The sequence below is a fragment of the Variovorax boronicumulans NBRC 103145 genome (assembly GCF_001591345.1).
Classification (GTDB): Bacteria; Pseudomonadota; Gammaproteobacteria; order Burkholderiales; family Burkholderiaceae_C; genus Variovorax; species Variovorax boronicumulans.
In genome coordinates this window covers 1-49,277 of sequence record NZ_BCUS01000041.1, presented here as the reverse complement: position 1 = coordinate 49,277, position 49,277 = coordinate 1, and the positions used below count along the sequence as shown (strand labels likewise).

51 protein-coding genes, 1 tRNA gene and 1 pseudogene are annotated in these 49,277 nt (G+C 68.5%); 36 read left to right on the top strand and 17 right to left on the bottom strand.

Annotated features, from left to right (window positions below):
• The 7 genes from VBO01S_RS14195 to VBO01S_RS14165 all read left to right on the top strand — a co-directional run.
• On the top strand, positions 1 to 592 hold a 592-nt coding region (locus tag VBO01S_RS14195), incomplete at its 5' end, for a phosphotransferase family protein (RefSeq protein ID WP_157627366.1).
• Positions 592 to 966 carry a DUF6285 domain-containing protein gene (locus tag VBO01S_RS14190; protein WP_062475232.1) on the top strand — a complete coding sequence of 125 codons (375 nt, stop codon included), beginning with the start codon at positions 592 to 594 and terminating at the stop codon, positions 964 to 966. The genes VBO01S_RS14195 and VBO01S_RS14190, both read left to right, overlap by 1 nt.
• Positions 967 to 969: 3 nt before the next feature.
• Positions 970 to 2,253 (top strand): acyl-CoA dehydrogenase family protein, encoded by a 1,284-nt coding sequence (locus tag VBO01S_RS14185; protein ID WP_062475230.1) that lies wholly within the window; start codon positions 970 to 972, stop codon positions 2,251 to 2,253.
• Between the two features lie 70 nt (positions 2,254 to 2,323).
• On the top strand, positions 2,324 to 3,541 hold the full coding sequence (locus VBO01S_RS14180; protein WP_062475228.1) for an ABC transporter substrate-binding protein: 1,218 nt from the start codon (positions 2,324 to 2,326) through the stop codon (positions 3,539 to 3,541).
• Positions 3,542 to 3,578: 37 nt separating this feature from the next.
• Entirely contained in the window at positions 3,579 to 4,388 is an 810-nt protein-coding gene (locus tag VBO01S_RS14175) for an enoyl-CoA hydratase-related protein (RefSeq protein ID WP_062475225.1), read from the top strand.
• Positions 4,385 to 5,416 carry a phosphotransferase gene (locus VBO01S_RS14170; protein WP_062475221.1) on the top strand — a complete coding sequence of 344 codons (1,032 nt, stop codon included), beginning with the start codon at positions 4,385 to 4,387 and terminating at the stop codon, positions 5,414 to 5,416. The genes VBO01S_RS14175 and VBO01S_RS14170 overlap by 4 nt, the downstream gene beginning before the upstream one ends.
• A gap of 62 nt (positions 5,417 to 5,478) precedes the next feature.
• Positions 5,479 to 6,435 carry a WG repeat-containing protein gene (locus VBO01S_RS14165; protein ID WP_082818131.1) on the top strand — a complete coding sequence of 319 codons (957 nt, stop codon included), beginning with the start codon at positions 5,479 to 5,481 and terminating at the stop codon, positions 6,433 to 6,435.
• A gap of 35 nt (positions 6,436 to 6,470) precedes the next feature.
• Here VBO01S_RS14165 and VBO01S_RS14160 read toward each other — a convergent pair whose 3' ends face one another.
• Both VBO01S_RS14160 and VBO01S_RS14155 read right to left on the bottom strand, forming a co-directional pair.
• Entirely contained in the window at positions 6,471 to 6,863 is a 393-nt protein-coding gene (locus tag VBO01S_RS14160) for a VOC family protein (protein ID WP_062475215.1), read from the bottom strand.
• Between the two features lie 21 nt (positions 6,864 to 6,884).
• The gene (locus tag VBO01S_RS14155; RefSeq protein WP_062475212.1) at positions 6,885 to 7,334 is read right to left on the bottom strand and encodes a helix-turn-helix domain-containing protein; all 450 of its coding nucleotides are present in this window, start codon (positions 7,332 to 7,334) and stop codon (positions 6,885 to 6,887) included.
• A 353-nt stretch (positions 7,335 to 7,687) separates the two neighbouring features.
• On the opposite strand from VBO01S_RS14155, the gene VBO01S_RS14150 reads away from it, so the two are divergent.
• The 4 genes from VBO01S_RS14150 to VBO01S_RS14135 all read left to right on the top strand — a co-directional run bounded on the left by VBO01S_RS14150 (position 7,688) and on the right by VBO01S_RS14135 (position 10,607).
• Complete coding sequence (locus VBO01S_RS14150; protein WP_255221120.1) at positions 7,688 to 8,650, top strand: hypothetical protein; 963 nt, start codon at positions 7,688 to 7,690, stop codon at positions 8,648 to 8,650.
• Positions 8,647 to 9,699, top strand: a complete 1,053-nt coding sequence (locus VBO01S_RS14145) for a hypothetical protein (protein ID WP_062475210.1) — start codon at positions 8,647 to 8,649, stop codon at positions 9,697 to 9,699. Before VBO01S_RS14150 ends, VBO01S_RS14145 begins: the two co-directional genes overlap by 4 nt.
• Positions 9,700 to 9,940: 241 nt before the next feature.
• Positions 9,941 to 10,213 carry a hypothetical protein gene (locus VBO01S_RS14140; protein WP_062475207.1) on the top strand — a complete coding sequence of 91 codons (273 nt, stop codon included), beginning with the start codon at positions 9,941 to 9,943 and terminating at the stop codon, positions 10,211 to 10,213.
• Positions 10,214 to 10,379: 166 nt separating this feature from the next.
• Positions 10,380 to 10,607, top strand: a complete 228-nt coding sequence (locus VBO01S_RS14135) for a hypothetical protein (RefSeq protein ID WP_062475204.1) — start codon at positions 10,380 to 10,382, stop codon at positions 10,605 to 10,607.
• A gap of 22 nt (positions 10,608 to 10,629) precedes the next feature.
• Here the strand turns inward: VBO01S_RS14135 and VBO01S_RS14130 are convergent, their stop codons facing one another.
• The 5 genes from VBO01S_RS14130 to VBO01S_RS14110 all read right to left on the bottom strand — a co-directional run bounded on the left by VBO01S_RS14130 (position 10,630) and on the right by VBO01S_RS14110 (position 15,428).
• Positions 10,630 to 11,547, bottom strand: coding sequence for an alpha/beta hydrolase family protein (locus VBO01S_RS14130; RefSeq protein WP_082818132.1), 918 nt, complete (start codon positions 11,545 to 11,547; stop codon positions 10,630 to 10,632).
• Positions 11,548 to 11,555: 8 nt separating this feature from the next.
• On the bottom strand, positions 11,556 to 12,536 hold the full coding sequence (locus VBO01S_RS14125) for a DMT family transporter (protein WP_082818130.1): 981 nt from the start codon (positions 12,534 to 12,536) through the stop codon (positions 11,556 to 11,558).
• A 35-nt stretch (positions 12,537 to 12,571) separates the two neighbouring features.
• Complete coding sequence (locus VBO01S_RS14120; protein ID WP_062475201.1) at positions 12,572 to 13,393, bottom strand: helix-turn-helix transcriptional regulator; 822 nt, start codon at positions 13,391 to 13,393, stop codon at positions 12,572 to 12,574.
• Between the two features lie 28 nt (positions 13,394 to 13,421).
• On the bottom strand, positions 13,422 to 13,787 hold the full coding sequence (locus tag VBO01S_RS14115) for a hypothetical protein (RefSeq protein WP_062475198.1): 366 nt from the start codon (positions 13,785 to 13,787) through the stop codon (positions 13,422 to 13,424).
• 87 nt (positions 13,788 to 13,874) lie between these two features.
• Complete coding sequence (locus VBO01S_RS14110; protein ID WP_062475195.1) at positions 13,875 to 15,428, bottom strand: long-chain-fatty-acid--CoA ligase; 1,554 nt, start codon at positions 15,426 to 15,428, stop codon at positions 13,875 to 13,877.
• Between the two features lie 201 nt (positions 15,429 to 15,629).
• On the opposite strand from VBO01S_RS14110, the gene VBO01S_RS14105 reads away from it, so the two are divergent.
• The 3 genes from VBO01S_RS14105 to VBO01S_RS14095 are packed head-to-tail and all read left to right on the top strand — an operon-like array spanning position 15,630 to position 19,797.
• Complete coding sequence (locus VBO01S_RS14105; RefSeq protein WP_062475192.1) at positions 15,630 to 16,622, top strand: tripartite tricarboxylate transporter substrate binding protein; 993 nt, start codon at positions 15,630 to 15,632, stop codon at positions 16,620 to 16,622.
• Positions 16,623 to 16,642: 20 nt separating this feature from the next.
• A complete protein-coding gene (locus VBO01S_RS14100) occupies positions 16,643 to 18,769 on the top strand; it encodes an acetate--CoA ligase family protein (protein WP_062475189.1) in 2,127 nt (708 codons plus the stop codon).
• A gap of 41 nt (positions 18,770 to 18,810) precedes the next feature.
• Positions 18,811 to 19,797 carry a Bug family tripartite tricarboxylate transporter substrate binding protein gene (locus VBO01S_RS14095; RefSeq protein ID WP_082818129.1) on the top strand — a complete coding sequence of 329 codons (987 nt, stop codon included), beginning with the start codon at positions 18,811 to 18,813 and terminating at the stop codon, positions 19,795 to 19,797.
• 3 nt (positions 19,798 to 19,800) lie between these two features.
• Here VBO01S_RS14095 and VBO01S_RS14090 read toward each other — a convergent pair whose 3' ends face one another.
• The 9 genes from VBO01S_RS14090 to VBO01S_RS14050 form a co-directional block, all read right to left on the bottom strand.
• A complete protein-coding gene (locus tag VBO01S_RS14090) occupies positions 19,801 to 21,012 on the bottom strand; it encodes a CaiB/BaiF CoA transferase family protein (protein ID WP_062475183.1) in 1,212 nt (403 codons plus the stop codon).
• 3 nt (positions 21,013 to 21,015) lie between these two features.
• A complete protein-coding gene (locus VBO01S_RS14085) occupies positions 21,016 to 21,996 on the bottom strand; it encodes a Bug family tripartite tricarboxylate transporter substrate binding protein (RefSeq protein ID WP_062475180.1) in 981 nt (326 codons plus the stop codon).
• Positions 21,997 to 22,007: 11 nt separating this feature from the next.
• Complete coding sequence (locus tag VBO01S_RS14080) at positions 22,008 to 22,985, bottom strand: Bug family tripartite tricarboxylate transporter substrate binding protein (protein WP_062475178.1); 978 nt, start codon at positions 22,983 to 22,985, stop codon at positions 22,008 to 22,010.
• 41 nt (positions 22,986 to 23,026) lie between these two features.
• Positions 23,027 to 23,476: a hotdog family protein gene (locus VBO01S_RS14075; RefSeq protein WP_062475176.1), complete on the bottom strand. Its 450-nt coding sequence runs from the start codon at positions 23,474 to 23,476 to the stop codon at positions 23,027 to 23,029.
• A gap of 173 nt (positions 23,477 to 23,649) precedes the next feature.
• A complete protein-coding gene (locus VBO01S_RS14070; protein WP_062475174.1) occupies positions 23,650 to 24,180 on the bottom strand; it encodes a hotdog family protein in 531 nt (176 codons plus the stop codon).
• A 14-nt stretch (positions 24,181 to 24,194) separates the two neighbouring features.
• Positions 24,195 to 24,866, bottom strand: coding sequence for a nitroreductase (locus VBO01S_RS14065; RefSeq protein WP_062475246.1), 672 nt, complete (start codon positions 24,864 to 24,866; stop codon positions 24,195 to 24,197).
• A gap of 2 nt (positions 24,867 to 24,868) precedes the next feature.
• Positions 24,869 to 26,068 carry a CaiB/BaiF CoA transferase family protein gene (locus tag VBO01S_RS14060; RefSeq protein ID WP_062475172.1) on the bottom strand — a complete coding sequence of 400 codons (1,200 nt, stop codon included), beginning with the start codon at positions 26,066 to 26,068 and terminating at the stop codon, positions 24,869 to 24,871.
• A gap of 11 nt (positions 26,069 to 26,079) precedes the next feature.
• Positions 26,080 to 27,174: an acyl-CoA dehydrogenase family protein gene (locus tag VBO01S_RS14055; protein WP_062475171.1), complete on the bottom strand. Its 1,095-nt coding sequence runs from the start codon at positions 27,172 to 27,174 to the stop codon at positions 26,080 to 26,082.
• Between the two features lie 23 nt (positions 27,175 to 27,197).
• Positions 27,198 to 28,451, bottom strand: coding sequence for an acyl-CoA dehydrogenase family protein (locus VBO01S_RS14050; RefSeq protein WP_218005399.1), 1,254 nt, complete (start codon positions 28,449 to 28,451; stop codon positions 27,198 to 27,200).
• Positions 28,452 to 28,625: 174 nt separating this feature from the next.
• Here VBO01S_RS14050 and VBO01S_RS14045 point away from each other — a divergent pair, with 174 nt between their 5' ends.
• From VBO01S_RS14045 to VBO01S_RS33230, 20 genes are all read left to right on the top strand, one after another.
• Positions 28,626 to 29,864, top strand: a complete 1,239-nt coding sequence (locus tag VBO01S_RS14045; protein WP_062475169.1) for an ABC transporter substrate-binding protein — start codon at positions 28,626 to 28,628, stop codon at positions 29,862 to 29,864.
• A 69-nt stretch (positions 29,865 to 29,933) separates the two neighbouring features.
• On the top strand, positions 29,934 to 31,148 hold the full coding sequence (locus VBO01S_RS14040; RefSeq protein ID WP_062475166.1) for an ABC transporter substrate-binding protein: 1,215 nt from the start codon (positions 29,934 to 29,936) through the stop codon (positions 31,146 to 31,148).
• A 44-nt stretch (positions 31,149 to 31,192) separates the two neighbouring features.
• On the top strand, positions 31,193 to 32,833 hold the full coding sequence (locus VBO01S_RS14035; protein WP_062475163.1) for a 3-(methylthio)propionyl-CoA ligase: 1,641 nt from the start codon (positions 31,193 to 31,195) through the stop codon (positions 32,831 to 32,833).
• A gap of 172 nt (positions 32,834 to 33,005) precedes the next feature.
• A complete protein-coding gene (locus tag VBO01S_RS14030) occupies positions 33,006 to 34,679 on the top strand; it encodes a sigma-54-dependent Fis family transcriptional regulator (RefSeq protein ID WP_062475161.1) in 1,674 nt (557 codons plus the stop codon).
• 222 nt (positions 34,680 to 34,901) lie between these two features.
• Positions 34,902 to 35,171 carry a phenol hydroxylase subunit gene (locus VBO01S_RS14025; protein ID WP_174250303.1) on the top strand — a complete coding sequence of 90 codons (270 nt, stop codon included), beginning with the start codon at positions 34,902 to 34,904 and terminating at the stop codon, positions 35,169 to 35,171.
• 43 nt (positions 35,172 to 35,214) lie between these two features.
• The gene (locus VBO01S_RS14020; protein WP_062475156.1) at positions 35,215 to 36,219 is read left to right on the top strand and encodes an aromatic/alkene monooxygenase hydroxylase subunit beta; all 1,005 of its coding nucleotides are present in this window, start codon (positions 35,215 to 35,217) and stop codon (positions 36,217 to 36,219) included.
• Positions 36,220 to 36,252: 33 nt separating this feature from the next.
• Positions 36,253 to 36,549 (top strand): MmoB/DmpM family protein, encoded by a 297-nt coding sequence (locus VBO01S_RS14015; protein WP_174250302.1) that lies wholly within the window; start codon positions 36,253 to 36,255, stop codon positions 36,547 to 36,549.
• 37 nt (positions 36,550 to 36,586) lie between these two features.
• Positions 36,587 to 38,170 carry an aromatic/alkene/methane monooxygenase hydroxylase/oxygenase subunit alpha gene (locus tag VBO01S_RS14010; protein ID WP_062475153.1) on the top strand — a complete coding sequence of 528 codons (1,584 nt, stop codon included), beginning with the start codon at positions 36,587 to 36,589 and terminating at the stop codon, positions 38,168 to 38,170.
• A gap of 93 nt (positions 38,171 to 38,263) precedes the next feature.
• Positions 38,264 to 38,626 (top strand): phenol hydroxylase subunit P4, encoded by a 363-nt coding sequence (locus VBO01S_RS14005; protein ID WP_062475150.1) that lies wholly within the window; start codon positions 38,264 to 38,266, stop codon positions 38,624 to 38,626.
• A gap of 22 nt (positions 38,627 to 38,648) precedes the next feature.
• Positions 38,649 to 39,707 (top strand): NADH:ubiquinone reductase (Na(+)-transporting) subunit F, encoded by a 1,059-nt coding sequence (locus VBO01S_RS14000; RefSeq protein ID WP_062475148.1) that lies wholly within the window; start codon positions 38,649 to 38,651, stop codon positions 39,705 to 39,707.
• A 13-nt stretch (positions 39,708 to 39,720) separates the two neighbouring features.
• On the top strand, positions 39,721 to 40,065 hold the full coding sequence (locus VBO01S_RS13995; protein ID WP_062475237.1) for a 2Fe-2S iron-sulfur cluster binding domain-containing protein: 345 nt from the start codon (positions 39,721 to 39,723) through the stop codon (positions 40,063 to 40,065).
• A gap of 31 nt (positions 40,066 to 40,096) precedes the next feature.
• Positions 40,097 to 41,029 carry a catechol 2,3-dioxygenase gene (locus VBO01S_RS13990; RefSeq protein ID WP_062475145.1) on the top strand — a complete coding sequence of 311 codons (933 nt, stop codon included), beginning with the start codon at positions 40,097 to 40,099 and terminating at the stop codon, positions 41,027 to 41,029.
• 13 nt (positions 41,030 to 41,042) lie between these two features.
• On the top strand, positions 41,043 to 42,497 hold the full coding sequence (locus VBO01S_RS13985; RefSeq protein ID WP_062475141.1) for a 2-hydroxymuconic semialdehyde dehydrogenase: 1,455 nt from the start codon (positions 41,043 to 41,045) through the stop codon (positions 42,495 to 42,497).
• Between the two features lie 10 nt (positions 42,498 to 42,507).
• Positions 42,508 to 43,332, top strand: coding sequence for an alpha/beta fold hydrolase (locus VBO01S_RS13980; RefSeq protein ID WP_062475138.1), 825 nt, complete (start codon positions 42,508 to 42,510; stop codon positions 43,330 to 43,332).
• Between the two features lie 50 nt (positions 43,333 to 43,382).
• Positions 43,383 to 44,165, top strand: coding sequence for a 2-oxopent-4-enoate hydratase (gene dmpE, locus VBO01S_RS13975; RefSeq protein ID WP_062475136.1), 783 nt, complete (start codon positions 43,383 to 43,385; stop codon positions 44,163 to 44,165).
• A 13-nt stretch (positions 44,166 to 44,178) separates the two neighbouring features.
• Positions 44,179 to 45,108 (top strand): acetaldehyde dehydrogenase (acetylating), encoded by a 930-nt coding sequence (locus VBO01S_RS13970; protein WP_062475133.1) that lies wholly within the window; start codon positions 44,179 to 44,181, stop codon positions 45,106 to 45,108.
• Between the two features lie 10 nt (positions 45,109 to 45,118).
• Positions 45,119 to 46,192 carry a 4-hydroxy-2-oxovalerate aldolase gene (gene dmpG, locus VBO01S_RS13965; protein WP_062475132.1) on the top strand — a complete coding sequence of 358 codons (1,074 nt, stop codon included), beginning with the start codon at positions 45,119 to 45,121 and terminating at the stop codon, positions 46,190 to 46,192.
• A complete protein-coding gene (gene dmpH / locus VBO01S_RS13960) occupies positions 46,189 to 46,977 on the top strand; it encodes a 2-oxo-3-hexenedioate decarboxylase (RefSeq protein WP_062475129.1) in 789 nt (262 codons plus the stop codon). Before dmpG ends, dmpH begins: the two co-directional genes overlap by 4 nt.
• Before the next feature lie 38 nt (positions 46,978 to 47,015).
• Complete coding sequence (gene thmT, locus VBO01S_RS13955; protein WP_062475127.1) at positions 47,016 to 47,207, top strand: 2-hydroxymuconate tautomerase; 192 nt, start codon at positions 47,016 to 47,018, stop codon at positions 47,205 to 47,207.
• Positions 47,208 to 47,506: 299 nt separating this feature from the next.
• Positions 47,507 to 47,629, top strand: coding sequence for a hypothetical protein (locus VBO01S_RS33230; RefSeq protein ID WP_255221119.1), 123 nt, complete (start codon positions 47,507 to 47,509; stop codon positions 47,627 to 47,629).
• Positions 47,630 to 47,700: 71 nt separating this feature from the next.
• On the opposite strand, the gene VBO01S_RS13950 is transcribed toward VBO01S_RS33230, so the two are convergent.
• Positions 47,701 to 47,777, bottom strand: a tRNA-Met gene (locus VBO01S_RS13950).
• Positions 47,778 to 47,944: 167 nt separating this feature from the next.
• On the opposite strand from VBO01S_RS13950, the gene VBO01S_RS13945 reads away from it, so the two are divergent.
• Positions 47,945 to 48,619 carry a sigma-70 family RNA polymerase sigma factor gene (locus VBO01S_RS13945; protein ID WP_062475124.1) on the top strand — a complete coding sequence of 225 codons (675 nt, stop codon included), beginning with the start codon at positions 47,945 to 47,947 and terminating at the stop codon, positions 48,617 to 48,619.
• Positions 48,616 to 49,277: pseudogene (locus tag VBO01S_RS13940) on the top strand (hypothetical protein); the annotation flags it as partial. The gene VBO01S_RS13945 and the pseudogene VBO01S_RS13940, both read left to right, overlap by 4 nt.

Sequence of the window (49,277 nt, the reverse complement as noted above, 5' to 3'; positions counted from 1 at the left end):
GGCCATGGCGCGCATCCATCGCCTGCCTGCGCACGGCTTGCCGCCGCTGCGCACGGCCGCCGCGCGCGCGGAACTCGACTTCCAGATCGGCCTGCACCGCAGCCACGGCACCGCGCGCCCGGTGTTCGAACTCGCGTTCCGCTGGCTGCGTGCGAACGCGCCGGCCGACGTGCCTGCGCCGGTGCTCGTGCACGGCGACTTCCGCAACGGCAACCTGATGGTCGGCGAGGAGGGCCTGCGCGCCGTGCTCGACTGGGAGCTGGCGCATTTCGGCGATCCGATGGAAGACCTCGGCTGGATGTGCGTGCGCTCCTGGCGCTTCGGCCACGGCGCGCTGCCCGTGGGCGGCTTCGGCACGCGCGAGCAACTGTTCGAGGGCTACATGGCCGAGGGCGGGCAGGTCGATGCCGATCGCGTGCGTTGGTGGGAGGTGCTGGGCACGCTCAAGTGGGGCATCGTCTGCGAGGCCATGGTGCATGCCTGGCTCAGCGGCCGCGAGCGCGATGTGGAGAAGGCCGCCATCGGCCGCCGCGCGTCGGAGGCCGAGTCGGACCTGCTGGCGCTGCTCGCCCCCGAGGAAGAGGCCGCCTGATGCAGGACCGCCCCGACATCGCCGAGCTGCTCGAAGCCGTCGCCGCCTTCCTGCGCGAGCAGGTGGTGCCGGCCACCGAAGGGCAGGTCGCGTTCCACGCGCGCGTGGCCGCGAACACGCTCGACATCGCGCGGCGCGAAGTGCAACTCGGCCCCGTCGCGCAGGCCAGCGAACTGACGCGGCTGCACACGCTGCTGGGCCCCGGCGCACCCACCGACCTGGCCGAAGCCAACCGCCTGCTCTGCACCCGCATCGCCTCAGGCGAACTCGACGCCGCCACCCCCGGCCTGATCGACCACCTGCGCCAGACCACGCGCGACAAGCTCGCCATCGACCAGCCCGGCTACGCCGGCGGCACAAAGAAGAAAGACTGAGCCATGGACTTCGATCTGCCCCGCGACCTCGTCGATTACCTCGCGGAACTCGACGCCTTCATCGACCGCGAGATCGCGCCACTGCAGGCGCAGGACGACAACGAGCGCTTCTTCGACCACCGGCGCGAATGGGCCCGCACCGACTTCGAGAACGGCGGCCTGCCGCGCCCCGAGTGGGAAGCGCTGTTGGCCGAGGCGCGCCACCGCGCCGACCGGGCGGGCCACCTGCGCTTTGCATTGCCCGCCGAATTCGGCGGGCGCGACGGCAGCAACCTCTGGATGGCCGTGATCCGCGAGCACTTTGCCGCGCGCGGACTGGGTCTTCACAACGACCTGCAGAACGAGCATTCGATCGTCGCCAACAACCCCTTCGTGCTCGCCATCCGCGACTTCGGCACGCCCGCGCAGTGCGACGAACTCATCCAGGGCATGCTCGACGAGCGCGTGCGCCTGACCTTCGGCCTCACCGAGCCGCAGCACGGCTCCGATGCCACCCACATGGAAACGCGCGCCGTGCCCGAAGCACGCCTCGGCCGCGCCGGCTTTCGCATCGACGGCGAAAAGATGTGGACCACCGGCATGCACACCGCCACGCACTGCGTGCTGTTCGCGCGCACCAGCGGGCGCGACGGCGACGCGCGCGGCATCAGCGCCTTGCTCGTGCCCGCGAAGGCCGAGGGCGTGAAGATCGAGGAGTACCTCTGGACCTTCAACATGCCCACCGACCACCCGCGCGTGAGCTTCACGAACGTGTGGGTGCCCGAAGACGCCGTGCTCGGCCCGCTCGACGGCGGCCTGGCCATTGCCCAGCACTTCGTGCACGAGAACCGCATCCGCCAGGCCGCATCGAGCCTGGGCGCCGCCGACTACTGCGTGCGCGAGAGCGTCAAGTACGCGCGCGAGCGCAAGCCCTTCGGCGAGGAGTTGGCGCGCAACCAGGGCATCCAGTTTCCGCTGGTCGAGCTGGCCACGCAGGTCGAGATGCTGCGCCTGTTGATCCTCAAGACCGCGTGGCAGATGGACCAGATGCCCAAGCCGCAGGTCGAGAAGCAGCTGTCCGACAAGGTCTCGATGTGCAACTACTGGGCCAACCGCCTGGTGTGCGAGGCCGCCGACCGCGCAATGCAGGTGCACGGCGGCATCGGCTACTCGCGCCACAAGCCCTTCGAACACATCTACCGCCACCACCGCCGCTACCGCATCACCGAGGGCTCGGAAGAGATCCAGATGCGCAAGGTGGCGGGCCACCTCTTCGGCTACATGGGGCCGAACCGGGCCACGGCCTGAACCGCTTTCCGACGACGACTGACGACGCAGGCCACCCGGCCACTCAGCAACACAGAAGGAGACACGCGACATGGTTCATCCGCTTTCCCGCCGCACGGCCCTGGCTTCCGGCCTTGCCACGCTCTGCACCAGCCTGCCGGCCCTGGCCCAGAAGAAGTCCGAAGCCGGCGTGAGCGACGCCGAGATCGTGCTGGGCATGCCCATGCCGCTGTCGGGGCCCGTGTCGGGCTACTCGGTGGTCGGCAAGGTGGCCGAGGCCTACTTCAAGAAACTCAACGAGCAGGGCGGCATCCACGGGCGCAAGGTGCGCCTGTTGATCTACGACGACCAGTACTCGCCGCCCAAGACCGTCGAGGTGGCGCGCCGCCTCGTCGAGGAAGACCAGGTGCTCGCCATCTTCGGCAACCTGGGCACTGCGCCCAACATGGCGATCCAGCGCTACATGAACGCCAAGAAAGTGCCGCAGCTGTTCGTGCAGTCGGGCGCCTCGCAGTTCGACGATGCCGCCAAGTACCCGTGGACCGTGCCCTTCCTCGGCAGCTACCAGGGCGAGGGCCGCGTGTTCGCGCGCCACATCATCGAGAACCGCCCCGACGCCAAGATTGCCGTGCTCATGCAGAACGACGACCTCGGGCGCGAAGTGCTCAAGGGCCTGCAGGAAGGCCTGTCCAAGCAGGGCAAGGCCAGGATCGTGGCGCAGGCCACCTTCGAGGTGACCGACCCCACCGTCGATTCGCAGGTGGTGCAGCTCAAGTCGTCGGGTGCCGACGTGCTCGTGATGGCCGCCACCGCGCGCACCGCCGCGCAGGCCATCCGCAAGGTCGCCGACGTGGGCTGGACGCCCGACCGCTACCTCAACTTTGCCGCCGCCTCCGTGAAGATGGCCTTCGAGCCCGCGGGCGCCGACAAGGCCAAGGGCGTGGTCGCGCTCGCCGTCTACAAGGAGCCCATGAGCCCGCGCTGGAGCCGCGACCCCGAGGTGCTCGAGTACCTCGAGCTGCTCAAGACCCACGCCAGCGGTGTCGACCCGAGCAACGGCAGTGGCGTGTCGGGCTACATCGTGGCGCAGCTCATGGCGCACGTGCTGCGCGAGGCCGGCGCCAACCCCACGCGCGAGAGCGTGCGCGTGGCCGCCAGCACCCTCAAGAGCCCGCGCATCTCGATGCTGCTGCCCGGCGTGGCCATGGCCAATTCGGCCGCCGACCTGCACGCCTATGCATCGATGCAGCCCGTGCGCTTCAACGGCGTGGACCTCGACCCGGTCGGGCCCGCGCTGAACATGAAGTGAACCCCACTTGTCTACTCATACCTTTCGGAGCCCACCCATGAGCCAGCCTGACGACCAGGACCCCCTTCTGTACGAGCGAGACGGCGACGTCGCCATCCTCAGCTTCAACATTCCCAAGCGGCTCAACCCGCTCACCCAGCCGCTGCAGGAGGCCCTGCGCCAGCGGCTCGCACAGCTGCGCGACGAAGGCGAGGTGCGCGCCGTGGTGCTCACCGGCGTCGGCAAATCGTTCTGCGTGGGCGCCGACCTCGGCAGCATGGACGCCAGCGCGCCCGGCAGCCTGGGCCAGCGCACGGCCGACGCGATGGAGGCGATGTCGAACCGCCTCATCGAAGACCTGCGCAGCATGCCCTTCCCCGTGGTGAGCGCCATCAACGGCCCCGCTGCAGGTGCCGGCGTGGGCGTGGCGCTGGCCGCTGACGTCGTGCTGGTGGCGCGCTCCGCGTACTTCTACCTGCCCTTCATGCCGCGCCTGGGCATCGTGCCCGACCTGGGCACCACCTGGTTCCTCGAACGGCTCGTGGGCCGCGCAAGAGCCATTGGCATGTCGCTGCTCGGCGAGCGCCTGTCGGGCGAACAGGCCGCGCAATGGGGCCTCGTGTGGGCCTGCGTGGACGACGCCGAACTGCGCGCCCAGGCCGTGGCCGTTGCACAGCGGCTCGCGCGCCTGCCTGCACACGCCGCGCACGAGATCCGCGCCGTGTACGAATCGGCCGCGAGCCAGTCGCTCGTCGGCCAGATGCGCCACGAGGCCGAGCGCCAGCGAGAGCTGATCGACCGGCCCGACTTCGCCGAAGGCGTGAAAGCCTTCCTGGAGAAACGCGAGCCCGTGTTCCGCCGGCCATGAGCGCAGCTGCAGACGCCACCCCAGCAGGCATCGAGTTCGACGCCGACCGCCTGCAGCGCCACCTGCGGCAGGCGCTGCCCGAGCTCGAAGGCCCGATGCGCCTGGCGCGCATCGGCGGCGGTCAGTCGAACCCCACCTTCTTCGTCGACTTCGACAACCGCGCGCTCGTGCTGCGCAAGCAGCCGCCCGGAGAACTGCTGCCCTCGGCCCATGCGGTCGACCGCGAGTACCGCGTGCTGCGCGCACTGGCCGCCACCGACGTGCCCGTGCCGCGCACCGTGCTGTACTGCGACGACCGCGCCGTGGTGGGTACGCCCTTTTACGTGATGGACAAGCTCGAAGGCCGTGTGTTGTCGAACTACGCGCTGCCCGGCATCGCGCCCGCCGAGCGCCGCGCGTACTACTTCGCCATGGCCGAAACCCTGGCGCGCCTGCACGTGGTCGACCTTGCCGCTGTGGGCCTCACCGACTACGGCCGCCCCGGCAACTTCTTCCAGCGCCAGATCGCGCGCTGGACCCGGCAGTGGGAGGCCTCGCGTACGCGCGAAGACGCCAACATCGACCGCCTCATCGCCTGGCTGCCCGCGAACTTGCCGCCGGGCGACCAGACCACCATCACGCACGGCGACTTCCGTTTCGGCAACCTCATGTTCCACCCCACCGAGCCGCGCGTGATCGCCGTGCTCGACTGGGAGCTGTCCACCCTGGGCCACCCGCTGGCCGACGTGGCCTACAACTGCATGGCCTGGCACACCGGCGCCGACGAGTTCGAGGGCATGCAGGGCATCGACCTCGCGGCCGAAGGCATTCCCACGCAGGCCGAGTACATCGCCCACTACCAGCAGGCCGGCGGCTGCGCCGAGCCGGTGACGAACTTCCACCTGGCGTTCTCGCTGTTCCGCTTCGCCGTGATCCTCGAAGGCATCGCGGCGCGCGCGAAGAGCGGCAGCGCGGCGGCGGCAGATGCGGTGCAGGTGGGCGCGCAGGCCGCGGGGTTTGCGCGGCGGGCGGTGGCGTTGATCGACTAGAAATCTGCGCCTGAGAAGCCTCCGTATCATTTCGACTGTCCCTCGGTACAGCGAAAGAGTCCATGCTTCTCATCAGATCCGCCACGAGCGGCCTCTTCGGATTTATCGATCTCGGAGGGGAGGTCGTTGTTCCTCCGCAGTTCCATGACGTCGGGCCTTTTGCCACGAACGGCCTTGCGGTTGCGCGGCTGGATCTCGAAAGCGAAACCGGCCTCGGGTTCATCGATCGAACGGGTCGCACCGTGGTCGGCCCGTCGTTCCATCAGGCCGAGGCTTTTTCCAGCCAGGGCATCGCCAAGGTGATCCTCGACCGGGAACAGCTGTTTCAGCACGGCTTCGTGGACGCCAAGGGCCGCAAGGTCTTCGCGTCGGTTTTTGAGTATGCCCGCTCGTTCGACGACTCGGGCCTCGCGATGATCCGGACCCCGGAAGGCACCTGCGGATGCATCGATGTCCGAGGGGAACTGGTGGTTCCGACCCTCTACGACGGGATCGGTGCATTCGCCGTCAATGGTCTCGCCAAGGCCAGGCGCGCCGACTTCACAGGATTCATCGACGTCACCGGCAAGGAAGTGCTGCGCCCGGCATTCAAGACATTCGGTGAGTTCGATGCGTGCGGGCTGGCGACCTTCAAGGGAGGCAACCATCGCCATGGCTACATGGACGCGAGCGGTGAACCCCGAATTCCGGCCCGCTATGTGGAGGCTTCCGGCTTCGCCAGGAACGGACTGGCCAAAGTCCGCATCGGGGAGAAATGGGGCTTCATCGACACGGCCGGGAATGTGGCGATCGAGCCCGTCTTCGACGACCTGTCGAGCTTCTGCTACGCGGGATTCGCCGTCTTTTTGCACACCAACAACAAATGGGGATGCATCGATGCCACGGGCGACGTGGTCATCGACCCCGTGTACGACGACATCGACCTGTCGTTCGATCCGCAGGTGCTCGAGGTCGTGCGCGACGGTGTTCGTGGCTACATCACGAAGGCCGGCACGTGGATCGGCAACTATCTCCGGTAGGCGCCGGCTGACCAGCTAGCCGGGCAGGGCGCCAGTCAGCCGCCGATGGGCGAGCACAGCTCGACCAGCGTGCCGTCGGGACAGCGCACGTACGAGACCACCTGCCCCCAGGGCTTGGTCACCGGCGCCGACAGCTGCGTGGCGCCGGCTGCGATTGCGCGGCTGTGCGCGGCGGGCACGTCGGGCGTCACGAGGCCCAGCTCCATGCCCAACGGTTGCACGGAATCCGAGGCGGCGACATGCCCACCCGGAAAGTTGGAATCACCGAGCGCGTGCGCGGCGAACGCCAGCGTGGTCTCGCCAGTTTCGAGTTCGCCATAAGTGCCCGATTCGTGCAGGAAGCGCGTGGTCAGGCCGAAGGCTTGCTCGAAGAACTTCAGCGACTGGGCGACGTCGGGAACGTAGACGATGGTGTAGCCGAGTTTCATGGTGTGCGGAGGGTGACTTGGTTACTGCGCTTCCAGCCGCTCTGCAATCTCGCGCGCCCCGAGTTCCCGCACCGTGGCCAGTCGCTCCAGCTGCGCCGCACGCGGGCGTGCCTTGCCTTGTTCCCAGTGATAGATCGTCTGGCCCGACACGCCGACCAGCTGCCCATAGATCGCCGCGGACAGCCCGAGCTTGGCGCGGTGCGCGGCCAGCCGGTTGGCGCTGAAGCGGCGCTTGGGACCGCCTGCGTCGGCGTCGTCGCCTGCAGCACCGGCTGCGGCAGTTGCCTGACGCGCGGCGCCCTTGGCGACCTTGCGCAATTCCTTTTCGAGCGCGCTCACCTGACGGCGCAAGTCGGCAATCGATGCCCGGTGCGCGACGGAGGCCTTCTTGAGGGTTTCGATTTCCGCTCGCACTTCCTTGCGAGCGACACGGGAGATTTCGGCTTTGAGGATGGAGGCGATGTTTGGCATGGGGGGATTGTGCTCAATTTGGGGACACAAATGGAGGGGGCGCTCTGTAGGCGGAAGCCGTCGTTTGCGGGCAACAGGCGTTTGAGCCCCCAATTGGTCTCGGAACTTTCTCGCTAAACGCCGAATTCCATCGTGCCGATGGATGCTTGTCTGAGGCGTTTAACCAAGGCCGTGCCTATCTCACAGAGAGGTTCCATGCGACGATTCGGGGCCGCGTTATCGGCCGGTATTGGACATTCGTCAAAAAAACAATTTGCGCCAATGGCGAGTCCACGCACACACAGGCGCTGTTACAGGGAGCACACATGGTATTTACTTCTTGCATTCGCAAAGCTCTGCTTGGCGGATGCTTCTTGCTGGTCGGACTGACCGCTTTCGCCCAGCCGGAGCTGTATCGAAGCGTTCTGGATCTCAGCTACAAGAGTGCAAGGCCCGCGCTTCCGGTCGCCGCCTACCGAAATATCAGCGAGGCGGAATTCAGGTCGATGGTGAACAAGGCGTTCCAGAAGTCGGACTTCTCTCTTGTGGCTGTGGGCCAGCAGAAGAACAAGTCGACGATCTTCGAATTCAAATTCAATGCCGATCCAAAGTGGCGGTTCGTACCGACAGTTCTCGTATCTGCCGAGGAGTTGCTCGATAGAAAGAAGAAGTGCAATCCATGCTACTTGAGATTTTTCGAGATAAAAAATGCGCCAGAGGTCAAGGCGCTTCCGTGGATGGCTCAGTACGACCTGAGCGCGCGGCTCTTGCCGGCGATCGACAACGCGTACGCGACGATCGAGTCTGTCGGGCGCGAACATATCGACCCTGCGTTTCGGTTCGATTACAAGCGGCAATGGGAAGGGGAAAAGACCTTGTTCGGCAACGCCTTCGTTGGCCTCAGTTTGCCCAGTCTCAAGGAGAACATTGTTCGCGCTTACCAGAGCGCTGGCTTCCAGCCCATTGAAGGCGAGGTTCCTCCGAAGGCCCCCGAGCTCACTCTGACTTTCAGCTTTCCCGTGGATCCGGCCAAAGAGGGCGGCGTGGTCTACAAGGTGAAGGTCCTCAGCCAGTACGACGCGGACGGCCATTGCTACCCCTGCGAGGTCATCGAATACTTCGATCCGCACCAGCAACTTCCCCCGGCGGGTCTGTCCGGCGTCGTGAGCCGTGCGAGCCTCGAGTCGAGATTCACGGCAGCGCGGAACGCGGCATACGAAAGCATGCGTACCGACCTCGAGCGTTATCTGCGGCCTCGCTCCGTGTTCTCGGTGCCGCCCAAACCAGCGCCCCTCGGGTCGCCACGTCCTCCGCCCATGCCGGTTGCGGCGACATGACCGCCCACGCGCAGCTTGCGGTAGGGAGCGGCACCAACGCCGCGATGCGCCAGGAGCATTGGTTCATCTTTGGCAACCTGTTCGTGGCGCTGTCGGCCGGGGCGCTGGCATTGTGGTCCGCGCCGATGATGCTGGCCATTCTCTATATCAATGTATGGCTGCTGGCGAACCCTCATCTGGTTGCGAACTACACGCGCATCGGCGCGATCTATTCGCGCCTTCGCCTGCGCTGGGTCCTGATCGTTGTCGCACCTCTCTTGATATTGGCGGCTTTGACGGTCATTGCGCTGGCCTATGAAGCGGCCGGGCTGCTCGCCCTGTATTTCGTGCTTCAGACGTTCCATGTTGCCCGCCAAAGCTATGGAATCGCCAGACGCCATGACCGGCGGTTTCAGGTGCCTTTCCGGAATCTTCCCTATTTGCTGGTCTATTTGTTTCCTGCGTGGGGGTACCTGCATCGCAGCGCGCAGGCGCCCCAAAGCTTCCTGGGGTACCCCATCTGGTTTCCTCCCGTTCCGCAGGAGTTGGCCTTTGCGGTGGGCATCGCAGCCACCGCCGGTGCATTGTTCTGGTTCGCTCGCCTGATGATGCATGCCAGGAGCGAGAAGCCGGCGAATGAGCCCTTCAACAGCTTCGTGCTCTCGCACCTGGTGATTTCGCTGGTTGGCTATGTCTGGATCAGCGACATCACGGTGGGCTGGTTAGTGGTCAACGTCTGGCACAACATTCAGTACCTGATATTCGTGTATCGCCAACGGCGTCCTGAAATCACGACGGAAAAAGGCGGCGATAAACCAGACAACGCTTCGGCACGCCACAAGCCGTTGGTTGCGGTTCTGAAATCCCCCGCGACTTTTTTTCTGACGTGTTCAATCGTGGGCGCTGTCTTGTTCGTGGCTGCCGATCGTGTTGGCGAAAGTCTTCTTTGGCTGGGGCTTCCGACCATTCTTATCGCGCACTTCGTCTTGAACTTCCATCACTACTTGGCGGACGCCGTGATTTGGAGGCGGCGTCGTGCTGGCGGGCCTGACGGTGTTTCGTCGCGCTGATTGGCGAAAGACCCTCCCTCAGGTCAGGCGCCTGACACCACCACTCATCCGAAGCGGCGTCTGAGCCACGACCGGTTGCAATGGTCTGAGCCTTGGGCAAGGTTCGCGATACCGGGATACCCGGAGTGCCAAGAGATGCTACCTCCCGGATAACACGCCGCGATCAGCGCCATGCTCGGAACAATCGCGCTGAACAGCTCCGCGCGATTCAAGCGCGGACATCACTACTGGCAGTCCAGCGATGCACGGAACGCCGCATTTACTCGCCATTCTTCGAAGAGAGCTTGCCGCCGCCGGGTTCACCCTCGGCGACGTGGCGAGTGCGCTCGGCACATCAGAACGGTGTGCCGAAACCTTGATGGCGAACGGAGCCATGAAACTGCGGGATATCGACAAGCTTGTCGAACTGCTGCGCCTGGATTTCGACGAAATCCTGAGCGAAGTGGGCTATCCCCGGCCCGTCGGCGCACCGCTGGCTCTCTCAGCTTCCGTTTCGAGCCGGTTTGAAGAGTAGTGAATCGTGCGAGGCGCTCATTGCACACCGCTTGCACCAAGAGCTGCACGCAGTGATTGGCTGGTAGGGCGAAGGTGGATTCGCAGACCTGTCGACCTATCATCCGGCTCTGCTGAGCCTCAACCCGCAGCGCACGGCATCGTCATCTTTCATCCGCAGAGCAGACATGAACAACGAGAAATGGGAAACCACCATCCTGAGCGACACAGCGCACGAGCACCTCGTCGCGGAACTGAGTTTCGATGGCCAGTTCCTGTTGCTGCTCGACCGCGAGGAAGGGCGAGACCAGCTCTGCGTTGCGTTCCCCGCGAAGGACGGAAGCCTCGGCTCACGCATTCCTCTTCCTGACTTCATCGCGCAGTTGAACGCCGCGGCAGCCGACTTGCGCCGTTAGCGCGCGACGGTGCCGCACCACCTCACGGTGCCGCCAGATACCCCTCCACCGCCTTCCCCCACAGCCCCTGCTGCCCGAGCAGCCCGTGCCCGCTCGCGCCGCCCTCCAGCGTGAAGCTCTCGAAGCGCCCCTTGCCGCCCGCCTCGCGAAAGGCTTCGAAGTTCTTGCGGCTGTGCGACATCGCGTAGAACGGGTCGTTCTCGCCGTAGAGCCACAGCGTGGGCTTGGCAAAGGCCGCGCCGCGGCGGAAGGTGGCGGGGTTGATGGCGTCGGCGGTGTTGCCGGGGCACTTGTCGCCCATCCAGCCGCCGACGAAGTTGATGACGCCCTGGAACATGTCGGGGTGCAGGCCCGCATACGCAACCGCGAGGATGCCGCCGCGCGAGTGGCCTGCGATTTCCATGCGGCGGGTGTCGACGTCGGGGTCGCGCTGCAGCCACGCGACGGCGGCGTCGAGGTCGGCCACGGCGCGGTCGAAGCCGGCCAGGGCGATGGCGGGTTCGCAGCTGTAGTGCTCGCGCTTGGCGGTGAAGCCTTCGTCGTACAGGCCGTCCGACTGGCCGCGTCCGCGCCGCTGCGGATAGGCGATGAGCCAGCCGCGCTGCGTGAACCAGCGGGCGGTTCGCTCGGGGGCCCAGGTCTGCTTGAACAAGGCCGGGTCGTTGCCGATGCCGGTGGAGCCGTGGTTGAACACGACCGTGGGGAACGGGCCGGCGCCGTCGGGCTTGTAGATGACCATCTCGAGCGTGACGGGCGCGCCGTTCTCGACGAAGGGCGTGGGCACGCGCACGACGCTGCGTTGCAGTGGCGATGCCGGGGCCTGCTGCTGTGCTTGCGGTTGTTGCTGCGGCTCCGGTCGCTGTGCCCAGCCCGCGCCGCAGAAGGCGAAGAGCGACGCGAACGAGGCGGCCACGAGCGCGGCGGTGCGAAGGCGATTCATCTTTTTCTTCATGGGCGAGTGCTTTCGGAAGTGGGCAAGGACGCCGCCGCATTCTGCCCCGGGGCCTGCCGCTCGCTGTCGCGTTGCGCGGGCACCCGCCACCGCAGCGCGCCGCTCGCGAGCACCACACCGGGCACCACGAACGACAGCGCCAGCAGCGCGGGGCGCGTGACGGGCTCGTTCATCCACCAGGCCGCGCCGAGGGTGGTCAGCACGGGCACGAGCGCGGACGACAGCGCGGCGCGTGCGGCGCCCAGCCGCGTGATCGCCACGCCGTAGACCACCAGCCCCAGCAGGCCGGCGACCACGCCTTGCCCTGCGGCCTGCATTGCGATGTCGGTCCACGGCGCGGCGAACAGGCGCGGCGGGCCGGCGAGCCACAGCAGCGGCAACAGCAGCAGGGTCGACGCACCGTTGACGAAGGCCGCGCCCTGCCAGGCGCTCATGCCGCAGCGGCCGAAGGCCAGGGAGTAGACGGTCCACAGCAAGGCCGCCAGCAGAAAGAGCAGGTCGCCGCGCCAGTGCTGCTGGCGCAGGCCCTCGCCGAAGCTGCCCGCCGCGAACACGGCCATGCCGACGGCGATGGCGGCCAGCCCGAGCAGGCGCAGGCCGTGCACGCGTTCGCCCCGGTAGACCCACGCGCCCAGCGCGGTGAAGAGCGGCAGGCTGCCGGCCATGAAGATGCCCATGTGGCTGGCGGGCGCCCACTGCGCGCCGGCCAGCACCAGCAGGCCGAAGGGCAGGCCGCTGCCGACGACGAGCAGCACGAGCGCGCCGCGCGACGCGCCCGGCGGCACGAGCCTGCCGCGCAGCCACAGCGGGCTGAGCAGCAGCGCGGGAATGCCGTAGCGCAGCAGCGCGAGGTCCATCGGCCCGAGCGCGGTGGCGGTCACGCCGTGGCGCGACAGCAGCTGCCAGGCGCTGCCGATGAGGGCGGCGGCCAGCGCGGCGAGCGCGCCGGTCCAGAGGGTGCGAGGCGATGTCGTCATCGGGCCAGTCTGTGGCCCGGCCGGCGCGAAAGCTATCAGATTCGTGCGCCTGCTGCGCCGGCCGGCCCGAGCACGCGGCGGGCCTCGCCGAGCGTGACGCCCACGCCACGCCGGAACACGGCGCCCAGGTGGCTCTGGCTGCAGTAGCCCAGGTCGTGCGCCAGGCCCGCAAGGTCGCGCTCGCCGTCGGCCAGCCGCTCCATCGCCGCCGCCAGCCGCAGGTGCTGGCGGTACTGGTGCAGGCTCAGGCCGGTCTGCTGGCGAAAGCGACGCGCCAGGTGAAAGGGCGAGCGCGATACGGCCTCGGCCAGTTCGTCCAGCGAGAGAGCAGGCCGCGCGCCCGGGCCGCTGCCTTCGGACAGCAGCAGTTGCCGCGCACGCGCGACAGCGCCGTGCCAGGGCGCCTGGTGCGGCGCGCTGCCCAGCTCGGCGACGAGCGCGGCCACCACGGTCGCGGCCTGTGCGCTGTCGGTGTCCGGCAGCTGGCGCCGTGCTGCGTGCATGCGGTACAGCGCCTGCGGCGTCAGCAGGCAGACGCTCACGCCCGCCGCGCTTTCACCGTGGGCCGGGCTCACCGACGCCTGGCCGCTGACCACGAGGCTGTGCCGCACGGTCGCGGTCTCGGGCCGCAGCCGGTAGGCGGTGGCGTCGCCGAAGCGGATGGCGGTGAGCGCGTCGGTCAGCCAGGTGTGGTCGCCCGAGCGCACGTCGAGCCGCGTGCGACCGATGGGGAAGACGACGCGCGGCGAGGCCACGGTGTACAGGTCGCTCCACGCCGGCCCCTGCGGCGCGTGCAGGCGCACATGCGCCACCTCGAACCCGCGTCCGGCATAGAGAAGGGTGCGGTCTTGCGGCATGCGAAGCGTGAACGCACGACAGGGTGGATCAGCCCAGCGCGGTCCAGTTGCAGCGCAGCTCGTACTGCGTGCCGCGGTAGCTGAGCGTGCCCGTCGCGCCGGCCACGCGCAGCGCCACGGCCACCTGCGGGCGGTCCAGGCCGGTGCCGCGCGCGCGCATGAACTGGCGGCGATGGTCGACGAAGCGCTGCTGCAGGCTGAAACGTTCGGTCTCGCCGGCATCGGAGGCGGTGTTCGCCACGATCAGCTCGGTCAGCTGGCCGGTCGAGAGGCTGAACTGGATCTCGACCGCATACGGCCGGCCGTCGCACTGCAGGCTGCCGTTCGCAAAGGCGGGCGACAGGCCAAGGAGCAGAAAGCAGGGCAGGGCGAGAGCGAGGAGGCGGCGGTGCATGTCGCAGTGGGTGCAGGTGGCGGCCCGCCACCATACCCCAAGCAGGTGAAACACACCCGTACACACCCAGACACACCCGCCGGCGCGTCACCCCACCTTGCGCGCGCGCCCTTCCCAGTGCGGCTCGCGCAGCTTGTACTTGAGCATCTTCCCCGCCGGCGACAGCGGAATCTCTTCGCGAAACTCCACGCTGCGCGGGCACTTGTAGCCTGCGATCAGCGTCTTGCAGTGCGCCACCAGCGCCTCGGCGCTCAGGGCCTCGCCGGCGCGCAGCACGACCACGGCATGCACGCGCTCGCCCCACTGGTCGTCGGGCACGCCGACCACGGCGCACATCGAGACCTGCGGCAGCTGCGTGATGGCGTTCTCGACCTCGGCCGAGTAGATGTTCTCGCCGCCGCTCACGATCATGTCCTTGAGCCGGTCGACCACGTAGACGAAACCGTCGGCGTCCATCACGCCGCCGTCGCCGGTGTGCATCCAGCCATCGCGCAGCACTTCGGCGGTCTGCTCGGGCTTGTTCCAGTAGCCGGCCATCACCATCGGCCCGCGCGCGGCGATCTCGCCGACGGTGCCGTTCGGCACGGGCCGGCCCTCGGCGTCGACGATGCGCACTTCGGCGATGGGCACGGGCCGCCCGGCCGAGCGGCGGCGCGCGGCCGGCTGGTCGGGGTGGTGGCACCACGTGGGCAGCACGGTGACCACGGGCGACAGCTCGGTCATGCCGTAGAGCTGGCAGAAGCCCGCGCGCGGCAGCTTGTCGATGGCCTGCAGCAGCAGCGCGTCGTCGATGGGCGCGGCGCCGTACAGCACCAGCTGCAGCGGCGTGGTGTCGAACTCGCCGAAGCGCGGGTGCTCGATGAGCCGCTTGAGCATGGTGGGCACCATGAAGGTCTCGCTGGCGCGCTCGTTCAGGATGGCCTCGAGCACCTTCACTTCGTCGAAGGCCGGAATGATGACCTGCGTGCACAGCCGCATCATCAGCTGCAGCGTGAGGCCGGTGCCGCCCACATGGAACATGGGCGCCATGTTCAGGCCCACGGCCTCGGCGGGGCGCGTGGCGGCTATGTTGGCCGAGAGCTGGCCGGTGTAGAGGTTGCCGTGCGTGAGCATCACGCCCTTGGGCAGGCCGGTGGTGCCGCCGGTGTACATCACGGCGGCCAGGTCGGCGCCGCCGCGCCGCGCGTCGGGCACGGGTTGCGCCTGCGCCATGAGCGCCTCGGCGTCGGCCATGCCGTCGGGCGCGGGGCCGTCGCCGAAGTGCACCAGCGTCTTCAGCGAGCGCGAGAGTTCGCGCTGCTGCTGCGCCACGGCGCCGAAGTGCGCGTCGGACAGCAGGATGCGCGTGTCGCAGTCGTCCAGCGAGTACGCGACCTCGCGCGCGCTCCAGCGGATGTTGACGGGGTTGATCACGCCGCCCGCCCACCAGGTGGCGTAGAGGTACTCCACGTAGCGGTCGGAGTTCAGCGCCAGCAGGCCCACGCGGTCGCCGGGTTGCAGGCCCAGCGACTGCAGCACGGCCGCGAGCCGCGCCACGCGGTCGACGAACTGGGCGAAGGTGCTGCGGCGCTCGCCGCACACGAGGGCGGTGGCGCCGGGGCGTTCCTGCAGGGCCTTGTGCAGGGGCTGGGTGAGGTCCATGGACTGCGGTCTCCGTCGGTCGGTTCGTTGTTGTGCGCCGAGTATGGAAGGGACGCGCCGCGCCGGCATCGTCGGAAGCGACGGGATCGGAAGCGCTGCAGCGGCCAAAGTCGTCCGAAGCGACGGTGACCGGCCAAGGGCTGCGCGCGACCATCGCCGAAGAACGAACGATTCGACTGTTCGACCGACCGGAGACAAGCCATGCATTCCTTCCCGACCGACCCGGCGCGCCGCCGCCTGATCCACGGCGCGGCGCTCGCCGCCGCGGGCACCGCGCTGCCCTTCCTGGCGCGCGCCCAGGGCCTGTTCGGCAAGCAGCCGATCACGCTGCTGGTGCCCTACCCCGCGGGCGGCGCCACCGACGTGCAGGCGCGCGCACTGGCGCTGGCGGCCTCGCGCGAGCTGAAGCAGCAGATCGTGATCCTCAACCAGCCCGGCGTGGCCGCCACGTTGGCGCCGACCACCATGGCGCGCAAGGCCGCGCCCGACGGCTACACGCTCTCGCTCATGCTGAGTTCGCTCTACCGGCTGCCGCACCTGCAGAAGGTGAGCTACGACCCGGCCACCGACTTCACCTACGTGGCCAACGTGACGGCCGCCACGCTGGGCATCACGGTGCGCCAGGACGCGCCGTGGAAAGACCTGAACGCGCTGCTGGCCGCGGCCAAGGCCAAGCCGGGCGAGGTGTCGTACGGCACCACGGGGCGCGGCGGCACCTCGCACGTGTCGATGGAGCGGCTGGCCGCGCTGGCCGGCGTGAAGTTCAACTTCATTCCCTTCAAGGGCGCGGCCGAGCTGTACAACGCGCTCATGGGCGGCCATGTGGACGCGGTCTCCGAGGCCGGCTTCGGCGCCGCCGTGGCGGGCGGGCGCGTGCGCCTGCTGGCCACCTTCAACGAGGCGCGCTCGCCCACGCGGCTGAACGTGCCGACCGTGAAGGAACTGGGCTACGACGTGGTGGCCAACGGCTCGTGGGGCATCGCCGGCCCGCGCGGCATGGACCCGAAGGTGGTGCAGGCGCTGCAGGAGGCTTTCCGCAAGGCGGTGGACGACCCCGAGTTCCTGCGCACGCTCGACCTCAACGACTACGTCCGGTTCTACATGGACAGCCCCGCCTACACGGCCTGGGCGCACAAGACCTACGCCGACGAGAAGCGCTTCGTGAGCGACCTGCGCATCAAGCTCGACGACTGAACCCGACCTTTCTTCCTGCCATGACTTCCTCTTCTTCCTCTTCTTCTCTTCACTGCTTCCTCCACCCCAAGGCCATCGCCTTCGTCGGCGCCACCGAGCGCTCGGTGTGGTCCAACGCGGCGCTCGCCAGCCTGCGCACGCTGGGCTACGCGGGCCAGCTCTACCCGGTGAACCGGCGCGGCGGCAGCTTTCATGGCATGGCGGCGGCCACCTCGGCCGAGGCCATCGGCGAGCCGGTCGACACGGCGTTGCTCATGGTGCCGGCCGACGCGCTCGACGACGCGCTGGCCGACCTGCAGCGCGCGGGCGTCGGCAACGCCGTGCTGCTGAGCTCGGGCTTCGCCGAGGCCGGCGAGGAAGGCCGCGAGCGCCAGCGCCAGCTCACGGCCAAGGCGCGATCGCGCGGCCTGCGCATCCTCGGGCCGAACTGCCTGGGCTTCGTCAACTTCGTCGATCGCTCGGCCGTGTGGACCGCCTCGCTGCGCGAGCCGCTGCCGGCGGGCACGCTGGGCATCGTGTCGCAAAGCGGCGCGCTGGCGGGGCAGCTGTCGTTCATGGCGCAGGTGCACGGCATCGGCCTGAGCCGCATGGTGTCGACCGGCAACGAGTCGGACATCGACATCGCCGAGGTCATCGACTATCTGGTGGACGACGAGCACACGCGTTCCATCGCCGTGTTCGCCGAGACCGTGCGCGACCCGCAGCGCTTTGCCGCCGCGGCCGAGCGCGCGCTGGCCGTGGCCAAGCCCATCGTGGTGCTGAAGATGGGCAGCAGCGAGATCACGGCGCAGGCCGCGCAGGCCCACACCGGCTCGCTGGTGGGCGATGACCGCGTGTTCGACGCCATGTGCCAGCGCCTGGGCCTGATGCGCGTGCGTTCCATCGAAGACCTGGTGTTCACCGCCGCCTTCGCCAGCATGACCGGGCCCTTCGCGGCCGGTGGGCTGGCGGCGGTGTCGATGTCGGGCGGCATGTGCGAGATCTTTGCCGAGCGCGCCGAGGAAGAAGGCCTGGTGCTCACGCCGCTCGCGCCCGCCACCGAGGCCGCGCTGCGCGAGGTGCTGCCGGGCTACGGCACGCCGCAGAACCCGCTGGACGTGACTGGCGCCGCCATGCTGCAGCCCGAGCTGTTCGGCAACGCGCTCGAAGCGCTGGTGCGCGACCCCGCGCTGGGCGCCGCCATCGTCGTGGCCGACGTGCCCAACGCACCGGCCAACGACACACCGCTGAACCGCGCCGTGCTGGCACAGGTGTCGCGCGGGCTGTCGGCCAGCCCGGTGCCGGCCATCGTCTGCAGCCACTACGTGATGCAGGTGAGCGAGCGGTCGCGCGAGCTCATCGCCGAGACCGGCATCCGCCACGTCGCCTGCGGCATTCACCATGCGATGAGCGCGGCGGGTGCGGTGCGCCGCTGGTCGGAAACGCTGCGCCGGCGTCAAGGTGCGCAAGGTGTCGCTGCTGCGGTGCCGGCCACGCCACCCACGCAGCCCTTGCGTTCGGAGCGCGAGACGCTCGACTGGCTCTCGCAGCGAGGCGTGCCAGTGGTGCCCGTGCGGCTGTCGCGCAGCGCCGACGAGGCCGCGCGCTTCGCAGAAGAACTCGGCGGCCCGGTCGTGCTGAAGATCGCCTCGGCGCAGATCGCGCACAAGACCGAGGTCGGCGGCGTGGCACTCAACCTGCAGGGTGCCGACGCGGTGCGCGCGGCCTGGCAGGCGATGGACGCGCGCGTGCGCGCCGCGCGGCCCGAGGCCGAGATCGACGGCATCCTCGTCGCGCCGATGCGGCAAGGCGGGCTCGAGCTGTTCGTGGGCACCGTGCGCGATCCGCAGTGGGGTCCGGCGCTGGCCGTGGGCCTCGGCGGCATCTGGGTCGAGGCGCTGCGCGACACCAGCCTGCGCCTGCTGCCCGTGACGCCCGCCGAGGTGAAGGACATGCTGGCCGAGCTGCGCGGCGCGCGCCTGCTCGACGGCTGGCGCGGCGCACCCGCGGCCGACCGCGACGCCATCGCCGAAGCCGTGGCCGCCATCGGCAACGCGGCGCTCGCGCTCGGGCCCGAACTGGTCTCGCTCGAAGTCAACCCGCTGCGGGTGGACGGCCGCACGGTCGAGGCGCTCGATGCGCTGGTCGTGTGGGGCGCGGCGGGCTGAACGACTTTCATCGTCAAGAAAACCAACAGGAGACTTCTTCCATGCTGCAACGACGTCGATTCGCGCAATGGGGCGCGAGCGGACTTCTCGCCCCCGCGCTCGGTGCCTTGCCGAAGGCGCAGGCGGCCGATGCCTACCCGACCCAGCCGATCAAGGTGATCGTGTCGTCGGCGGCCGGCGGGCTGGTCGACGGCATCGCGCGCACCATCGGCGAGCGCATCGCCAAGCCGCTGGGCCAGCCGGTGCTCATCGACCCCAAGCCGGGTGCCAACGGCGCCATTGCCGCGTCCTTCGTGGCCAAGGCGCCGGCCGACGGCCACACGCTGCTGTTCGCCGTCAACTCCTTCGTGCTCGCGCCGCTGCTGATGGCCAAGCCCGGCTACGACGTGTTCAAGGACTTCGCGCCCGTGTCGCTGTCGAACTACGGCCTGCTCGTGTTCGCGGTGGGCGAGGGCGTGCCCGCGAAGAGCATGCGCGAGTTCGTCGCCATGGCCAAGGCGCAGCCCGGCAAGCTGAGCTTCGGCTCGGCGGGGCAGGGCTCGTCGGGCCACCTCTACGGCGAGAAGCTCATGCGCGACGAGGGCCTGCAGATGACGCACGTGCCCTACAAGGGCGGCGCGCCGCTGATGATCGACATCCTCGGCGGCCAGGTGCAGGGCGGCTTCGTCACCATGGGCGAGGCGCTGCCGCACGCGAAGTCGGGCCGCGCGAAACTGCTGGGCGTGTTCGGCACGCGCCGCATGCCGCTCGCGCCGCAGATCCCCACCTTCACCGAGCAGGGCTTCAAGGGCTACGAGCACGGCGGCTTCTGGGGCTTCTTCGCGCCCACCGGCACGCCGCAACCGGCGATCGACAAGCTGGCCGGCGCGGTGCGCTTGGCCGTGGCGCAGCCCGATCTGCAGGAACGCATGATCGGGCTGGGGCTGGAGCCTTCGGGTGAAGGACCGGGTGAGTTGATGGCGGCGGTGCGGCGCGAGAACCTGCTGTGGTCGCGGCTGATCAAGGACATGAACCTGAAACTCGAATAGACCTCAGGCCCGCGCCACCACGCCGGCGGTCACCAGCGCATCGACCGCCGCGCGTTCGAACCCGAACTCCCCCAGCACTTCGTCCGTGTGCTCCCCCAGCGACGGCGCGAGCCGCTGCACGCCGCCCGGCGTGGCCGAGAGCGTGAACGGCACGCCGGGAAAACGCAGCGTGCCTTCGGTCGGGTGCTCGGCGTCGTGCCACAGGCCGCTGGCCTTCAGCTGCGGATCGTCGGGCAGCTGCTGCAGCGTCTGGATCGGCATCGCCGGAATGTCGGCCTGGCGGAACGCCGCCACCCATTCGGCCGTGGTGCGCGCGCCGGTGGCGCGCTCGAGTTCGCCGAACACCACCGTGTGGTTGCGCACGCGCGCGGCCAGCGTGGCAAAGCGTTCGTCTTCGCGCAGCTCGGGCCGGCCCACCACTTCGAAGAAGCGCAGCCACTGCGCGTCGGTGTAGGGCACCAGCGCGATGTAGCCGTCGGCCGTGCGAAAGGGCTTGCGCACGCCGGAGCGGATCGAGCCGTACACCATGTCGTCGATGGGCGGCTGGACGGTGTGGCCCCACAGGTGCTCCACCATGTTGAAGGCGGTCATGGTCTCGAACATCGGCACGTCGACGGCCTGCCCCTGCCCGCTGCGCTCGCGGTGGAAGAGCGCGGTGACGATGGCATACGCCGCGTACAGCGCGGTGGTCTTGTCGGCCACGAGCGCGGGCATGTAGCGCGGCTCGCCGGTGTAGATCGATTGCAGCTGCGCCAGGCCCGAGGCGGCCTGGATGATGTCGTCGAAGGCCGGCAGGCCCGCATACGGCCCCTCGTCCGAGAAGCCCTTGACGTGCGCGCTCACCAGCCGCGGGTTGAGTTCCAGCAGCCGCGCCGCGTCGATGCCGATGCGCGCCGCTGCGTCGGTGCGCACCGAGTGCACGAGCACGTCGCTGCCGCGCACCAGCGTGTCGAGCACCTCGCGCGCGGCGGGTTGCTTCAGGTCGAGCACGAGGCTGCGCTTGTTCCGGTTGCACGACAGGTACAGCGACGACATGCCCTTGTGGCGCGCGGGCCCGACCGAGCGGGCCAGGTCGCCCTGCGGCGCCTCGACCTTGATGACGTCGGCGCCCATGTCGGCCAGCATCTGGCTGGCCAGCGGGCCGAGCACCACGGACGACAGGTCGAGCACCTTGACGCCTTCGAGGGCGCCGCGAAGAAGGGGAGGGGGCGTCATCGGTCAGTCCTCCAGGCGGATGCCGGTCTTGTCGATCACGCGCTTCCAGGTGTCGGCGTCCTGGCGCAGCACCACGGCGAACTCGGCGGCCGTGCTGCCCACGGGTTCGATGTTCATGTCGCGCATCTTCTTTTGCACCTCGGGCTTGGCGATGATGGCGGCCACGGCCTTCGACATCTTGTCCACGCGCGGCTGCGGCGTGCCGGCCGGCAGGAACAGCGCAATCCACGCATAGGGCTCGAAGCCCGCGTAACCCGCCTGCTGGAAGGTCGGCACCTGCGGCAGCGTGGCCGAGCGCTGCGTGCCCAGCGCCGCCAGCGCGCGCAGCTTGCCGCTTTGCAGGTAGGGCAGGGCGGTGCCGGTGTCGAGCACGGCCACGCGGATGTGGCCGCCGAGCAGGTCGGTCACCATGGGCGCGGCGCCCTTGTAGGGCACGTGCGGCATGTCGACGCCAGCTTCTTTCTTGAACAGCTCGCCGTAGATGTGCGAGGTGGTCGCCACGCCGGTCGAGCCGTACGAGTACTTGCCGGGCTCGGCCTTGAGCAGCGTGACGAGTTCGGCCAGCGTCTTGGCGGGCACGTCGGGCGTCACGACCAGGGCCGAGGTCGAGATGCCGATCTGCGACACGGCCGCGAAGTCTTTCACCGCGTCGTACGAGAGCTTGCGCTGCAGCGCGGGCATCTGCACGTGCGTGGTGATGGTGAAGAGGGCGGTGTGGCCGTCTTTCGGGGCGCGCGCGACGGCGGCGGCGCCGATGGTGCCGCTGGCGCCCACGCGGTTGTCGACGACGACGGGCTTGCCCCAGGCGGTGCCGAGTTCCTGCGCGACCAGCCGCGCGATGTTGTCGGTGATGCCGCCGGCGGGGAAGGGCACGACGAGCGTGACGGGCTGCGAGGGGTAGTCGGCCGGTGGCTGTTGCGCGGCGGCGGGCAGGGCGAGCAAGGCAGCCAGCGCAATGCCGAGCGTGGAGGAAAGAGGTGTCATGGCGTGCGGTCTCAATCGAGCTTGATGTTCTTGGCCTGGATCACCTGCTTCCACCGCGCATGGTCCGCGCGCATGGTGGCGGTGAGCTGCGCGGGTGTGCTGCCGACCGGGATCACGCCCAGGCCCTCGATGCGCGCGGCCTGCTCGGGGCTTTGCACCACCTGGGCCACTTCGGTCGACAGGCGCTGCGCGATGGGCTGCGGCGTGCCGGCGGGCAGGTAGATGCCGAACCAGCCGACCGACTCCATGCCGGCGAAGCCCTGTTCCTTGAAGGTGGGAACGCCGGCCGCGAGCGGGGCGCGTGCGGTGCCGACCACGGCGATCGACTTCGCCTTGCCGGCCGCGACGTGCGGGCCCACGCCCTTGGCCGAGACGAACACGGCGTCGACGGTGCCGCCGAGCAGGTCGGTGATGGCCGGCGCCTCGCCCTTGTAGGGCACGTGCAGCAGCTGGATGCCCGCGGCGTCCTGCAGCACCTCGGCGTACAGGTGGGCGCTCGATCCGTTGCCGTAGGAGCCGTACGAATATTTGCCGGGCGCGGCGCGCGCGAGCTTGACGAAGCCGTCGAGGGTGTCGACGCCGAGCTTGTTGCTCACGGTGAAGACGATGGGCAGGCGGCCCGCTTCCGACACGGGCACGAAGTCCTTGAACGGGTCGAAGCCGGCGTTGGGGTACAGCAGCGGGTTCTGGATGATGGAGGTGAGCGAGAACAGCACGGTGTAGCCGTCGACCGGTGCGCGCTGCACGGCGGTGATGCCGATCTGTCCGTTGCCGCCGGGGCGGTTGTCGACGATGACGCTCTGGCCGAGCCGCTTGCCCAGGCCCTCGGCGACGATGCGCGCGAACACGTCGGTGCCGCCGCCCGCGGCGTAGGGGACGATCATGCGGATGGGTTTGTCGGGCCAGGTTGGCTGCTGCGCGAAGGCGCTGCTCGTGGCCAGGGCGGCGGCCAGCGCGAGGGCGTGGCGGCGGGTGAATCTGCTGTACATGTCTGTCTTGTCTCCGATGGTTTTTCTGTCTGGGTGCGATGTCAGGGCGGCAGGCTCACGACGGCCAGGCCGGGGCCGACCGATACGCCGTGGCGGTTCTCGCTCCACAGGCGCAGGTCGAGGCGATGGCGGTGCGCGGCGTCGGCGCTGTCGTCGATCCACTTGCGCTCGACCTGGCCGCGCACGGTGACGGTGTCGCCCGCGGTGTTGAACGACTTCATGCGAAAGCCGCGGATGGCATGCAGCACGCCGGCCGTGCCGATGTACTCGCGAATCGCGCGCTCCCACATGCCCTGCAGCAGCATCACGTTGGCGTACATCTCCGGCGCGCCGGTCGATTGGGCGTGCTCGGTGTTGTGGTGGATGGCGTTGAAGTCGCGGTTGGCGCCGGCGGCCATCACGAGGCGGTAGACGGTGAGGGGGAAGGGCACGGGGGCCAGGGTGTCGCCCTCGTTGACTTCGTTCCAGTGGCGTTGTTCTTGCCAGTTCATCTTGTTGCTTTCTTTGTTCAGGGCGCGTGCACAGGCCACCGGGTACTTCCCTCCGCGAATGTCCCCCGGCCTGCGGCCTCCTCCTTGATTTCGCTGCGGGAAGCACCCAGTGCCCTGTGCACGGGTGGCGGTGCGCCAGTGCGGGAGGCCGCATGGCGTCGGGCGTCTGTTCTCTAGTGCGGCAGGTAGTGGTACATGCCGAAGCGGCAGCGGGCCACCACCTCTTCGCGCTGATTCACGATGTCGTACTCCCACGTCGTGAAGGCGCCTTTTCCAACCTTGGTTGCTTTGGATTCGCAGCGCACGAGCCGGTTGCCGCGCCTTCCCAGCCGGTCGCCCAGGCGCGCGGGCTGCAGGTAGTCGACTTCGTAGTCGGTCGCCATGTAGGCGGTGGTGGGCGGCATGCCCTCGGGGCGCGTGCCCTTGAGCGGGCTGCGTTCGGGCTCGGCGTTGCGCGCCTCGCTGGTGAACACGGGCGGCTGGCCCGGGGCCCACATGGGCGGCAGCGTGAGGCTGGCGAGGCTGGTCGATGGCGCCACTGCATCCGGCCCGTGGTGCAGCGGGCAGTCGAACTCCAGCACCTCGACATAGCGGCGCACCGCGCCGGCCTCGATCACGTCGACGCCCCAGCGGATCACGCCGTTCGCGAAGTCTTCGCCCACGCGCGCCACCATCGGCGCCCAGGCGCTTTCCCAATCGTCCATGTGCAACTGCTTTCCTAGATGCCGATGAATTCGGCGACGTCGGCGAGCGGTGCGCGCTCGGTCTCGAGGGCGTCGAGGGGCCTGTCGCGGTCGGCATAACCGATGGCCATGCCGGTGAAGAGCATGCGTTCGGGCGGCAGGTCGATGAAGCGGCCGATGGTCTGCGGGTAGATGGCCCAGCATTCCTGCGGGCAGCTGTCCAGGCCTTCGGCGCGCAGCAGCAGCATCACGTTCTGCAACATCATTCCCAGGTCGGACCACTGCGGCGGGCCCATGCGGCGATCCACCGTGCAGAAGAGCGCGAGCGGCGCGCCGAAGAACTGGAAGTTGCGCGCAAACCATTTCAAACGCGCGGCCTTGTCCTCGCGCGGAATGCCCAGGCGCGCGTACATCGCCTCGCCCACGGCAAAGCGGCGGTCGCGGTAGGGCGCGACCAGCTCACGCGGGTAGATGTCGTACTCGCTGCCTTCTCCGCCGGGCGTTTCCTGCACGCGGGTGCGCATGAGGGCTTTGAGTTCGTCCAGCCGCTCGCCGCCCACCACATGCAGGTGCCACGGTTGCAGGTTGCCGCCCGAGGGCGCGCGCAGCGCGGCCTGCAGCACGCGGCGGATCGTGTCGGCGGGCACGGGGCGGTCGAGAAACTCGCGCACCGAGCGGCGGCTTGCGACGGCGTCGTAGACAGTCATGGTCATGCGGCGTTCTTTCGTTCGTTCATGAGGGTCACGCCCAGCTCGCGTGCCACTTCGGCGCTGTGCTGGCCGGGCGTCGCGGCGTGCGACAGGTCGGCATAGGCATAGCCCGAGAAGCGCACCGGCGGGCGCACCTCAAGATACGCGCCTTCGGTCGGATGCGTGCGCTGTCGGAAAAGGCCGGCGGCCTGCAGCTGCGGGTCGTCGGGCAGGTCGGCGATGTCGTTCACGCGCATCGCGGGCACGTTGGCCTTCTTCAAGATGTCGAGCCATTCGGCCGTGGTGCGCTCGGGCAGGATCGCGGCGGCGGCCTCGTACATGCGGCTCATGTGCTTGCGGCGCAGCGCCTTGTCGGCCAGCTCGGGCGCCTCGAGCACCTCGGGGTGGCCGGTGGCCTCGAAGAAGCGCAGCCAGCGGTCGTCCAGGTAGGGCGCAATGGCGATGTAGCCGTCGCGCGTGCGCATGGGCTGGCGCATGGGGTCGATCTGGCGCGGGTACAGCGCGGGGCCGGTGGGCGGCACGAAGGTCTTGTCGCACAGGTGCTCCACGAGGTTGAAGCTGGCGAGCGACTCGAACATCGGCACCTCCACCTGCTGGCCTTCGCCGGTGCGCAGCCGGTGCACCACGGCGGCGAGCACGGCGTAGGCCGCGTGCAGGCCCGAGACCTTGTCGGCCATGGTCATCGGCACGTAGCGCGGCTGCGGGTTGCCGTCGACCTTGGGCGGCAGCGAGGCGATGCCCGAAGCCGCCTGGATGATGTCGTCGTAGGCCTGCAGCGCGGCATACGGCCCGCGCTGGTCGAAGCCGGTGCAGTGCACGTAGACGATGTCGGGGCGGATGGCACGCACCTCGTCGTACGACAGGCCCGCGCGCGCGATGGCGTCGCTGCGCACGTTGTGGATGAAGATGTCGCTGGTCTCGATGAGGCGACGCATCGCGGCGCGGCCGTCCTCGCTCTTCAGGTCCCAGTCGACCGAGCGCTTGCCGCGGTTCAGCCGCAGGTGCACGGGGCTCATCAGCGGCGTGACGGGCGGCGTGCCGATGATGCGGATGCTGTCGCCCTCGGGCGGCTCGACCTTGACCACCTCGGCGCCGAGGTCCGCGAGGATCTGCGTGCAGTAGGGGCCGAAGATCACCGTGGTGAGGTCGACGATGCGCAGGCCTTCGAGCATGCGGGGGGCGGGTGATGTGGTGGTCATGGGTTGGGAGGTCATGCGGCGACAAGGCCCTGCATTTCGGCGGCGAGGTGACGCACGCGCTCCGGCCCGCCGAGCAGCTGGCGGTTGAAGCCGATGCGCTTGAACCAGTAGTGCAGGCCCAGCAGGTCGGTGATGCCCATGCCGCCATGCACCTCGGTGGCGGTACGGGCGACGAAGGTGCCGGTTTCGCTCAGGTGCGACTTGGCGTGCGCGGCGAGCAGCGCGGCTTCTTCGGGCAATGCGTCGAAGGCATGCGCCGCGTACCAGACGAGCGCGCGGCCGGGTTCCAGCGCGGCGGCCATCTCGGCGCACAGGTGCTTCACGGCCTGGAAGGAGCCGATCACGCGGCCGAACTGGCGGCGCTCCTTGGCGTAGGCCACGGCCTGGCCGATCATGGCTTCGCCCGCACCGAGCGTGTCGGCGGCGAGCAGGGCCCAGCCCGCGCTGCGCAGGCGCGCGAGCGTGGCGGGGCCGCTGTTGGGAAGTCGTTCTGCCCTCACCTGTGCGAAGTGCAACTCACCGAGCGGGCGCGTGGCGTCGATGCTGCGCAGCGCACCGCGTGTGAGGCCCTGTGCATCGGCGCGCACGAGGTGCAGGCCGCCCGCGCGGTCGGCCACGATGAACACATCGGCCGCGCCCGCATCGAGCACGAAGAGCGCGCTGCCGTCGAGCGTGCCGTTGGCATTGGCCGTCACGCCCGCGCCATCGCGCGCACCGGCCACGGCTTCGGCGATGGCCACGCCGGCGATGCATTCGCCTGCCGCCAGGCGCGGCAGCCATTCATCCTGCTGCGCCGTGCTGCCGGCCTCGCGCAGCGCGAGCGGTGCGAGCACGGCGGTGCCGAGGAAGGGCGAGGGCGCGACATGGCGGCCCAGTTCTTCTGCGGCCAGCGCGGCGTCGAGCAGCGACAGGCCGAGCCCGCCGAAGGCCTCGGGTACGAGCAGAGCCGGCACGCCGACCTCGCACAGCGTGCGCCAGACCTCGCGGTCCAGCGGCAGGTCGTCGGCTGCGACGCGGCGCACACGGTCGAGCGGGCAGGCGCGTTCGAGCGCGCGGCGCAGGCTGTCTTGCAGCAGCTTCTGGTCGGCGGAGAGGGCGAATTCCATGGCGTGTTTTCTTCCGATGGCGATCAGGCGAGACGCGGTTCGCGCGGCATGTCCAGCCCGCGTTCCGCAATGATGTTCTTCTGGATCTGCGCGGTGCCGCCGCCGATGATCAAACCCAGGTCGAACATGTAGCGTTCCTGCCAGAGCGCCTGTGCGCGCAGGTGCGCGCTGCCGGGCATCAGGAGGCCCAGCTCGCCCAGCGCGTCGATGGCGAGTGCGGCCAGCTGGTGGCGCAGCTCGCAGCCCTGCAGCTTCACGACCAGCGCGGCCAGGCCCGGGTCTTCACCCCTGGCCGCGGCCGTGAGCAGCCGCAGGCCGTGGCACTTCTGCGCCAGCACCTGGCCCTGCAGCCGCATCAGGCGGTCGCGCAGCACGGGCTGGTCGATGAGGCGCGAGCCGTCGACGGTCTCGGCCTGCATCAGCGTGGCGAGCTCCTGGTAGCGCTGGGTCGTGAGGTTGGGGTTGCCCAGCGAGCCGCGCTCGTGCTTGAGCGTGGCGTTGGCCACCTTCCAGCCGTCGCCGCGCTGGCCCACGATCTGGTGCTGCGGCACGCGCACGTCGGTGAAGAAGACCTCGTTGAACTCGGCGTGGCCCGTCATGGTCTTCAGCGGGCGCACCTCGATGCCGGGCGTCTTCATGGAGAACAGCAGGTAGCTGATGCCCGCGTGCTTCGCGGCGCCGGGCTCGGTGCGCACGAGGCAGAAGATCATGTCGGCCACGTGCGCGGTCGAGGTCCAGATCTTCTGGCCGTTGATGACGAAGTCGCCGCCGTCTTCGGTGGCGCGCGTCTGCAGAGAGGCGAGGTCGGAGCCCGCGCCGGGCTCGGAGTAGCCCTGGCACCAGACCACCTCGCCGCGCAGGGTGGGGCCGATCCATTCGCGCCGCTGCGCCTCGCTGCCCAGCTCGAGCAGGGTGGGCACCAGCATCGAGATGCCCTGGTTGCCCAGCGGCGGTGCCACGCCGGCGCGCGCGAACTCCTCGGTGATGAGGTGCGACTCCATGACGTCGGGCGCCGCGCCGTGGCCCCCGTACTCACGCGGCACCGTGCGGCCCGCGTAGCCGTGGTCCAGCAGCAGGCGCTGCCAGGCGAGGGCGTCGGCGTCGGGGCGCTCGGCGGTGCGCGCGAAGGCCGAGCGGTGACCGTGCGTGGCCAGGAACGCGCGCAGCTCGTCGCGAAAGGCTTCGTAGCGGGGATTGAGCGTGAGGTCCATGCGGTGCTTGCCTTCGGTGCGCGCCGCGTTGCGCGGCGGTGGGTGTGTCTCCGTGTCGAGGCTCATGCTAGGGGCAACCCTCAGCCGCTCTCAATCGTCCGTTCCGACGATGTGACGCGCAGGAGGCGCTGCCTACCATCCAGCCCGAACGCCGCACGAGGTCCGCAAGAGACCGATGCGAGGCCGGCAAGAGGCCCGCGGCCGCAGCTTCTTTTTCACGAGAACGACGGAGACAACACCATGACACGTTCCCTCATTTCCGCCCGCCCCGGCACGCGCCGCCGCCTGCTGGGCGCAAGCCTGGCCGCCACGCTCGGCCTCGCCACCGCTTTCACGGCGCAGGCCCAGAAGCGCTACGACCCGGGCGCGAGCGACACCGAGATCAAGATCGGCCACATCGTCCCGTACTCGGGCCCGGTGTCGGCCTACGGCACCATCGGCAAGGCGGCGGCGGGCTACTTCGCCAAGGTGAATGCCGAGGGCGGCATCAACGGCCGCAAGGTCACGTTCATCTCGCTGGACGATGCCTACAACCCATCGAAAACGGTGGAGCAGGCGCGCAAGTTGGTGGAACAAGATGAAGTGCTGGTGCTCTTCGGCCCGCTGGGCACGGCGCACAACCTGGCCATCCAGCGCTACATGAACGCCAAGAAGGTGCCGCAGCTGTTCGTGGCCACGGGCGCCACGCGCTTCGGCGACCCGAAGGCCTTCCCCTGGACCATGGGTTGGCAGCCCACGTACCAGACCGAAGGCAAGATCTACGCGCAGCACATCCTCTCGACCAAGCCCAACGCGAAGATCGCCGTGCTCATGCAGAACGACGACTTTGGCAAGGACTTTCTGAAGGGCTTTCTCGAGGCACTGGGCGACAAGGCCAAGACGATGATCGTGGCGCAGTCGACCTACGAGGTGACCGACCCGACCATCGACAGCCAGATGGTCAACCTGAAGGCCTCGGGCGCCGACACCTTCTTCAGCATCACCACGCCCAAGTTCGCGGCGCAGGCGATCCGCAAGGCGGCCGACATCGGCTGGAAGCCCACGCAGTACCTGTCGAGCGTGTCGGTGTCGGTGTCGGCGGTGATCAAGCCGGCGGGCCCCGAGAACGCGGTGGGCGTGATCTCGGCCACCTACCTGCGCGACCCGGCCGACGACATGTGGAAGGGTTCCAAGGAGTACGAGGACTACAAGACCTGGTTCAGCAAGTACTACCCCTCGGGCGACCTGAGCGATTCGCTCAACGTGCTGGGCTACTCGTCGGCGCAGACGCTGGAGCAGGTGCTGCGCAAGGCGGGCGACGACCTCACGCGCGCCAACATCATGAAGGTGGCGGCCAACCTGCAGTACAGCCCGCCCATGCTCTACCCGGGCATCGAGGTGAAGACCTCGCCGACGGACTTCTACCCGATCGAGCGCATGCAGCTGGTGCGCTTCAACGGCACGCGCTACGAGCCGTTCGGCAAGGTGCTGGGCGATTGATCGACGTCACGCGGGCCGCGCTGTCGGCCCGCCATTCATTTCCCCTTTTTGTTTTCCACTGAAGCTTCCATGACCTCCATCGTTCGACTGGCCGCCGCCCTGGGCGGCGCGGCCCTCCTGTTCACCGCCGGCGCGGCCCTCGCGCAGAAGAAGTACGACACCGGCGCCTCCGACACCGAGATCAAGCTCGGCATGGCCATGCCCTACAGCGGCCCGGTGTCGTCGTACGGCATCGTCGGCAAGGTCAACGAGGCGTACTTCAAGATGGTGAACGACAAGGGCGGCATCAACGGCCGCAAGGTGACGCTCATCAGCTACGACGACCAGTACACGCCGCCGCGCACCACCGAGGTGGTGCGCAAGCTGGTCGAGCAGGACGAAGTGCTCGCCGTGTACGGCAACCTGGGCTCGGCCTCCAATGCCGCGATCCAGCGCTACATGAACGCCAAGAAGGTGCCGCACCTGTTCCTGGGCGTGGGCGCCGACCGCTTCAACGACCCCAAGGCCTACCCCTGGACCACGCCCTACATGCCCAGCTACGAGGGTGAGGGCAGCCTCTACGCGAAGAACATCCTGAAGACGATGCCCAACGCGAAGATCGCCGTGCTCTACCAGAACGACGACTTCGGCAAGGACTTGCTCAAGGGCCTGAAGAAGGGCCTGGGCGACAAGGCCTCGATGGTGGTGGCCGAGGCCTCGTTCGAGGTGGCCGACCCGACGGTCGACTCGCAGATCATCAAGCTGCAGTCGTCGGGTGCCGACGTGTTCGTCAACTTCGCCACCGCGCGCTTCGCCGCGCAGGCCATCCGCAAAGCGTGGGACATCGGCTGGAAGCCCAAGCAGCAGTACCTCACCTACGTGTCGGCCTACGTGAAGATGACGCTGGAGCCCGCGGGCCTGGAGAAGTCGAAGGGCATCATGGCCATGGCCTTCTTCAAGGACGCCGCGCAGCCGCGCTGGGCCAACGACCCGGCCACGCAGGAGTTCCTGGCCTTCATGAAGAAGTACGCCCCCAACGAAGACGTGAACAACGCCGCCGGCGTGTACGGCTACGGCGTGGCGCAGGCGATGGAGACGGTGCTCAAGGCCTCGGGCGACAACCTCACGCGCGAGAACGTGCTCAAGCAGGCCACCACGCTCAAGAACATGCGCACCGGCATGCTGCTGCCGGGCATTGCGCTGAACACCTCGGCCACCGACTACTTCCCGTTCAACACGCTGCAGCTGGTGCAGTTCAACGGCAAGGAGTTCGAGCCCATGGGCGATTCGATTGCCGTGAAGTAGCCTTCGCAGACGCACGCTCAAAAGAACCACAGGAGACACACACCATGTTCGGACTGATGCAGGACCGCCCGCTGCTGATCTCGTCGCTGATCGACCACGCGGCCACCTTCCACCCCCACGTCGAGATCGTCGGTCGCACCGTCGAAGGCCCGGTGCACCGCACCAATTACCGCGAAGTGCAGCGGCGCTCCAAGCAGGTGGCCAACGCGATGAAGGCGCTGGGCGTGGCGCCCGGCGACCGCGTGGGCACGCTGGCGTGGAACACCTACCGGCACCTGGCGCTGTACTACGGCGTGTCGGGCTCGGGCGCGGTGCTGCACACGGTGAACCCGCGGCTCTTTCCAGAGCAGATCGACTACATCGTCAACCACGCCGAGGACAAGGTGCTGTTCTTCGACACCAGCTTCGCGCCGCTGGTCGAGAAGCTCGCCTCCAAGCTCAAGAGCGTGCGCGCCTTCGTCGCCATGACCGACCGCGCCCACATGCCGGCCATCGACGTGCCCAACCTGCTGTGCTACGACGAGCTCATCGGCGCGCAGAGCGAGGACTACACCTGGCCCGAGTTCGACGAGCGCACCGCCTCGTCGCTGTGCTACACGTCAGGCACCACGGGCAATCCCAAGGGCGTGCTGTATTCGCACCGCTCCACCGTGCTGCATTCGCTGATGGAATGCGCGCCCGACACCTTCGGCGTGTGCTCGCAGATGACGCTGCTGCTGGCCGTGCCCATGTTCCACGCCAACGCCTGGGGCATGCCGTACTCGGCGCCGATGGTGGGCGCCAAGCTCGTCATGCCCGGCCCGCACCTGGATGGCCAGAGCCTGTACGAACTCATGCGCGACGAGAAGGTGAGCTTCTCGCAGGCGGTGCCCACCGTGTGGCTCATGCTGTTCCAGTACTTCGACGCCCACCCCGAGATCGACACCCGCGCCATTGGCCTCAAGCGCATCGGCGTGGGCGGCGCCGCCACGCCGCGCGCCATGATCGAGCGCTTCGAGCGCGACTTCGGCGCCGACTTCGTGCAAGGCTGGGGCATGACCGAGACCAGCCCCATCGGCGTGATCGGCAACCTGCTGCCCAAGCACCTCGCGCTCCCGAAAGAGGAGCAGACCACGGTCAAGATGCGCCAGGGCCGCGGCGTGTGGGGCGTGGAGCTCAAGATCGTCGACGAGAACGGCCAGCGCCTGCCGCACGACGGCGTGGCCTTCGGCCACCTGCATGTGCGCGGCCCGTGGATTGCGAGCGGTTACTTCCGCAGCGAAGGCGGCGACGTGCTCGACGCCGAGGGCTTCTTTCCGACCGGCGACGTGGCCAACATCGACGCCGACGGTTATGTGCAGCTGGTCGACCGCGCCAAGGACGTCATCAAGTCGGGCGGCGAGTGGATCTCGTCGATCGACCTGGAGAACGCGGCCAGCGCGCACCCGGCCGTGGCCGAGGCGGCGGTGATCGGCATCGCGCATCCGAAGTGGCAGGAGCGGCCCCTGCTGATCGTCGTGAAGCGTGCAGGCGCAGAGGTCACGGGCGAGGAACTGCTCACTTTTCTTTCGCAGCGCGTGGCCAAGTGGTGGCTGCCCGACGACGTGGCTTTCGTCGACAGCCTGCCGCATACAGCCACCGGCAAGCTGCTGAAGACCAAGCTGCGCGAGCAGTTCAAGGGCTACGTCGCGGCCAAGTCAACTTGATGACAGTTGTTCGTTCTTTCTGTGCATAACTCTGTGGGTTGCTTGAGGAGGCGGCCCCGCAGAGCGAGCATTGGCGCGGCTTCGCACCACGTTGCCTGTTGATTGAGCAGCCTTGTCGTCCGTCCTTGCAGGAGAATGTAGGAGGAACGGATTCCAGACAAGTAAAGGGGACATGGTGGGAGAACTTCTTTCTCTCCTGCGCTTCAGCGCCGGCTCGGGCCACATCTGGCTGGACGAGCAGCGCATGCTGCTCATGCATGCCCGGGCCTTCGCCGAACTGCGCCGCGAACTGCTCGACTCGCTGGGCATCGAGCGCGCGCGCGGCCTGCTGGTGCGCATGGGTTTTGCTTCCGGCCTGCGCGACGGCGAGGTGGCCGTGCGCGAGCGCCTTGCCGGCATGCGGGCCGAAGACGCCTTCATGCTCGGGCCGCGCCTGCATTCCATCGAGGGCATCGTCTCGGTGCAGAAGGTGCAGGTCGACCTCGACGTGGCCACCAAGCATTTCTACGGCGAATTCCTCTGGGAGAACTCCTGGGAATGCGAAGCCCACGTGGCCGACTTCGGCTACGGGGAAGACCCGCAGTGCTGGTCGCAGATCGGCTACGCCTCGGGCTACACCACCGCCTTCATGGGGAGGCTCGTGGTGTTCAAGGAAGTCGAATGCACCAGCATGGGCGATAGCCGCTGCCGTATCGTCGGCCAGGCCGCCGAGGCGTGGAACGACGAGCACTACCTCGAGTACTTCCGCCAGCACCACGTGGCCGAGAAGCTCATCGACTTCAACCTCGGCCTGCAGCACCTGCGCCGCCTGCAGCCGCGCCGCGAGTACGACCAGAAGCTGGTCGGCGTGTCGCCGGGTTTCCGTGCCGCCTTCGAGCTCATGCGCAGCGCGGTCGACAGTGCCATCACCGTGCTGCTGCTCGGTGAGACCGGCGTCGGCAAGGAAGTGTTCGCTCGCTGGCTGCACGACAACGGGCCGCGCGGCAAGCAGCCCTTCATTGCCGTCAACTGCGCGGCGATCCCGGCCGACCTGATCGAGGCCGAGCTGTTCGGCGTGGAAAAGGGCGCCTACACCGGCGCCCACCACGCGCGCGCCGGGCGCTTCGAGCGCGCCCACGGCGGCACCCTGTTCCTGGACGAGGTGGGCGACCTGCCGCTGGCCGCGCAGGTCAAGCTGCTGCGCGTGCTGCAGACCGGCGAGGTCGAGCGCCTGGGCGCCGAGCAGCCGACCAAGGTCGACGTGCGCATCGTGGCCGCCACCAACGTCAACCTGCAGCAGGCCATGCAGGCCGGCAAGTTCCGCACCGACCTGTTCTACCGGCTCAACACCTTCCCGATCCAGATTCCGCCGCTGCGCGAGCGCACCGCCGACATCCCGGCGCTGGTGGCGCGCTTCGTCGAGAAGTACAGCGCGCTGTACGGCAAGAAGCTGCGCGGCCTCACCGACAAGGCCGCGCTCGACGTGCACAAGCACGCCTGGCCCGGCAACATCCGCGAGCTCGAGAACGTGATCGAGCGCGCCGTGCTGCTGGCGCCCGACCACGGCGACATCGAGGCCTGCCACCTGTGGATGCAGCCGCCGGGCGCGCCGCCCGACAACCAGCTCGACGCCAGCGGCAAGGTCGCCACGGGCGCCTCGGCTTCGGGCGCCGACGCGAGCGAACTCGACGCGCTGTGCCAGCGCGTGCTCGAACAGAACATCGACATCGCCTCGCTCGAGCAGCGCCTCATGCAGACCGCGATGCAGCGCGCCAAGGGCAACCTGTCGCAGGCCGCGCGGTTGCTGGGCATCACGCGCCCGCAGCTGGCCTACCGGCTGAAGAAAGAAGGCCTGCCGACGTCCTGAGCGGACGCCGGCCGGCGTTTTCCGGTTTTCACCATTTGATCAAGCTGCACCGCAGCAAATGATCAAACCAGCATCCGGGACTTCCCGGTGCTTCGGGCCCGCAGGCGCAGCGGGCCCATGCAAATCAATCACTTAGCCACGCTGGCACGCCCGTTGCCCTTATCAGGCCGGGCGGCGCTGGTGCCGTCCACCTGTTGATGGATTGAACAAGTGATGCCCTCGATGCAGCCCGACCCCCGCAGCGGCAGCGCCGCACAGATGACCGGCCAGCCGTGCTTCGTGCGCGTGACCGGCACGCGCGGCACGCGCTTCGTGGAGTTCGAGTTCGCCATCGGCGACCCCGAGCTGGCCGTGGAGCTGGTGCTGCAGTTCGACCAGTTCCGCGAGTTCTGCGCGCGCCACGCGGTGCGCCACCTGAGCACCGAAGAGGGCGCGCGGCTGGACTTCGAGCGAATGAAGTGGCGCTTCGGCGCGCCCGGCATCGACCACTGACACGCCCCCCATTTTTTTCCCGCGACAACCAAGGAGACACCCCGTGCAAGTCGACATCAAGACCTCGGACATCCGGCCGATCCGCCAGACCTTCTCGCATGTGGCGCGGCGGCTCGGCGACAAGCCGGCCTCGCGCTACCAGGAGGCCACGCTGGACATGCAGCCCACCGCCAACTTCCACTACCGGCCGCTGTGGGACCCGCAGCACGCGCTGTACGACAAGCGCCGCACCGCGCTCGTGATGGCCGACTGGTACAGCTTCAAGGACCCGCGGCACTATTACTACGGCGTGTACACCATGACCCGCGCGCGCCAGCAGGAGGGCGCCGACCGCCAGTTCGAGTTCGCCGAGAAGCGCCAGCTGCTGGCCCAGGCCGATGCCGGCGTGCGCGAGTCGCTGCAGCAGGTGCTGGTGCCGCTGCGCCACTACGAGTGGGGCGCCAACATGAACCACAGCTACTGCTGCGGCTACGGCTACGGCACGGCCATCACGCAGCCCTTCATCTACGCGGCCATGGACCGCCTGGGCATTGCGCAGTACCTCTCGCGCGTCAGCCTGCAGATCGACGGCAACTCGGGCCGCGCGCTGGACGCCGGCAAGGAAGCCTGGCTCGCGCACCCGGCCTGGCAGGGCGTGCGCCGCCTGATGGAAAACCTGTTCGTCACCAAGGACTGGTTCGAGGTGTTCGTGGCCCAGAACCTCGTGCTCGACGGCCTGCTGTACCCGCTGGTCTACCGCCACTACGTGAACGCGCACAGCGCCGCCACCGGCAACGCGCTGGCGATGCTGACCGAGTTCATGAACGAGTGGTTCGACGAGAACGTGCGCTGGGTCGATGCCACGCTGAAGACCGCCGCCGACGAGTCGCCCGCCAACGCCGAGCTGCTCGCGCAGTGGTACGCGAGCTGGCGCGACCAGGCGGTGCAGGCGCTGGCGCCGCTGGCCGCGCTGGCGCTCGGCGCGCAGGGCGCCGAGGTGCTCAAGACGCTGCACGCCGCGCTCGATGCGCGCGTGGCCCGCCTGGTGCGCACGGGCGCCGCCGCCTGACGACCGAATCGATCGAACCAAGGAGACCACCCCATGACCACCGCCACCGCCGAAGTGTCCCGACCACCCGTCTTCATCGCCCTGCAGACCGGCGAGGCCGCACGCGCCATCGTCGAGGCCATCGTGGCCGACAACCCCGGGGCCACCGTCACCGAGTACCCCGCGATGGTGAAGATCGACGCGCCCGGCCGCCTCGTGATCCGCCGCGAGAGCGTCGAAGCCCTGGTCGGGCGCCGCTGGGACCTGCAGGAACTGCACCTGAGCCTGATCTCGCTGTCCGGAAGCATCGAAGAGACCGACGACGAATTCACCCTCCATTGGGGCGCCTGAGCCCAGCCCCCACCGGACCACGACCAAGGACCACGCCATGACCACCCAAGCAGCGGCAAAGACCCCCACCACCCCGCGCCTCGGCCTGAAGGAACGCTACGCCATGATGACGCGCGGCCTCGGCTGGGAGACCACCTACCAGTCGATGGACGACGTGTTTCCCTTCGACAAGTTCGAGGGCATCAAGATCCACGACTGGGATCAGTGGGAAGACCCGTTCCGCCTCACGATGGACGCCTACTGGAAGTTCCAGGGCGAGAAGGAAAAGAAGCTCTACGCGATCATCGATGCGTTCCAGCAGAACAACGGCCAGTTCAACATCAGCGACCCGCGCTACCTGAACACGCTCAAGCTGTTCCTCACCGGCGTCTCGCCGCTGGAGTACGCGGCGCACCGCGGCTATGCCATGGCCGGGCGTTCGCTGCGCGGCGTGGGCGCGCGCGTGGCCTGCCAGATGCAGTCGATCGACGAGCTGCGCCATGCGCAGACGCAGTTCCACACCATCAGCCACTTCAACAAGTACTTCCACGGCCTGCACGACCCGCAGCACATGCACGACCGCGTGTGGTACCTGTCGGTGCCCAAGAGCTACTTCGAGGACGCGATGAGCGCGGGGCCCTTCGAGTTCATCACCGCCATCTCGTTCTCGTTCGAGTACGTGCTGACCAACCTGCTGTTCATGCCCTTCATGAGCGGCGCCGCCTACAACGGCGACATGGCCACCGTCACCTTCGGCTTCTCGGCGCAGAGCGACGAGTCGCGCCACATGACGCTGGGCCTGGAGGTGGTGAAGTTCATCCTCGAGCAGGACCCCGACAACGTGCCCATCGTGCAGAAGTGGGTCGACAAGTGGTTCTGGCGCGGCTACCGCCTGCTCACGCTGGTCGCGATGATGATGGACTACATGCTGCCCAAGCGCGTCATGAGCTGGTCCGAGGCCTGGGAGATGTACTTCGAGAAGAACGGCGGCGCGCTGTTCGAAGACCTGGCGCGCTACGGCATCCGCATGCCCAAGTACCACGAGGTCGCGTCGAAGGAAAAGAGCCGCATCTCGCACGAGGCCTGGGCCATCTTCAACAACTACGGCCACGCCGCCAACTTCAACGTCTGGGCACCCAAGCCCGACGAGATGACCTGGCTGGCCGAGAAGTACCCCGAGACCTTCGACAGCCTGTACCGCCCGCGCTTCGAGTGGCTGGCCGAGCAGGAGAAGCAGGGCAAGCGCTGGTTCAACAACACGCTGCCCATGCTGTGCCAGACCTGCCAGATCCCGATGGCCTTCACCGAGCCTGACGACCCGACCAAGATCTGCTATCGCGAGAGCAGCTACCACGGCATGAAGTACCACTTCTGCTCCGACGGCTGCAAGGACGTGTTCGACGGCGAGCCCGAGAAGTACGTGCAGGCCTGGCTGCCGGTGCACCAGATCTACCAGGGCAACTGCTTCCCCGAGGGCACCGACCCGACGGTGGAAGGCTTCAACCCGCTGGCGGCCGTGCTGGACTACTACCACATCAACGTCGGCGCCGACAACGGCGAGTTCAACACCTCGCCCGACAAGGCCAACTGGGAACGCTGGACAGGGCAGGACCTGTCGGCGGCCGAGCCCAAGGTGGCCTGAGCACCCGGCCCACCACCCCTCATCGACCCCCGCGCTCCCGCCGTGCCCCACGCACGGTGCGGGCCGCGCTCACCCCGAAACAAGGAGACCGACATGTCTGTTGTTGCACTCGCCCCCGGCTACACCGGCACCGTCATGGACAGCGAAGACCGCTTCCACGGCAACCGCCTGCTCTACATCGGCTGGGAAGACCACCTGCTCTTCTGCGCCCCCGTGTGCCTGCCGCTGCCCGCGGCCATGCCCTTCGGCGCGCTCGTCAGCGACGTGCTGCCCGGCGTGTACGGCAGCCACCCCGACTTCGAGAAGGTCGACTGGTCGAAGGTCGAATGGTTCGACTCCGGCAAGCCCTTCGCGCCCGACGTGTCGAAGTCGCTGGCCGACAACGGCCTGGTCCACAAGTCGGCGCTGCGCTTTCGCACGCCCGGGCTCACGGGCATCGGCGGCTCGTTCAGCTGAGCACAGGAAGGAGGGCCTTGCCATGAGCTTCCAGATCATGATCGAGCCGCTCGGCCAGGCCGTGGCGGCGCGCGACGGACAGACCGTGCTCGATGCCTGCCTGCGCGCCGGCGTGTGGTTGCCGCACGCCTGCGGCCACGGCGTGTGCGGCACCTGCAAGGTGCAGGTGCTCGAAGGCGAATGCGAGCACGGCGACGCCTCCAACTTCGCGCTCATGGACTTCGAGCGCGACGACGGCAAGATCCTCGCGTGCTGCGCGATGGCGCAGGCCGACCTGGTCATCGAGGCCGAGATCGACGAAGACCCCGACGCGCAGTTCCTGCCGCTGGAAGACTTCGACGCCGAGCTGGTCGAGGCCCGCATGCTCACGCCCACCATCCGCGGCCTGTGGCTGCGCACCGACCGGCCAGCACCGTTCCAGGCCGGCCAGTACGTGATGCTGCACGTGCCGGGCGTGGAGGGCGCGCGCGCCTTCTCGATCGCCAACGCACCCGACGACCACCTCGTCGAGCTGCACATCCGCCGCGTGCCGAATGGCCGCGCCACGGGCTGGCTGCACGACGAACTGCAGGTGGGCCAGCGCCTGCGCTTTACCGCGCCCAACGGTCGCTTCTTCGTGCGCAAGTCGGCGGGGCTGCCGATGATCTTCGTGGCCGGCGGCTCGGGCCTGTCGAGCCCGAAGTCGATGGTGCTCGACCTGCTGGCCGAAGGCTGCACCTTGCCGATCACGCTGGTGCAGGGCGCGCGCAACACCGAAGAGCTGTACTACCGCGCGCTCTTCGAGCAGCTCGCCGAGCAGCACCCCAACTTCACCTACGTGCCCGTGCTGTCCGACCTGCCGGCCGACAGCGACTGGCACGGGGCGCGCGGCTTTGCGCACGAGGCGCTGAAGGCCCATTTCGCGAACGACTTCCGCGGCCACAAGGCCTACCTGTGCGGGCCGCCGCCGATGACCGAGGCCTGCATCGCCACGCTGATGCAGGGGCGGCTGTTCGAGCGCGACATCTACACCGAGAAATTCTTCACCGCTGCCGATGCGGCCTCTGCAGCGCCGCGCAGCCCGCTGTTCAAGGCGCTGTGACGTGGAGCCGGTCATGCGCTTTTCCGTCGCCATCGGCAACACCAGTGAGCACTACCTGTGCCGCGCCGACCAGACCCTGCTCGGCGGCATGGAGCAGCTGGGCCGCAAGGGCATCCCGGTCGGCTGCCGCGGCGGCGGCTGCGGCGTGTGCAAGGTGCGCATCGAGTCGGGCGCCGTGCGCCGCGAGCGCATGAGCCGCTGCCACGTCAGCGCCGAAGAAGAAGCCCAGGGCTACGTGCTGGCCTGCCGCGCGTACCCGCAGAGCGACCTGGCCCTGCGCGCTGTCGAGAAGCTGGCGCGCTGCATCGAGCGGCGCCTGGCCGCGTCGCAGCCCGCCGTTCCCCGTTCCCCCACCTGAACCTTTCCCTCACCCACCAAAGGAGACTTCCATGGCACTCACTGGCGTCATTCGCCCCGGACACGTGCAACTGCGCGTGCTTGACCTCGGGGCCGCCCTCACGCACTACCGCGACGTGCTGGGCCTGATCGAAACCGGGCGCGATGCGCAGGGCCGCATCTACCTCAAGGCCTGGGACGAGCACGACCACCACAGCGTCGTGCTGCGCGAAGCCGACGAGGCCGGCATGGACTTCATGGGCTTTCGCGTCGATTCGCCCGCCACGCTCGACCAGCTCGCCGCCGACCTGAAGGCCAGCGGCCTGGCCACCGACATGCAGTGGATCGAAGCTGGCGAGCACCTGCGCACCGGCAAGCGCTTTCGCTTCACTGTGCCCACCGGCCATGCCATCGAGCTCTTCGCCGAGAAGGAGAAGGTCGGCAACGGCATGCCGTATGAAAACCCCGAGGTCTACCCCGACGACCTCAAGGGCATGGCGCCTTCGCGCTTCGACCACTGCCTGCTGTATGGCGACGACCTCGACGGCACCATGAAGCTGTTCACCGAGGTGCTGGGCTTCCAGTTGGCCGAGAGCGTGGTGGCCGGCCCCGAGCGCATGTACATCGCGGCCTTTCTCACCTGCTCGACCAAGCCGCACGACATCGCCTTCATCCGCCATCCCGAGAAGAACAAGTTCCACCACGCCTCGTTCCTGCTCGACAACTGGGGCGAGGTGCTCAAGGCGGCCGACATCATCACCAAGAAGCGCGTGTCGCTGGACATCGGCCCCACGCGCCACGGCATCACGCGCGGCGAAACCATCTACTTCTTCGACCCGAGCGGCAACCGCAACGAGGTGTTCTCGGGCGGCTACATCTTCTACCCCGACAAGCCGCCGCTGGTGTGGACCGACGACGAACTCGGGCGCGCGATCTTCTATCACGACCGCAAGCTCAACGAGAACTTCCTGAGCGTGGTGACCTGAAGGAGACGGTGCGATGAAACAGTTCATGAACTTCATCGGCGGCGAGTTCGTCGCCACGACGAAGACCTTCGACAACCGCGCGCCGGTGGACAACCGCGTCATCGGCAAGGTGCACGAGGCCGGCCGCAGCGAGGTCGACGCGGCCGTGCGCGCCGCGCGTGCGGCCCTCAACGGCGAGTGGGGCCGCATGAGCGTCGCGCGCCGCGTCGAGCTGCTGCATGCCGTGGCCGACGAGATCAACCGGCGCTTCGACGACTTCCTGGCCGCCGAGATGGCCGACACCGGCAAGCCGCACGCGCTGGCCTCGCACGTCGACATCCCGCGCGGCGCGGCCAACTTCAAGGTGTTTGCCGACATCGTGAAGAACGTGCCCACCGAGAGCTTCGAGATGGCCACGCCCGACGGCGGGCAGGCGCTGAACTACGCCGTGCGCTCGCCGCTGGGCGTGATCGGCGTCGTGTGCCCGTGGAACCTGCCGCTGCTGCTCATGACCTGGAAGGTCGGCCCCGCACTGGCCTGCGGCAACACGGTGGTGGTCAAGCCCTCGGAAGAAACGCCGGCCACCGCCACGCTGCTGGGCGAGGTGATGAACGCGGTCGGCATCCCGCCGGGCGTCTACAACGTGGTGCACGGCTTCGGCCCCGACTCGGCCGGCGAGTTCCTCACCACGCACCCGGGCGTGGACGGCATCACCTTCACGGGCGAGACGCGCACTGGCGAGGCCATCATGGGTGCGGCCGCCAAGGGCGTGCGGCCCGTGTCCTTCGAACTCGGCGGCAAGAACGCCGGCATCGTGTTCGCCGACGCCGATTTCGAAAAGGCCGTGGCCGGCATCACGCGCTCGGCCTTCGAGAACTGCGGCCAGGTCTGTCTGGGCACCGAGCGCGTCTACGTGCAGCGGCCGATCTTCGACCGCTTCGTCGCGGCGCTCAAGGCCAAGGCCGAGGCGCTCAAGCCGGGCCCGTCGGAGGAAGCCGGCGTGGGCATCGGCCCGCTGATCTCGCGCGAGCACCAGCAGAAGGTGCTGTCGTACTACGAGAAGGCCGTGAAGGAGGGCGCCACCGTCGTCACCGGCGGCGGCGTGCCGTCGATGCCCGGCGCGCTGGCCGAGGGCCACTGGGTGCAGCCCACCATCTGGACCGGCCTGCCCGAGACGGCCTCGGTGATCCGCGAGGAAATCTTCGGCCCCTGCTGCCACATCGCGCCCTTCGACACCGAGGAGGAAGCCATCGCGCTGGCCAACGCCACCGACTACGGCCTGGCGACCACCGTGTGGACAGAGAACCTGGGCCGCGCGCACCGCGTGGCCAAGCAGGTGCAGGTCGGCATCTGCTGGGTCAACAGCTGGTTCCTGCGCGACCTGCGCACGGCCTTCGGTGGCGCCAAGTCGTCGGGCATCGGCCGCGAGGGCGGCATGCATTCGCTTGAGTTCTACACAGAACTTCGCAACGTCTGCATCAAGCTGTGAGGGCCCGGCGGTGAGCAACCCCGAAATCGCGAACAGCATCCGCACCGGCGCCTTCCACACCAACGTCCACGACCTGGGCGAGGGCGCGCCGGTGCTCTTCATCCACGGCTCGGGCCCGGGCGTGAGCGCGTGGGCCAACTGGCGGCTGGTGCTGCCGGTGCTGGCGCAAACGCGCCGCGTGATCGCGCCCGACATGGCCGGCTTCGGCTTCACCGAGCGCGTGCCCGGCGTGGCCTACACGATGGACGCCTGGGTGCAGCAGGCACTCGACCTGCTCGACGCGCTCGACATCGAACGCGCCGACGTGGTGGGCAACTCCTTCGGCGGTGCGATGGCATTGGCGCTGGCCATCCGCGCGCCGCACCGCGTGCGCCGGCTGGTGCTCATGGGCAGCGTGGGCGTGCCCTTCGCGATCACGCCGGGGCTCGACGCGGTGTGGGGCTACACGCCCTCGTTCGCGAACATGCGCCGGATCATGGACGTGTTCGCGTTCGACCGCGCCCTCGTCACCGACGAGCTCGCGCAGCTGCGCTACGAGGCCAGCATGCGACCCGGCTTCCAGGAGACCTTCGGCGCGATGTTCCCGGCGCCGCGCCAGCGCTGGGTCGATGCCATGGCGAGCCCGGAGGCCGCCATCCGCGCCCTGCCGCACGAGACGCTGCTGATCCACGGCCGCGAAGACCAGGTGATTCCGCTGGCCACCTCGCTCACGCTGAGCCAGTGGATTCCCCGCAGCCAGCTGCATGTGTTCGGCCGCTGCGGCCACTGGACGCAGATCGAGCACAGCGCACGCTTCGCCCGCCTGGTCGGCGACTTCCTGAACGAAGCCGATTGACTGATTGACCGATTGATTCACCTGAGACAGAGCAAAGGACAGAACCCACCATGGACCCCACCCTCATCCAGCGGCTCGGCGACGAGCTCTACGACGCGCTGCGCGAGCGCAGCGTCGTGGAGCCGCTCACCAGCCGGCACGAAGGCATCACCATCGCCGACGCCTACGGCGTGCAGCAGCGCATGATCGCGCGCCGCCTCGACGCCGGAGAGCGCGTCGTCGGCAAGAAGATCGGCGTCACCTCGCGCGCCGTGATGAACATGCTGGGCGTGTTCCAGCCCGACTTCGGCTACCTGCTCGACGGCATGGTCGTCGGCGAGGGCGAGTCGATCGACAGCCGTACGCTCATCCAGCCCAAGGCCGAGGGCGAGATCGCCTTTCTGCTCAAGCGCGACCTCATGGGCCCCGGCATCGGCAACGCCGACGTGCTGGCCGCCACCGAGTGCGTGATGCCCTGCTTCGAGATCGTCGATTCGCGCATCCGCGACTGGAAGATCCAGATCGCCGACACCGTGGCCGACAACGCCTCGTGCGGCGTGTTCGTGCTGGGCGACCACGCGGTCGATCCGCGCCGCATCGACCTGGTGACCTGCGGCATGGTGCTGGAGAAGAACGGCGAAATCATCGCCACCGGCGCGGGCGCCGCCGCGCTCGGCTCGCCGGTGAACGCGGTCGCGTGGCTGGCCAACACGCTCGGCGCGCTGGGCATCGGGCTCAAGGCGGGCGAGGTGATTTTGTCGGGCGCGCTCGCCGCGATGTTCCCCGCCAAGGCCGGCGACAACTTCCGCGTCTCGATCGGCGGCCTCGGCGGCTGCTCGGTGCGCTTCCACTGAAGGAGACAACCCCATGACGACCCCAACGAAGATCAAGTGCGCGCTGATCGGCCCCGGCAACATCGGCACCGACCTGCTCGCCAAGCTGCAGCGCAGCCCGGTGCTCGAACCCGTGTGGATGGTGGGCATCGACCCCGAATCCGACGGCCTGAAGCGCGCCCGCGAGATGGGCCTGAAGACCACGGCAGAAGGCGTGGACGGCCTCTTGCCGCATGTGCAGGCCGACGGCGTGCAGATCGCGTTCGACGCCACCAGCGCCTACGTGCACGCCGAGAACAGCGCCAAGCTCAACGCGCTGGGCGTGCTGATGATCGACCTCACGCCCGCGGCCATCGGCCCGTTCTGCGTGCCGCCGGTCAACCTCAAGAGCCTGCTGATGGAAGGCGGCGCGCGGCCGGCCAACGTCAACATGGTCACCTGCGGCGGGCAGGCCACCATTCCGATGGTGGCGGCGGTGTCGCGCGTGCAGCCGGTGGCATACGGCGAGATCGTGGCCACCGTGTCGAGCCGCTCGGTCGGCCCGGGCACGCGCAAGAACATCGACGAGTTCACGCGCACCACGGCCGGTGCGGTCGAGCGCGTGGGCGGCGCGGCCAAGGGCAAGGCGATCATCATCGTCAACCCGGCCGAGCCGCCGCTGATCATGCGCGACACGGTGCATTGCCTCACCGAAGGCCCACCCGACGAGGCGCGCATCACGGCCTCGGTGCACGAAATGATCGCCGAGGTGCGCAAGTACGTGCCGGGCTACAAGCTCGTGAACGGACCGGTGTTCGACGGCCACCGCGTGTCGATCTACCTGGAGGTCGAGGGCCTGGGCGACTACCTGCCCAAGTACGCCGGCAACCTCGACATCATGACCGCCGCCGCGGCGCGCACGGCCGAAATGTTCGCCGAAGCGATGCTCGCCAGCCTCCCGCAACCCGAGCCCGCCGTGGCCTAGGAGCACCCCCATGACCACCCCCACGAACACCCACCTGCAGGGCCGCCGCGTCACCCTGCACGACATGACGCTGCGCGACGGCATGCACCCCAAGCGCCACCTGATGACGCTCGAACAGATGACGCACATCGCCAGCGGGCTCGACGAAGCGGGTGTGCCGCTGATCGAAGTGACGCACGGCGACGGCCTGGGCGGCAGCTCGGTCAACTACGGCTTTCCCGCGCATTCCGACGAAGCGTATCTGGGCGCCGTGATCCCGCTCATGAAGCAGGCCAAGGTGTCGGCGCTCCTGATTCCCGGCATCGGCACCGTGGACCACCTGCGCATGGCGCACGGCCTGGGCGTGCACACCGTGCGCGTGGCCACGCACTGCACCGAGGCCGACGTGTCCGAGCAGCACATCACCATGGCGCGCCGGCTCGGCATGGACACGGTGGGCTTTCTCATGATGGCCCACATGGCCTCGCCCGAGACGCTGGTGCGCCAGGCGCTGCTCATGGAAGGCTACGGCGCCAACTGCATCTACGTGACCGACTCGGCGGGCCACATGCTGCCCGACGATGTCACGGCGCGCATCTGCGCGGTGCGCGCGGCGCTCAAGCCCGACACCGAGCTGGGCTTTCACGGCCATCACAACCTCGCGATGGGCGTGGCCAACTCGGTCGCGGCCGTCGCGGCCGGCGCCAACCGCATCGATGCCGCCGCTGCAGGCCTGGGCGCGGGCGCGGGCAACACGCCGATGGAGGTGTTCGTGGCGGTGTGCGACCGCATGGGCATCGAGACCGGTGTCGATGTGTTCCGCATCCAGGACGTGGCCGAGGACCGCGTGGTGCCGATCATGGACCACATGATCCGCGTCGACCGCGACTCGCTCACGCTGGGCTACGCGGGCGTGTACTCGAGCTTCCTGCTGTTCGCCAAGCGCGCCGAGAAGAAATACGGCGTGCCCGCGCGCGAGATCCTGGTGGAGCTGGGGCGGCGCGGCATGGTCGGCGGGCAGGAAGACATGATCGAAGACACGGCCATCACGCTGGCCCGCGCACGCCAGGCCGTGCAGCAGCAACAACAAGGAGTCGCGGCATGAAGCTCAACAAAGACACCATCGCCGCGCTCGCCGAGCACCTGGAAACCTGCGAGCTGGAAGCGCGCGACACGCCCAAGATCACCGACGAACATCCCGAGATGGACTGGGACGATGCCTACGCCATCCAGAACGAGATCCGCCGCCGCAAGCTCGCGCGCGGCCACCGCATCATCGGGCTGAAGGCCGGGCTCACCTCGCACGCCAAGATGAAGCAGATGGGCGTGACCACGCCGGTCTTCGGCTTCATGGCCGACAACTACGCACTGCCCGAGGGCGGCGAATGCAAGGTGAGCGAGCTCATCCATCCGAAGGTCGAGCCCGAGATCGCGTTCGTCACCAAGCGCGCGCTCAGCGGCCCGGGCTGCCACATCGGCGCCGTGCTCGCGGCCACCGACTTCGTGCTGCCGGGCATCGAGGTGATCGACAGCCGCTACCGCGACTTCAAGTTCGATTTGAAGAGCGTGGTGGCCGACAACACCTCGGCCTCGCGCTTCGTGGTGGGCGGACGCGCCGTGCCCGCGAGCGAGGTCGACCTGCGCACCGTGGGCATCGTGCTGGAGAAGAACGGCCAGCCCGTGGCCTTCGGCGCGGGCGCCGCGGTGCTCGGCCACCCGGCCGCGGCCATTGCGATGCTGGCCAACCACCTGGGCGCGCGCGGCGAGGAGATTCCGGCGGGCACGCTGATCCTGTCGGGCGGCATCACCGAGGCCGTGGCCGTGCAGGCCGGCGATGCCGTCACGCTGAAGGTGCAGGGCATGGGCAGCGTGGGCCTGCGCTTCGTCTGACCTGCATCAAGCACTCAAGAACCGAACAGGAGTACACGATGCCCTTTGCACAGATCTACCTCATCGAAGGCCGCACCGAAGAACAGAAGCGCGCGCTGATCGAGAAAGTGACCCGCGCCATCGTCGAGGCCGTCGACGCGCCGAAGGAGAACGTGCGCGTGTGGCTGCACGACATGCCCAAGGAAAACTGGGGCATCGGCGGCGTGTCCGCCAAAGACCTCGGACGCTGACGCTTCGCGCTGCGGCGCTTTCTTTTTCAAGGCCCTTGCGAGTCGCCGACTCGCGAGGGCCTTGTGCTTTGTAAGAAGTCCCAGGGGCTTTGTTCACAGTTTCGCCATGTGCCTATGTTTGCCGCACCCGCTTTCGGACTCGTCCGATGGATGGAACGGGACCGTCTTCCTAAGTCATCGGTCAACAAACCGTAGAGCTGGCGCTGCGGTCCCGTTTTCCATTCAGCAGGCACTAGGAATCTCATGGAAACCCCGTGCGCGGCGCACGCAGGTTTTGGGGCACCGAACTCATCGGCACGTTGACGGACGTGATGGACGAACTGCAGCTGCACGGCGCCCACGGCTGGCGCCTGGTGCACTGCGAGCCCGAGGCGTTCCGGCTGGACCGGGTGCCGGTGGGCGAGACGGCATCGGACGCCTGAACGAAAAAAGCCCTAAGTCGTTGAAAACTTAGGGCTTTTTGAGCCATTCCGCCGGGGCGGGGAGGCTGTGTTGGTGGCTCTTCACGGACTCGAACCGCGGACCTGTGGATTATGATTCCATCGCTCTAACCGACTGAGCTAAAGAGCCGTCAGTGCAATTCAGCACCGAGCCCAAAATTATAGCCCAGGCTTTGGGCCCAGTTCAACTCCCGGCGTTTTCAGGTCGATTTTTCTGCGATCGAATGCGTCGGATCGCGTTTCGACCTAACCCCGATCGCCGCCGTGCGCCGTACAAGCTCGGGTGACAATCCTGCGATGTCTGCGCTGCCACGCGCCCCTTCTGCTGCTGCCCGCACCGCCACCGAGCGCGACGCCATGCCCGACGATCAGTTGATGCTGGCCTACGCCCACGGCGACGCCGCCGCCTTCGACGTGCTCTATGCGCGCCACGAAGGCGGCCTGTTCCGCTTCGTCAAGCGCCTGCTCGGCGCGCGGCTGGCCGCGCAGGCCGACGAGGTGTTCCAGGACACCTGGGTGCGGATCATCTCGGCGCGCGACAGCTTCTCGCCGCAGGGCGCCACCTGGCGCACCTGGGCCTTCACCATCGCGCACAACCTCGCGATGGACCGCCTGCGCGTGAGTGGGCGCGAGGTGACGCTCGATGGCCACGCGACCGACGACGACGGCGACGCGGTGCCCGCGCTCGACCGTGGCGTCCACGGAGCCACCGACCTGTCGGCGCACCCGTCGGCCGAAGAGCTGGCGTTCTGGCGCGCCGCCGGGCGTCGGCTGCTGGCCTGCCTGGACGAACTGCCGGCCGAGCAGCGCGCGGCTTTTCTCTTGCACCATGAAGACGGCCTGACCGTCGACGCGCTCGCGGCCCGGCTGGAGATCGGCTTCGAGACCGTGCGCAGCCGCCTGCGCTACGGGCTGCAGAAGCTGCGTGGCTGCATGGAACGCTACCTGTCGGTGCTGGAGCAGCGGGCATGAGCACCGGCATGGACGACGACGACCTGCACGACCCGCGGCTGCGTCGCGCGCTGGACCACGCGCCCGATCGCGACGCCGTGCCCGCGGCCCACACGCGCGAGGCGATCCTGAAGATGGCGCACAACCTCGCCGCGGCCTCCGCGCCGGCGGCCGGCCCTGCGGTTCAGGCCGCGCCGTGGTGGCGACGCCTGTTCGGCGGCGGCAGTCCGCGTTCGCGCATGCCGTGGAACGCGGCCTTCGCGACCGTGCTCGTGGCGACCTTCGTTACCGTGCTGTGGCATCGCGAGCCGGTGCCCGACGCGCGGCTCGATGGCGAGGCGCAAGTGGCCGGGGCGCCCGCGCCGGCGTCGGCACCGCCTGCGCCTGCGCAATCGGCCGAAGCACCGGCAGTAGCCGCAGCACCTGCGCCAGCCGCTGAACCGGCCGCAACGGCGGACATGACACCGCCCGCTGCGCAGCGCAGCGAAGCGGCGCGCGATGCGAAAGAAACCCTGAAGCAGCGCGAGACGCAGGAAACGCGTGAAGCGTCGCGGCGGCGCGAAGCCCCTGCGGCAGCGTCGGTCCAGAAGGACGAAGCGCGGACGATGGAAAAGGCGGCGCCCGCGGCCCCGATGGTGCAAGCCCCGGCGCCCGTGACTGCGCCTGCACCCGCCGCACC

Excerpts from the sequence above, each read along its gene's own strand:
- VBO01S_RS13990 (WP_062475145.1), top strand. The coding sequence starts at position 40,097 with ATGGCACTCACTGGCGTCATTCGCCCCGGACACGTGCAACTGCGCGTG.
- VBO01S_RS14130 (WP_082818132.1), bottom strand. The coding sequence starts at position 11,547 with ATGAATCGCCTTCGCACCGCCGCGCTCGTGGCCGCCTCGTTCGCGTCG.
- VBO01S_RS14010 (WP_062475153.1), top strand. The coding sequence starts at position 36,587 with ATGACCACCCAAGCAGCGGCAAAGACCCCCACCACCCCGCGCCTCGGC.
- VBO01S_RS14135 (WP_062475204.1), top strand. The coding sequence starts at position 10,380 with ATGAACAACGAGAAATGGGAAACCACCATCCTGAGCGACACAGCGCAC.
- VBO01S_RS14080 (WP_062475178.1), bottom strand. The coding sequence starts at position 22,985 with ATGTACAGCAGATTCACCCGCCGCCACGCCCTCGCGCTGGCCGCCGCC.
- VBO01S_RS14085 (WP_062475180.1), bottom strand. The coding sequence starts at position 21,996 with ATGACACCTCTTTCCTCCACGCTCGGCATTGCGCTGGCTGCCTTGCTC.
- VBO01S_RS14125 (WP_082818130.1), bottom strand. The coding sequence starts at position 12,536 with ATGACGACATCGCCTCGCACCCTCTGGACCGGCGCGCTCGCCGCGCTG.
- VBO01S_RS14075 (WP_062475176.1), bottom strand. The coding sequence starts at position 23,476 with ATGAACTGGCAAGAACAACGCCACTGGAACGAAGTCAACGAGGGCGAC.
- VBO01S_RS14005 (WP_062475150.1), top strand. The coding sequence starts at position 38,264 with ATGTCTGTTGTTGCACTCGCCCCCGGCTACACCGGCACCGTCATGGAC.
- VBO01S_RS14070 (WP_062475174.1), bottom strand. The coding sequence starts at position 24,180 with ATGGACGATTGGGAAAGCGCCTGGGCGCCGATGGTGGCGCGCGTGGGC.
- VBO01S_RS14105 (WP_062475192.1), top strand. The coding sequence starts at position 15,630 with ATGCATTCCTTCCCGACCGACCCGGCGCGCCGCCGCCTGATCCACGGC.
- VBO01S_RS13945 (WP_062475124.1), top strand. The coding sequence starts at position 47,945 with ATGTCTGCGCTGCCACGCGCCCCTTCTGCTGCTGCCCGCACCGCCACC.
- dmpG (WP_062475132.1), top strand. The coding sequence starts at position 45,119 with ATGACCACCCCCACGAACACCCACCTGCAGGGCCGCCGCGTCACCCTG.
- VBO01S_RS14170 (WP_062475221.1), top strand. The coding sequence starts at position 4,385 with ATGAGCGCAGCTGCAGACGCCACCCCAGCAGGCATCGAGTTCGACGCC.
- VBO01S_RS14100 (WP_062475189.1), top strand. The coding sequence starts at position 16,643 with ATGACTTCCTCTTCTTCCTCTTCTTCTCTTCACTGCTTCCTCCACCCC.
- VBO01S_RS14160 (WP_062475215.1), bottom strand. The coding sequence starts at position 6,863 with ATGAAACTCGGCTACACCATCGTCTACGTTCCCGACGTCGCCCAGTCG.
- VBO01S_RS14165 (WP_082818131.1), top strand. The coding sequence starts at position 5,479 with ATGCTTCTCATCAGATCCGCCACGAGCGGCCTCTTCGGATTTATCGAT.
- VBO01S_RS13970 (WP_062475133.1), top strand. The coding sequence starts at position 44,179 with ATGACGACCCCAACGAAGATCAAGTGCGCGCTGATCGGCCCCGGCAAC.
- VBO01S_RS14140 (WP_062475207.1), top strand. The coding sequence starts at position 9,941 with ATGCACGGAACGCCGCATTTACTCGCCATTCTTCGAAGAGAGCTTGCC.
- VBO01S_RS14035 (WP_062475163.1), top strand. The coding sequence starts at position 31,193 with ATGTTCGGACTGATGCAGGACCGCCCGCTGCTGATCTCGTCGCTGATC.
- VBO01S_RS14145 (WP_062475210.1), top strand. The coding sequence starts at position 8,647 with ATGACCGCCCACGCGCAGCTTGCGGTAGGGAGCGGCACCAACGCCGCG.
- VBO01S_RS14025 (WP_174250303.1), top strand. The coding sequence starts at position 34,902 with ATGCAGCCCGACCCCCGCAGCGGCAGCGCCGCACAGATGACCGGCCAG.
- VBO01S_RS14090 (WP_062475183.1), bottom strand. The coding sequence starts at position 21,012 with ATGACGCCCCCTCCCCTTCTTCGCGGCGCCCTCGAAGGCGTCAAGGTG.
- VBO01S_RS14155 (WP_062475212.1), bottom strand. The coding sequence starts at position 7,334 with ATGCCAAACATCGCCTCCATCCTCAAAGCCGAAATCTCCCGTGTCGCT.
- VBO01S_RS14040 (WP_062475166.1), top strand. The coding sequence starts at position 29,934 with ATGACCTCCATCGTTCGACTGGCCGCCGCCCTGGGCGGCGCGGCCCTC.
- VBO01S_RS14065 (WP_062475246.1), bottom strand. The coding sequence starts at position 24,866 with ATGACTGTCTACGACGCCGTCGCAAGCCGCCGCTCGGTGCGCGAGTTT.
- VBO01S_RS13985 (WP_062475141.1), top strand. The coding sequence starts at position 41,043 with ATGAAACAGTTCATGAACTTCATCGGCGGCGAGTTCGTCGCCACGACG.
- VBO01S_RS14030 (WP_062475161.1), top strand. The coding sequence starts at position 33,006 with ATGGTGGGAGAACTTCTTTCTCTCCTGCGCTTCAGCGCCGGCTCGGGC.
- VBO01S_RS14180 (WP_062475228.1), top strand. The coding sequence starts at position 2,324 with ATGGTTCATCCGCTTTCCCGCCGCACGGCCCTGGCTTCCGGCCTTGCC.
- VBO01S_RS14050 (WP_218005399.1), bottom strand. The coding sequence starts at position 28,451 with ATGAGCCTCGACACGGAGACACACCCACCGCCGCGCAACGCGGCGCGC.
- VBO01S_RS14190 (WP_062475232.1), top strand. The coding sequence starts at position 592 with ATGCAGGACCGCCCCGACATCGCCGAGCTGCTCGAAGCCGTCGCCGCC.
- VBO01S_RS14185 (WP_062475230.1), top strand. The coding sequence starts at position 970 with ATGGACTTCGATCTGCCCCGCGACCTCGTCGATTACCTCGCGGAACTC.
- VBO01S_RS14120 (WP_062475201.1), bottom strand. The coding sequence starts at position 13,393 with ATGCCGCAAGACCGCACCCTTCTCTATGCCGGACGCGGGTTCGAGGTG.
- VBO01S_RS14110 (WP_062475195.1), bottom strand. The coding sequence starts at position 15,428 with ATGGACCTCACCCAGCCCCTGCACAAGGCCCTGCAGGAACGCCCCGGC.
- VBO01S_RS14175 (WP_062475225.1), top strand. The coding sequence starts at position 3,579 with ATGAGCCAGCCTGACGACCAGGACCCCCTTCTGTACGAGCGAGACGGC.
- dmpE (WP_062475136.1), top strand. The coding sequence starts at position 43,383 with ATGGACCCCACCCTCATCCAGCGGCTCGGCGACGAGCTCTACGACGCG.
- VBO01S_RS13995 (WP_062475237.1), top strand. The coding sequence starts at position 39,721 with ATGCGCTTTTCCGTCGCCATCGGCAACACCAGTGAGCACTACCTGTGC.
- VBO01S_RS14000 (WP_062475148.1), top strand. The coding sequence starts at position 38,649 with ATGAGCTTCCAGATCATGATCGAGCCGCTCGGCCAGGCCGTGGCGGCG.
- thmT (WP_062475127.1), top strand. The coding sequence starts at position 47,016 with ATGCCCTTTGCACAGATCTACCTCATCGAAGGCCGCACCGAAGAACAG.
- VBO01S_RS14115 (WP_062475198.1), bottom strand. The coding sequence starts at position 13,787 with ATGCACCGCCGCCTCCTCGCTCTCGCCCTGCCCTGCTTTCTGCTCCTT.
- VBO01S_RS14045 (WP_062475169.1), top strand. The coding sequence starts at position 28,626 with ATGACACGTTCCCTCATTTCCGCCCGCCCCGGCACGCGCCGCCGCCTG.
- dmpH (WP_062475129.1), top strand. The coding sequence starts at position 46,189 with ATGAAGCTCAACAAAGACACCATCGCCGCGCTCGCCGAGCACCTGGAA.
- VBO01S_RS14015 (WP_174250302.1), top strand. The coding sequence starts at position 36,253 with ATGACCACCGCCACCGCCGAAGTGTCCCGACCACCCGTCTTCATCGCC.
- VBO01S_RS14060 (WP_062475172.1), bottom strand. The coding sequence starts at position 26,068 with ATGACCACCACATCACCCGCCCCCCGCATGCTCGAAGGCCTGCGCATC.
- VBO01S_RS14095 (WP_082818129.1), top strand. The coding sequence starts at position 18,811 with ATGCTGCAACGACGTCGATTCGCGCAATGGGGCGCGAGCGGACTTCTC.
- VBO01S_RS14055 (WP_062475171.1), bottom strand. The coding sequence starts at position 27,174 with ATGGAATTCGCCCTCTCCGCCGACCAGAAGCTGCTGCAAGACAGCCTG.